The organism is Streptomyces sp. NPDC031445, assembly GCF_055581365.1.
In genome coordinates this window covers 115,344-172,155 of record NZ_JBVIJO010000015.1, presented here as the reverse complement: position 1 = coordinate 172,155, position 56,812 = coordinate 115,344, and the positions used below count along the sequence as shown (strand labels likewise).

The window sequence follows — 56,812 nt, the reverse complement described above, 5'->3', positions numbered from 1 at the left end:
TTGTCGCGGTGCAGCACCACGTTCAGGCCGAGCGGCACCCCGGCCCGGCGCACGAGCGCCGCGGCCCGTTCCTTCGCGGCGAAGGAGGCGGGACGCCCGGCGATGCGGTCGTTGGCCCCCGCGTCGGCGTGCTGTACGGACAGCTGGACGCTGCGCAGCCCGGCCCCGGTGAGGGCGGCGAGCCGGGCCTCGTCCAGCCCGGTCCCGCTCGTCACCAGCTGCGTGTAGATCCCGGCGGCCTCGGCGGCGGCGACGATCCGCTCCAGGTCCGGGCGCAGCAGCGGCTCACCGCCGGACAGGTGCGTGTGCACGACGCCCAGCTCACCGGCCTGACGCAGCACGTCCGTCCACTCGTCGGTGCTCAACTCGGTGGAACGACGGGCCAGTTCCAGTGGGTTGGAGCAGTACGGGCAGTGCAGCGGGCAGGCGTGGGTCAGCTCGGCGAGCAGGGCCCAGGGCGGCGCGGGCGCCGCGCCGGACGCGGGGTTCACGGGGACGGTCACGTCAGCCAGCCCTCCTGCCGCAGACTGTCGAGGAAGGCGGGGACGGTGGCGGCCACCGGCGCTCCGGGGAAGCGCTCGGCCAGCTCGCCGACGATCCCCGGCACGGTGCGGGTGCCGTCGCACAGGCCGACGACCATCCCGCCGTGCCCTTCGAGGACGACCACGCGTTCCGGCAGGACCAGCAGGTCCGTGCCGCGCACGGCGTCGTGCCGCAGCATCAGCGCGGGGGCGAGCGCCGGGCACCACTGCTCCGCGGTCCGCGGCATCACACCCGCTCCAGCGCGCTGTCCCGGCCGTGCGCCCGCTCGCCCTGCCCCGGCATGCCCGCGTACTGCTGTACGGCGTCGAGCAGGGACCACAGCACATCGCACTTGAAGGAGAGCGCGGCCACGGCCTTCTCCTGCTCCTCGCGGGTCCGGGCCCACTCCAGCACGAGGTCCAGCGCCTCGGCACTGTCGCGCCGGCCCTGGTCGACGCGGGCGCGGAAGTAGGCGAGCCCGTCCGGCGCGATCCAGGGATAGTGGCGCTCGAACGCCTCGATGCGCCGGCGCATCAGACCGGGAGCGGTCAGCTCGGTGAGCGAGGCGGCGACGGCCTCCAGGGTGGAGCGCAGGCGGCAGAAGGTGACGTAGCCCTCCACGGCCAGCCGGACGCCCGGCAGCACGGTCCCGCCCGACAACAGCACCTCGCGGTCCACGCCGGCCGCCTCGCCGAGCCGCAGCCAGCGCTCGATGCCGCCCTCGCCCTCGCCGCGTCCGTCGTGGTCCTCGATCCGCCGCAGCCACATGCGCCGCAGCCGCGACGAGTCCAGCTTCGCGATGATCAGCGCGTCCTTGACCGGGATGTGGCGCTGGTAGTGGAAGCGGTTGGTGATCCAGCAGCGCACCTCGTCCGCACTGAGGTCGCCCTCGTGCATGCGGACGTTGAAGGGGTGGCGGTCGTGGTAGCGGTCCTGGCCCACCGCGCGCAGGCGGTCCTCGAACTCGGCGCGGCTCCAGGGCTTCACCGGCGGGGCGAGTGTCGTGGTCACAGCTCGATCACCATTCCGTCTTCGGCCACCCCGAGGCCCAGCCGGGCGAGCCGCTTGTGCTGCGGCGCGGCGGGGTCGACGAGGGGGTTCGTGTTGTTGAGGTGGGTGTAGAGGCAGCGGGCGGGCAGCGTGGCGAGGATGCCGGCGGTGCCGCCCGGTCCGTCGACGGGCAGGTGCCCCATGCCCGTCGCGGTGCGGGGGGAGATGCCGGTGCGGCGCGGCTCCTCGTCGTCCCAGAAGGTGCCGTCGACGATGACGCAGTCGGCCTCGGCGGCGACGCGGTGCAGCTCGTCGGACCAGGCGGCCACGGCCGGAGCGTACAGGGCGGTGCCGCCGGTGACGGGGTCGTACAGGCGCAGCGCGACGACCCAGGCGTCGTCACCGGGGGCGTCGGCGGCGTAGCGGGGGCGCTTGCCGGAGACGGGTACGGCGCTGATCCGCAGGCCGGATCCGGCCGGCAGGCCCGTGTCGGCGTGCAGCGGCTGTGCCCCCCGGCACCGCAGCTCCCGCCAGGTCAGATCGGTGTACGGGGCGAGGACAGGGCCGAGGCGGAGCCGGCCCTCGACGGCCTCGCGGACCGGGGCGGTGGCGAGGATCTCCAGGCGGTCCGCCTCGCGCAGCCGTCCGATCCCCAGCGTGTGGTCGAGTTCGGCGTCGGTGAGCACGACTCCGGCGACCGGCGTCTGCCGGGGCCGGGGCCCGGGGTGGAGGACCGGGTGGGCCTCGATCTGGTCGCCGATGTCGGGGGTCGCGTTGACGAGGTACCAGCAACCCTCGTCGGCGCGGACGGCCAGCGAGGCGTGTCGGCGGCGCCGCCCGGGGTGGGCGCGTGCCCCGGAGCACCCGGGGCACGCGCAGTTCCACTGGGGGATGCCGCCGCCGGCCGCGGTACCGAGAACCTGCAGCAGCATGCCGGCGGCTAGCGGACGCTGAGGGAGTAGGCGGTGACCTCCAGCGCGGTGTCGACGACCACGTATCCGGGGGTCTGCCAGGCGGTCCGGTCGATCTCCTCGGTCGTGCGGGCGGGCTGCTCGACCTGCTCGACGGCTTCGGTCATGGTGCGTACCTTCCTTTCTGCGAGGGGGTGTTGCCCTCCCCGGTCGGGAGGGAGCCTTCAGTGGGCCGTCACTGCTTGATGGTCACCTTGAGGATCAGGTCCTTGTCGGTGCCGCGGTCGCTGGTGCCCATCCACAGCTGGTCCGCGCCGGGGACCTTGACCAGGGCCCGCAACCGGCCGTAGGCGTTCTTGTAGTAGGCCGTCGCCCGTCCGACGTCCTGGCCGGTGGAGTCGATCGGCACCCGCCACAGCCGGTGGCCGCTCAGCGTGGACGCGTAGATCGCGTTGTTGACGATCGCGATCTGGGCGGGCACGCCTCCCTCTTCGGGCTTCCAGACCATCTTCGGGTTGGTCATCCCCCCGGCGCGGCAGGCGCCCTCGCAGGTGGGCCAGCCGTAGTTCCGGCCCGGCTTGACGAGGTTGAGCTCGTCCCAGGCCTCCGCGCCGATCTCGGTCGACCACAGCCGGCCGGCGCGGTCCCAGGCCAGCCCCTGGGGATTGCGGTGACCGTAGCTGTAGACGCGCGTCCCGAACGGGTTGCCGGGGGCCGCGGCACCGTTCTTGGTGATCCGCAGGATCTTGCCGTTGAGCGACTTCTTGTCCTGCGCCAGCTCGCTCTTCTGGGCGTCACCGGTGGCGACGTACAGGTATCCGTCGGGCCCGAAGGCGATCTGCCCGCCGTTGTGCTGGGTGTCCCGGACGATGCCGGTCAGGATGGGGGTGTAGTGGCTCAGCCTGGTGCCGTCGAACCTCATCTTGACCACACGGTTGTCCTTGGCCGTGGTCTCCATGAAGAACACGTCCCTGTCGGTGGTCCCGTTCCAGGTCGGGGACGTGGCGACACCCAGCAGACCGCCCTTGTCCTGCGTCTGCTCGTGCCACACCGCGTTCGGGACCGTGCCGACCTTCTTCTTGGCGCCGTCCAGGGCGACCTTCCAGACCACGGCGGTGTCGCGTTCCGTCACCAGCGCCGCGTCGCGGCCCCGGAGGAACGAGATGCCCCAGGGCGTGGTCAGTTCGCCCGTGAGCTTGCTGATCCCCGACGGTGCGCCACCCGCGCGCGGGCCGGCGGGGCCTTCACCGGCCGTCGCGGGCGCCCCGGACACGCCGAGTGTGGTGACGGCGGCGACAGCGGTGAGCGCGGCCATGCCCGGACGGACCCGATGCAGCGCCGCATGCGCCAAGCGTGACATCCTGATGCCTTTCATGTCGTGGCGCGACCGCGTGGTTCCGGACGGAACGAGGCGGTCGACTGCGATACGAGGGGGGTGCTCATCGCTGCGCCGCGTCGCGGCGGACCCGGTGGACAGGGCGTGGGCCGGAGCGTGGCAACGACTTCCTTCCGGAGTTTCAGGCGCCCCCTGAAGCGAATGGCCACCGGGACCGGCCCGTCGTGCTGACGGGCGTTTCCCGGCGTCGGGACTGCGGATACCAGTGAGCTTGCGCGCCGGCACGTCCGCCGCCGGTGACCGGCGCCGTGAAGTCCCTCCCTCGGGTGACCCACGCTGCCCGGATGGGCGCGGACGGAGTACACCCGGTCAGGGGGGATCCTGCCGCGGGGAGGGGCAGCCCGCCTGAGCGGTGTCGTACGGCGTCGGGGTGCCGGGGGTGCCGGGAGTCGTCGCGGGAGCGGGCCCGGGGGCCGTCGCCGGCTGCGGCGAGGGGGCCGTGGCGGGACCCGGCTCGGGCGCCGGCGCGGGGTTAGGACCCGGGCTCGGGCTGGAACTCGGGCTCGGGCTCGGCGCCAGGCACGGGGGCGGGGCGGCCGGGCCAGGCGGGGTGGAGGGGGTGGACACGGGCGAGCCGGCCGTCCCGCCCGCGTCGACGCAGTCCACGAACCGCACGAAGGGCGCCTGCCCCGTGCCGCCGGTGACCGCGAAGTCGTGTGCCGTGTGGCTGCGGAGCAGGCACATGTCGTAGCGGGCGAGGACCGGGAGGGTGTCCGGCGGGGCGGCCGGCCGGTACTCGTGACGGCCCACCAGCTGGCAGGAGTCGTAGCGGATCAGCGGCCCGCGCGGGCCCACGGTGTAGCGGTGCGGGCGGACTTCGGCGGAGAAGTCCTTGAAGGCGAGACCGGTGTCGTCGCAGTCGTCGAAGTGGACCGTGCCGCCGTTCCACGCGCAGTCGATGACGACCACGTCGGGGTTGCGCACCTCGAAACGGATGTCCTGGGCGTGGAACCGCTGCACGGAGTCGTGGTGCCGGGCCACCGGGAAGCGGAAGAACGTGCTGGTGGTGCCGTACTCGGGGGTGCTCTGCGGGCGCCTGTCCGTGATGATGTACGAGCCGCCCCGGCAGGCGATGGAGCCGCCGTAGGGGAACTCCAGGAAGTTGCCCCACTCGTACTCGACCTTCATGTCGGTGAACCAGTAGTTCAGGAACTGGTCCTGGTCGTTCGGCTCCTGCTGCCCGTTCCGCGTCAGCCCCGAGTAGAGAAACGCCCGGCGGTAGCGGCCGCCGACGCGGCACGCCTCCCACCGCATCTCCGAGTTGGTGTCCGTGCCGCTCAGGACGAGCCCGTACTCCCATTCCCCCATCCACTCGCACTCGGAGAACCGGTAGTCCTGCGCCTGTCCGGTCGAGTACGAGTCGAAGAAGGAGGCGCCCGGGGTGGCCGACCGGAACCGCATGCGCTCGAAGGAGAGGTTGGACCACACGTCCTGGTTGCGGCAGAGGCAGGAGCCGGGGCCGGTGGCGGGGCGGAAGACGAGACTCGTCATGCGCCTGCCTGCGCCGGAGAACCGCAGGCCGCTCGCGGGCCGCGGGGGGGCGACACCGTTGAGCAGCGCGTGCGGACGGGTGATCAGGAACTCGCCGGCGGGGATCTCGATCACCACGCGCCCGACGCCCTCGGTGACCCGTGCGGCGGCGAACGTGTAGGCGATCTCGAACGCCTCGGTGTCGTCGGTCCGCCCGTCGCCCACCGCGCCCAGGTCGACCACGTTGACCACGGTGTCGTCGGCGGAGGGGCGCGGGGCGGCGGAGGCGCCGCGGGTCGACAGGGCCGTCGCGGCCAGCACCGAGGCGCCGCCACGCAGAAGCCGCCGACGGCTGACACGGGACATCGATCCATCCCCTTCTGTCATAATCCCCTTCTTTCCAGGCAATAAGGAGCTGAATGACCGGGTTCATCGAGGTGCTCAGGCACATGTCGGCGGCACAGAAGCCCGCGAGGGGGGTGTCGGTCTACACCCTGTTCGTCAACCGTCCGGCCGGCCGCGTCCTTGCGGCCCTGGCCTACCGGGTCGGCGCGACCCCCAATCAGCTGACGGTGCTCGGCGCCCTGTTCACCTTTCCGGCCCTGGCCGCCGTGGCCCTGGTGCGACCCGGCCCGGGGCTGTCGGTCTGCGTCTGCGCGGCCCTGGCCGTCGGGTTCGCGCTCGACGCGGCGGACGGGCAGCTCGCCCGCACACAGCGTTCCGGGAGCCCGTCCGGCGAGTGGCTGGACCATGTGCTGGACTGCGTCAAGCTGGTCACGGTGCACCTGGTCGTCCTGGTGTCCTTCTACCGGTTCTTCTCGCTGCCCGACCCCGCCTTCCTGCTGGCCCCGATGCTGTTCGAGCTGGCGGCCGTGGTGATCTTCTTCGCCGGCATCCTGACCGAGCAGCTCAAGCGGCGGACGGCGGCCCCGGCGCCGGCGGAGCCCGCGCCGGCGCTGCGGTCCCTGCTGCTCCTGCCCGTCGACTACGGCGTGACCTGCCTCAGCTTCCTATTCCTGGGCAGCCAGCACGTCTTCCTTTCCGTCTACTGCACCCTGCTGCTGGCCCACCTCCTGTTCATGGCCGCCTTCCTGGTCAAGTGGTTCCGCGAGCTGCGCTGAGGGGATCTCCGGCGGCCCGCTCCGGGAGAGCAGTTCCAGCGCGCCGCGCAGGAGGGTGCTGGAGGTGTGCAGGGTGTAGGGGAAGTAGGCGACTTCGACGCCTACCTTCGCGAAACGCCGCTCCAGCTCGTTCCACTTGGGCGTTCCGCGCCAGTCGTCGCCCTTGAAGATGACGTGGAAGCCGACCCGCTTCCACGTCTCCAGTTTGTCCTCCTCCGACTCGACGACGGCCACGTCGACGCAGCGCAGGCCGCGGACGATCTCCAGGCGCTCGGCGAGCGGGACGACCGGCGGTCTGCCCTTGAGGCGGACCACCAGGTCGTCCGAGGTGACCCCGGCGACCAGGCGGTCGCAGTGCCGGCGCGCCTCGCGCAGGATGTTGAGGTGCCCGATGTGGAACAGGTCGTAGACGCCGGGCGCGAATCCGATGCGGGTCACTTCGCCGAGTCACCCCCCGCTCCCACAGGCACGGACACCTGCAACGGCGGCGACTTGCGCGAGGTGTTCGTGCCGTCCGTCACCTCGATCCGGTACTCGTGGCGGGTGCCGGCGCCCACGGAGTCGGTGTAGCTCATCAGCGGGCGGTTCCAGTAGGTGGACGACTGCTGCTGCCGGGAGACCAGCCGGCCGTCCCGGTAGAGCCGGTAGGTGAGTGACGCGTCGTCCCGGTCCCACGAGGCCTTCCAGCGCAGGGTGACCTGTCCGGGACGCCGGGCGGCGAGCGAGAGCGCGGGCACGTCCGGCGCCCCGGTGTCGGGGCCCGCCCCGAAACGGGTGAGGGCCTGCTGGGGCTCGCCGTTGACCTCGGTGAACTCGCCGCCCACCCAGAGGACGCCCCGGGCGACCGTCAGGGCCCGGGGTCCGATCTGCTCCCCCGTCCCCTCGTCGGTGTCGGGGAACCAGTGCAGGATCGTGCTGTCGGCGGGCGACTGGGCCAGCAGGTGCTGCCGGTCGCGCCGCTCGGGGAACCCGCCCGGAGTCTCATGGCAGTCGTGCGCGTGCGAGGCGCTGTACAGGACGCCCTGGTATGGCAGGACGGCCTGGGTGGCGCCGTGGCAGGTGTCCTTCCACACCATCCGGTCGTTGTCGAGCCGGCCGGCGATACGGCCGTCGAAGACGCCCTCGCCGTGGCCCTCGGCACCCACGTAGAACCGGCTGCCGTCCTGGGCGATCGACTTCACCGACGACCGGGGCGGCAGCCAGTCCGGGAAGGTGCGCTCGGTCGCCCCGCTGGTGGCGTCCAGGGCGACCAGCGAGTGGGCCCACCGGCCGTTGACCCAGTCGAAGTCACCGCCCGCGTAGATCTTCTCGTGCGAGGGCGCCACCGACAGCGCGCGCACCGGAGCGTCCACGTCGGCCCGGAACGGGCGCAGGCCGCCCTCGGGGGTGAGGGCGGCGACGCGCTTGCGGGTCCGGCCGTCGACCTGCCGGAAGTCACCGCCGAGGTAGACCGTCCGGTCGGTGACGTCGATCGCCCGGACGGTCGCGGACACCGCCGGGCGGAAGTCCCCGCGCAGGGAGCAGTCGGCCGTGTCCAGGGCGACGGCGCTGGCCACGCCGGTGGACCCGACATGGCTGAAGGAGCCGCCCACGTACAGCACCCGGCCGTCGGGCGAGGTCCTGAGCGCGCGGACGGTTCCCTCGCCCCCGGTGAACGACGGCGCGCACGGCAGCAGGGCGCCGGTCACCGCGTCGAACGCGGCGAAGTTGCGGCGCGGGACCTCCCGTTCGCCCGGCGCGGCGCCGGGCGGCCGCACGGCGTCGAAGGTTCCCCCGACGTAGACGACACCGTGTGCGGAGGCCAGCGACCAGACGATGCCGTTCGTCTGCCACGTGGTCAGCGGATCGGCGGTGAAGGACGGCCTGGGTTCGCCGCCGGCCGTGGCGAGAGCGGGCTGGAGCAGGGCGGCGGAGCACAGGAGCGTGGCGGCGACAGCACGGGTGGCCGCCCTCGACGGCAGGTTTCTCAGGCGCAAAGGACACCCCGGATGGCAGTGGTGTGGGCGACACGCGGGGAATGACGCGGGGCCCGCCGCACCCGGACCGCACACCCTTGCCCGGGCTCATGCGGCGCGACGGCGCAGGACTCCGACCAGCTCACTCACTCCCAGCGGCCTGCGATACCACCACAAAGTAGTACCAAAGGCACACAATCCCAACGTCATCCCGGCGGCGAGTCCTGACGTGGTGTCACCTCCCAGTGCGCGCGCGGCGGCCAGCACCACCGAGACGGCCAGTCCGGTCCCGAGGGCGGTGGTGTAGCCCCGGTCCACGGTCGTGAAGCCGAGGCGCAGCCGGATGAGCAGCGCGGCCGAGAGGTTCTCCACCACGATCGCCGCGCCCCAGGACACGGCGGCCCCGACGACGCCCCACCGCGGCACGGCGAGCAGGCCGACCGTCAACTGCACCGTGAACGCCAGCGCGGTGACGGCCAGGTGCCAGGAGCTGCGGCCGGACATCAGCAGCACGGTCTGGGCGTTGCCGACCGCCACGTTGACCATCGAGGCCAGGCACAGCACGACCAGGGCGGGCGCCCCGCGGACGAACTCCGGGCCGAAGACCGACAGCACCGTCCGCGGGAAGGCGGCGATGAGGACGAACAGCGGCCAGGAGAAGAGCACGATCCAGCAGGTCGAGACCCGGTGCAGATGGCGCGCCTCGGCGACCTGCTCGACGGCGAGCAGCCTGCTGATCTGGGGCGCCACGGCGAGCCGCACGGCCAGTTGCAGCAGGGTGCCCGCGGTGACGACGCGGCCGATGGCGGTGTAGACGCCCGCCTCGGCGCCGGTGGCCAGCGCGGACAGCAGGATGACCCCGACCCAGACCGCGCTGATGTCGAAGACGGACGAGATCGCGCGGGGTGCCGCGAAGCTCCAGAAGGTACGCCAGGGAACGGCCCCGCGCACGGCCGGCCGCGTGGTGCCGCGCAGGGCCCGGCAGCGACGCAGGGCGGGCCAGGCGGTCAGGGTGCCGGCCAGCGCGGGCAGCAGCCAGGCCGCGGCCAGCGGCAGCAGGCCCGGCACGCAGGCGGCCACCGGTACGGCGATCAGCACGCGCAGCACCGGTTTGCCGACCTGCTCCACTCCGACGAACGGCACCACGGTGCCATGGCCCTGGGTGGCGCCGAGCAGGACCAGTCCGACGGTGGCGACGGGCAGGAACAGCCCGAAGAGCCGGACGAGGGCGACCGCGTCGGCCGGCGGCAGGTGCGGCAGCAGCGTGGTGGCCACCGCCGGGCACAGCAGGAGGACCAGGGCGGCCGCCGTACTGGCCACGGCCGCGGGTACGACGGCCGCGCGCAGCAGGCCGCCCACCGAGCGCCCGCCGCCCACCGCGATGTCCCGCGAGACCAGCCGGACGAGCCCGCTGTCGGCGCCGAGCTTGCAGGTGTTGCCGAGGATGGTGAACAGGGCCACGCCCGTGAAGACCGCGCCCGCGCCCTGCGCCCCGAGGGCGCGGGTGAGCAGGCCGACGAAGACGAAGGCGAAGACGGCGTTCGTCGCGGAACCCGCCATACCCCACCACCCGCCCCGCGCGGCGGCGGCGACGCTCCCGGCGGCGGGGGCGGCGGGGGCGGCGGGCGCGTCCGGGGCGGTCATCCGCGGGTGACCGAGAGCGTGTCGTCCTGCGCCGGCAGCTCCACGACCGGGGCGGCGGTCTCCGCCTCCGGGCGCGCGGGGCGGCGGCGCAGCACGGCACGCAGGCGTCCGCGCCGGCGGCCGGCGTCGAGCACGGTGCCGAGGAGGGTCCCGCCGGAGCACTCGACCAGCTCGTGCGCCCGCCTGAGGTCGTCGCGCCGGGTGGTGCCCAGACCGGCGACCAGCAGGACGCCGTCGACGCGCTGCGCGAGGGCCAGCGCGTCGGCGTGCTCCAGGAGCGGCCGGGCGACGACGACCGTGGTGCGGGAGCCGGACCCGGCCGGCAGCCGGTGGACGGCGGCGGGCCCGCCCGTGCGGTCGGGCGAGCCGGTACCGCCGGCGCAGCAGGCGAACCGCCCGGCGGTCCCGGCGTCGACGAGGCGGCTGCCGTCGGGCCGCGAGGAGGCGTCCCCGGACGTGCGGGCGTCGTCCGGCAGCAGCGGCAGCCGGGCCGTGAGGGCGGCCGTGCCGGGGTCGGCGTCCACGAGCAGCACCTCGTCGCCGCACTCGGCGAGGGCCGCGGCCAGGTTCACGGCGACCTCCTCGGTGGCGGCGCCGCGCCGGGGGGAGACGACGAGGAGCCGGCCGGTGCCGGTGCGCAGGCCGGTGCCGCGCAGCCGGTAGGCCAGGGCGCGCAGGGCCTCGGCCCGGTCACCGCCCCGGCGGCCGACCGCGAGCAGGTCGTCGTCCTCGCCGTGCCCGGGGGGCAGCAGGCCGAGCACCGGGGTGCGCAGCGCGGCCCGGGCCTCGTCGGCCGACCGGACCCGGGGGTCCAGGGCGGAGCGCAGCCAGGCCAGCAGGATGCCGAGGGCCAGTCCGCCCGCCAGCCCGAGCGCGAGCAGGGCCGGCCAGCCGGGCGCCGAGGGCCGGGCGGGCGGCTCACCGCGGCGGACGACGTCGCCTCCTTCGGTGTCGCGGGAGTTGATGTCGACGACGCGCTTGCGCAGGGCGTCCAGCTGGCTCTGCAGGGCCTTGGCGGTGTCGTCGTCCTCGGCCCCCTGCTTCTGCGCGGCCTCCACCCTCTTGATCTGCTGCTCCACGCCCTGGGTGGCCCGCCGGGCGGCGGCCTGGTTACGGGCCTTGCGGTCGGCCAGGTAGGCCTCGGCGAAGGCGTTGGCGCCGCGCGCCGCGCGCCCCGGGGTGCGGGCGGTGAACTCGAAGCGCAGCACCTGGGACTTGGCCTGGTTGGTGATCCGCAGGGCGTCCTCCAGCGCGTTCGCCTTGCGGTCGGCCTGGCCCAGGAGGCGTGCCGCACGGACGGCGACCGCGGTGCTGGCGGCGATCTGCTGCTCGGTGCCCATGCTGACCTGGTTGTCGGCGGCCACGCTGACCGTGCCGAAGGGGTCGGCGGTGGAGCGTACGAGGACTTCGCTGGTGGAGGTGTAGGTGTGGGCGCGGGAGAGGGCCAGGGCGGCGCCGCCGAGCAGCCCCAGGACGATCCCGAGGGCGATGACGGCACGGTGGCGCAGGAGCCGGCGCAGCTGGTCGCGTAGCTGGTCCGGCTCGTCGTACCGGTCGTAGAGGTGGATGGGGCCGGTCACGGGTGCCCTCCTGTTCCGGGGAGCTGTGCGGGTCGGGTGGGTGCGGTCGGCGGCGCCGACGGGACGAGCCGGGCCGCGCGGGCGGCGGGGGTGGTGACGAGCAGCGGAACGGTCACCAGCAGCGTCAGCGGGCCGACGATCCCCAGCAGGCTGCCGCGCAGGAAGACGATCTGGTAGATGCCGAACGCCGGGACCAGGAACGCGGCGAGGGTGCCGGCCCGGTCGCGGAGCCGGTGGCGTACGTCGTCCATGCGCCGTCCGGCGGCGCCGAGCAGGAAGAACACGGCGGCCACGGCGGGCGGGCCGGCCCACAGGTAGCTCTCGATCCACAGGGGGGCGGAGAGGTTGAGGAAGTCGTAGCCGGCGTACTGGGCCAGGGTGATGCCGGTGTCCCCCGGCTTGTCCGGCCACACCGAGCGCGGGACCGGGAACAGCACGGGCCCCAGCGCGTCCTGTGGTGAGAACCCCCGGTCCCGCGCCATGTCGATGCCGGTCTGCACCTGCTGGAAGGCGTCGTAGTCGCCGTTGGTGGTGAACTGTGCGGACAGGGAGACCACGGCGAACCGCTCCCGGTCGCTGTAGCGGAAGTAGTCGCTGTACGGGAAGAGCAGCAGCACGGTCGCCATGAGCGTGGCGGCGATGACGCGGAAGGCGCGGGGCCGGCTCAGCCGGGGCACGGCGAACAGCAGGGTCAGCAGGACCGTGCCGAACCAGAACCGCGGTTTGCTGACGGGGTTGTTGACGACGGCGTTGAGGGCGAGGAGCAGCGGCAGCAGCAGCCGGCGGACACCGCGCAGCAGACGGTCGCCGCCGGGCGCGCGCGGTACGTGCAGCAGCCCCAGCAGCGCCCAGAACGCGGGCACGGACAGGGACCAGCTGCGCACGGCCGCGAGGAACGCGTCGTTCGAACCGTCGGCGACGCCCGCCTCGCGCAGCGCCTGACGGCTCGTGAAGTAGGCGCCGACGCCGCCCGGCTGGCCGGGGACGAGCAGCGCCGCCAGAACGAGGGCGAGCCCGCACAGCGACAGCAGGCGCCAGGGTGCGAGGCGGCGGGACAGCAGCCGTTCCACCGGCCCCGGTGGGCAGGCGGCGGGTCCGGCCGTACGGGTGCGCTCCCGGCGGACGGCGACGGCGGCTCCCGCACTGTGGGCGAGGAGCCCGAGTTCGACGACGGCCACGGCCGTGAGGGCGGTTGCCTGGCCGGTCCGGTAGGCCCAGGGGTAGGTGTCGGTGGCGAGCTGTGCCAGGGGCGCGAGGCCGAGCCAGACGTAGGCGAAGACCCAGAAGCCGAGGGCGGTGAGCCGCACCGTCGTCGCGGTCAGCACACGGACGAGGGCCACGCCGGTGTGTCCCAGCACCACGGCCTGGGCGGCGAGCGGGACCGACGGGTGCGCGCCGTCCGACTGGAGGACCAGCCCCGGCAGCAGGACCAGCAGCGCCACGGCCCACAGGGAGACCGCGGCCACGCTGCGGACGGGGGCCTCGCGCCACCGAAGGTCTTCACCAGTCGGGTATTTCCCCTGAAAGCTCATCAACAGGGTTATAACGCCCATACTTCATGAAGCCGTACAGGCGCGCGCGAACCCGGGAGCCGCGCGCGGCCGTCCGCACGGCGCCGTCATCGGGTGACGCGGGGGACAGGTCGGCGTGCCATTTACGGCAAATCCTGACAAATGTGCATTCCTTTATCGCACCAGGTCATCCGATCTTCGGACAAAGGAGTTGCCCATGGGCAAGCAGGTCGACGTCGTCGTTGCCGGTGGCGGGGGATTCATCGGAGGCCATCTCGTGGGCTCCCTCCTGGCCCAGGGGCTGACCGTCCGCTCCATCGACATCAAGCCCCGGCACGAGTGGTACCAGGTCCACGACGCCGCGGAGAACGTGATCGCCGACCTGTCGCTCCCGGAGAACGCGCGCGCGGGCGTCCGGGACGCGCGGCACGTGTACATGCTGGCCGCCGATATGGGCGGCATGGGCTTCATCGAGAACAACAAGGCCGCCTGCATGATGTCGGTGCTGACCAGCACCCACATGCTCCAGGCCGCCCACGAGGCCGGGGTGGAGCGCTACTTCTACTCCTCCTCCGCCTGCGTCTACGCCGCCGCAAGGCAGACCGACCCGGACGTCACCGCGCTCCGCGAGGAGGACGCCTACCCGGCGCAGCCCGAGGACGGCTACGGCTGGGAGAAGCTCTTCTCCGAGCGCATGTGCCGCCACTACACGGAGGACTACGGGTTCACCACCCGCGTCGCCCGCTACCACAACGTCTACGGCCCCCACGGCACCTGGGCCGGCGGCCGGGAGAAGGCCCCCGCCGCGGTGTGCCGCAAGGTGGCCGAGGCGGTGCTCTCCGGCGACCACCGGATCGAGATCTGGGGCGACGGCCTGCAGACCCGCTCCTTCATGTACATCGACGACTGCCTCCACGGCACCCAGATGATCATGGAGGGGGACAGCGGCGAACCGGTCAACCTCGGCTCCTCGGAGCTGGTGACCATCAACCAGCTCGTCGACGTCGTCGAGCGGATCGCCGGCATCCGCTGCGAGCGCAGCCACCGGCTTGACGCGCCCCAGGGCGTGCGCGGGCGCAACTCCGACAACACCCTGATCCGCGAGATCTACGGCTGGGAGCCGTCGGTCTCCCTGGCCGACGGGCTGGAACAGACCTACGCATGGGTCTACGACCAGGTCAAGCGCTCCCACCAGTGACGCCGGACGCGTCGCGGGGAGGCGGCACGATGAGGATCCTCGTCCACGACTACAGCGGCCACCCGTTCCAGGCCCAGCTGAGCCGGGAGCTGGCGCGCCGCGGTCACCAGGTCGTCCACTCGACGTGCACGGCCTACGTCTCCGGCAAGGGCGACCTCGCCGGGTCCACGGCGGGACTGCGCTTCGCCACCATCGGGGACGGGGTCAGGCTGCGCAAGGAGGCCTACGTCCGCCGGCTCGGCCAGGAGACCCGGCTGGGGCTCGAACTGGCCCGGCAGGTCCACCGCGAGAAACCCGACGTGGCCCTGCTGTCCAATCTGCCGATCCCGGTCCTGGTGGTGACCGCGGCCGTCCTGAAGCGGCTGCGCATCCCCTGGGTGCTGTGGCACCAGGACGTGACCGCGGTGGCGCTGAAGAGCTTCGCCGCCGCCGACGTCGCCAGGTCGATGGGCCTGGCGGCGAAGGTGTTCGGGGCGGGCGAGAAGTGGTCGGCGCGGCAGGCCGCGGCCGTCGTGGTGATCGCCGACTCGTTCGTACGGGTCCACGAGGAGTGGGGCACCGCGGACAAGGTCACCGTCATCCCCAACTGGGCGCCGCTCGACGAGATCGTCCCGGTGGCACGGGCCAACGGCTGGTCGGCACAGCACGGCCTGGACGGCGTGCGGACGGTGCTGTACTCCGGCACGCTCGGACTGAAGCACGACCCGGAGCTGCTGGTACGGCTCGCCGAGCGACTGCGCGAACAGGGCAGCCCGGTGCGTCTCGTCGTCGTCAACGACGGCCCTGCCGTACCCGTCCTCAGGGACGCCGCCGCGGCGCGGGGCGTCGACCTCACCCTGCTGCCGTTCCAGCCGTACGAGCGGCTGCCCGAGGTGCTGGGCACGGGTGACGTCCTCGTCGTCCTGCTCGACCCGGGGGCGGGACAGTTCTCGGTCCCGTCCAAGACGCTGTCCTACCTGTGCGCCGGGCGGCCGGTGCTCGGCCTGATGCCCGCCGACAACCTCGCCGCGCGGCTGCTCCGGCAGGCCGGGTCGGCGGTCTTCCCCCCGCGGGAGTCCGCACTGGACGCCGCGGCCACCTGGGTCCGGGAGGTGCTGTCCGACCCGGCCCGCGCCGAGCGGCTGGGCAAGGAGAGCCGCGCCCTGGCCGAGCGGGAGTTCGCCCTGGAGGACTGCGCCTCCCGCTTCGAGGCCATCCTGCGCGCGAGCGGCGCCCGCCGGCCCTGACCGAAGCCTCCCGGCGCCGCGTCCGTGAACCGGCGGCGGGAGGCCCGCGCGCGAGCGCGCCGTCAGGGCGGACCCGGGGCCGGCAGCGCCGGGTCCGAGCGACCCCGGTGGTAGGCGCCTGCCGGGCGGCGGTGGGGCCGGTGGGCCCCGGTCAGTTGAGCGGGGTGGGCGTGGCCGGCCGCTGTGGGGGGTGGCCGGCGGCCGGGCGTGCCGCGCCGTGCGTGCCGCCCCGGCCGGCCGGCTCGTTCCGGCGGCCGCCCAGGTAGATCTCCTCCAGCCGGTCCACCACGGCGCCGATGGAGTAGACGTCCTCGACCACGCGGCGGCCGGCTTGCGCCATCCGGGCGCACAGCTCCGGGTCACCGAGCAGCCGGCGGACCGCCGCCGCCATCGCCCCGGGGCTGCCGTCGGTGACGAGGGCGGCGCCACGGCGGGCCAGCTCGTCGGCGATGCCGCAGGTGTCCGTGCAGACCACGGGCGTACCGGCGGCCAGCGCCTCGATGACCGTCATCCCGAACGGCTCGTTCACGCTCGCCAGCACATGGACGGCCGCCGTACGGTACGCCTCGCGCGCCTCGGAGGGGTCGAGCGCGCCGCCGTAGCGGACCACGCCGGCGGGCCCCTCCTCGATGAGCCGGCGCACCGCGGGCAGCGATCCGTCGTCCGGGCCGTACAGCGTGAAGCGGGCCTCGGGCACCTCCTCGTGGACCAGCGCGGCCATCTCCACGAAGGCCTCGGGACGCTTGCGGGGATGCAGCCGGGCCAGGAACAGCACATGCGGCTCGCGCGGCCGACGCGGCGCCGGTTCGGGCGGGCCCGGCTCGATGCCGTTGGGCAGGATGCGCAGCGGCGGACCGTCCGGCCCCAGCACCCGCGCCACCAGCCCGCGTTCCTGCTCGGTCAGCACGCAGCAGGCGCGCGCCCGGCGCAGCAACGGCAGGTACAGCAGGTCGAACAGCCGGACGGGCAGCGCCGTGCGCGGCTCGACCATGCCGTGCGTCTGCGCCACACACGGCACGCGGCGCAGGGCGGCGACGGCGAGGGCGCACAGGGAGACCAGGTCGCGCCCCGCGTGCACGTGCACGACCTCGGCGCCGCCCATGGCCCGCCACAGATCGCGGACGAGGAGGGGGTGCAGCAGACCGATGAAACCCCGTCCCGGCAGCAGCGTCCGGGCCGGGCGGGAGCGCAGCCGGACCGTGCCCACGCGCTCCGGCGCGCGGCCGGCGCCCCGCCACAGCGACATCAGCGCGACGTCGTGCCCGCGCGCGGCCAGCTCCCGCGCCTGGGCGACGGCGACGCTCGGCGGACCGCCGAAGGCACCGTCGTCGCTGAGGAGCGTGACCACGTGGAGCAGTCTCATGCCGTGCGTCCCTTCGTCAGGACCTCGCCGGGCGCCACGTCCCGGTGGGCGACGGCGCCGGCGCCCACCACCGCGCCCCGGCCGACCGTGACACCGCGCAGGACGACGGCACGGGCCGCGACCCAGCTGCCCGGCTCCAGCCGGACGGGGCCGTTGTCGAACTCGAACGTGGCGGAACGGGCGCGATGGCTGCCCGTGCACAGCAAAGCGCCCTGGGAGACGCAGCAGTCGCTGCCGATCGTGACGGGTTCGAGGTTGAGGATCCACGCCTCCTCGCCGATCCACACGTCGTCGCCGACCTCCAGCTTCCACGGCCAGTGCACCCGCACCCCGTGCCGGATCAGCACCCGCTGTCCGACCCGGGCGCCGAAGGCGCGCAGCAGCACCGGGCGCCAGCGGTCGGGGCACCACCACTTGACGAAGACCAGGTGCAGGACGGCGAACCAGGCGGCCTGGACGAGCAGGGGGCGTCCCTTGTCGTAACCCGCGCCGGTGAAGCCGCGCAGGGATCGCTCGACGACGGGCCGGTGCGGGGCGGCTGCGGTCTGCGCCATGACGGTGCTCCTCCCGGTTCCTTCCCGGTACCTTGCCGGTCCGCCGCCGGTTCCGGCGAAGCGATCGGCGCGTGTTGGCGGCAGGGCTGCCCGGATGGACGAACTTCAGTAGGCGCCCTGGCCGTTCAGCACCGCGCGAACGGTGCGGGCCATCACGTTCATGTCCATGGAGGGGGACCAGTTGTCGACGTAGCGCAGATCGAGCGAGACCGTCTCGTGCCAGGACAGGTCCGACCGTCCGCTCACCTGCCACAGGCCGGTCAGCCCCGGCTTGACGTGCAGCCGGCGCATCTCCACCGGGTCGTACTTGACGACCTCTTCCGGCACCGGGGGGCGCGGGCCGACCAGGGACATGTGGCCGAGGAGGACGTTGAACAGCTGGGGCAGCTCGTCCAGCGAGTAGCGGCGCAGGACGCGTCCCACGGGGGTGACCCGGGGGTCGCGGCGCATCTTGAACATGTGGCCGTCGTTCTCGTTCGCCGCCTCCAGCTCGTCCTTGAGGCGGTCCGCGTCGACCACCATCGTGCGGAACTTCCACATGGGGAACGGCGTGTTGTCCTGCCCGACCCGGATCTGGCGGTAGAGGGCGGGGCCGGGGGAGCCGAGCCGCACGGCCAGCGCCAGCAGGAGCAGCAGCGGCGAGAACAGCACGATCAGCAGCAGCGCGCCCACGCGGTCGACGGCGGCCTTCAGCAGGGCCGGCACGCCACGGCGCAGCGGCGGCGAGATGTGCAGCAGGGTGAGTCCGGACGCCGAGGTGAGCCGGACCCGCCGACGGGCGACCTCGACGATGCCGGGCAGCACGACGATCGGGCAGTCCCGGTCGTGCATCGACCAGGACAGCCGGCGCAGCCGCTCGCCCGACAGGTGCGGGCCCGTCACGACGAAGACCAGGTCGGCAAAGAGTTCGTCGGCCGCCCCGAGCACCGTGGCGGCGTCCTCACCGGGGGTCCCGGGCGCCTCGCGGGGCAGCCGCGCGTACACGGGGACACCGGAGAGCACCTCGTCCTCCCCGACCGGGCAGCAGCCGACGATCGCGTACTCGTGGTCGGTGCGCTGGGCCAGTTGACCGACCACCGCGTCGATCGTGGGGCCCTCCCCGACCACCAGGACGTGACGCAGCGCGCGGCCGTTGCGGCGGGCGGCCAGGAGGTGACGGTGGATCACCTTGTGGCAGGCCGCGGTGAGGACCAGGGCGGGGATCAGCGCGGTGAAGGCTTCGGCCGGCACGCTGTCCAGCCCGCACAGCACGCGCAGCGTCGCCAGCGCGCCGACCAGCAGCAGCCAGTCCCGCAGGACGGCTCCCAGGCCGCCGCCGTCACCCCAGGCGGAGGGTGTGTACCGCTTGCCGAGCACTCTGATCAGCGGCCACAGCAGGGCGGCGACGGCCGCGAGCCGCAGGGGGTGGGGCTCGTGGACCTCCACGATCGCCGCCGTCACCGGCAGTGCGGCGCCGGCCAGATCCACACAGACGGACAGGGGACCGTACCAGTGTGCGTGGGTGCCTTCCGGATGGGCCGGCCGACGCGGCACGGAGACCGGGGTCTGTCGGGTTGCCGCGATTCTGAAGGGCCGCATGCGTCTCCTTAGGAGCTCCAATCCCAGACAACCGGCGCGGCCGCGGTCCCCCCCCGGGACCGGTCGCGCCTTCACGTGATCTTTATATCAAGCAATAGTCATCCATGTCCGATTTGCTTACTGCCTTCGGTCTAGACCAGTGCGCATCGCAGTGCGCCGCCCTCCTGGCTGCGCCAGGCGTCCCTCCGGGGGCGCCTGCTCCCAGGAGGCACCCGCCCCCCTCCCACGAGGCACCCGCGCCCTCTCCTCAAGACGGAGGCGCGGCCTCCGAGGGCCTGTTCATGGGGTTGTGGCAGGCAAGGCGCGCATCTCACGGCCGTGCGGCGTAGCGTGTGGGAGCGGGGGCGCGCGGCGGAGCGGTCTGCCCCCGCCGTACAGGAACAGCGGGCCACCGATTCCCTGCCCGCCCATCGTCCGAGACAGGAGCGCCATCCATGACAGCACGTGTCCGCCGGCGCGGAAGGGGCCGTTCGGCGGCTCTGCGCACCGGCATCCCGCTCGTCACCATGCTGCTGACCGCGGTCGCCGTCGGCGAACCCGCCGCCCAGGCGCATACCGTCCAGCCGGTCCGCGCCGTCGCCGGCCCGGGTCCAGGGGCCGTCGCCACCACCTGCGCCGACCGCGTCTACACGGGTATGACCCAGGCACAGCGCATAGGCCAGCTCTTCATGGGCGGGGTGAACGCCGCGCACCCCAGCGCGACCGACCTGCGTACGCTGCGTGACTACCATGTCGGCTCCGTCATGCTGACCGGGCGCAGCAGCGCCGGCACCACGGCGACGCGCAAGGTGGTCGACGGCTTCCGGGGCCAGGCGGACACGGTGTCCGGCCGGCGCGTGGGCCTGATGGTCTCCACGGACCAGGAAGGCGGCCAGGTCCAGGTGCTGAGCGGCCCCGGGTTCTCCACCATGCCGGCCGCGCTCACCCAGGGCACCTGGTCGACGTCGACGCTGCGCAGCCGGGCCGCGGGCTGGGCGACGCAGTTGAAGTCCGCCGGGCTGAACCTCAACCTCGCCCCCGTCGCGGACACGGTGCCGGCCAGCCTCGGCACGCGCAACGCGCCCATCGGCCGCTACAACCGCGAGTTCGGCCACACCCCCGAGGTCGTCGCCTCGCACAGCGGTGCCTTCGCCGAGGGGTTCAAGCAGGCCCATGTCATGACGACGCTCAAGCACTTCCCCGGTCTCGGCCGGGTGACCGGCAACACCGACACCACCGCGAACGTCGTGGACTCGGTGACGACGACGTCCAGTTCCTACCTCGGCCCCTTCCGGTCCGGCATCAAGTCCGGGGCGCCGTTCGTGATGATGTCCTCGGCCACCTACACGAAGATCGACGCACACCACATCGCGGCCTTCTCGCCGACGGTCATCCGCAAGCTGCTGCGCACCCAGCTCGGCTTCAAGGGCGTCGTCATCTCGGACGACCTCGGACAGGCCGTCGCCGTGAAGTCGTTCACCCCGGGCCAGCGGGCCGTCAACTTCCTCGCGGCGGGCGGCAACATGATCCTCACCGTGAAGGCGTCCACCGTACCGGCGATGGCGCAGGCGGTCAGTGCCCGCATGAAGACCGACGCCGCGTTCCGCGCCGATGTCGCGGACAGCGTGCACCGCATCCTCGCCGCCAAGTCCGCCGCCGGCCTCCTCAGCTGCGGCTGAACCCTCCCACCGGGTGCCGTCGCACACGGACGGGAACCGGCTCGGTCCCGCAGTGCCCTGCGGGCCGGGCCGGTCGTCCGGGGCGCCACCCCCCGCGCCTCACCGGCCGGGAAGCGTCCCCCCGCCGTCCACGCCGAGCACCTGCCCGGTGATGAAGCCGGCGTCCTCGCCCAGCAGGAAGGCGATGGCCGCGGCGACCTCCTCCGGGCGGCCGAAGCGGCCCATGGGCACCGAACGCAGCACCCTGGCCTCCCGCACGCCGCCCACCGGGTGCTGCTCGCGGAAGAGTGCGGTCTCCACCGGGCCCGGGGCGACCGCGTTGACCGTCACCCCGTGCTCCGCAAGCTCCAGCGCCCACGTGCCGGTCAGCCCCACCAGCGCGCTCTTGGCCGCCGCGTAACTGCTCCGGGTGCGCGAACCGTGCTGCGCCCGGCTCGTCACGTTGACGATCCGGCCCCAGCCGCGCTCCCGCATCCCGCCGACGCACGCCTGGGTGACCTGCACGGCGGCGCGTACGTTCAGGTCGTACACCTCGTGCAACGCGTCGAGGGTGATCCCGCCGAGCGGTTCCGGCAGGACGATGCCGACGTTGTTGACGACCGCGTCCACGCGCTCCTCGCGGGTGACCGCCTCCAGCAGTTCGCGCGTCGCCCCGGCGTCGGCGAGGTCGCAGGCGTGCAGCACCCCCGGGAACTCACCGTCCGGGACACCGCGGGCGACGCCCAGCACCCGGTGTCCCCGGCCGGCGAGCCGGTGCGCGGTGGCGAGGCCGATCCCCTTCGACGCTCCTGTGATCAGCACGGTACGTCCGGACAACGGCGTCTCCTTCTCCTGGGCGTCCCTGGACTGGACCCTGTCGCCGATCCTTCCACCCGCCGTGACCCACCGCGTCCGGGCACCGGGACAGCCGCAGGCGATTACGCCGTAATAGCCGACGGCGTCCGACCGGCCCGCCGCGCCGGCCCTTCCGTCAAGGAGCGCCCCTCCGTCAAGGAGCGCGGCCGCCACCGGACTTGGCGTGCGGTGGCGGTGCCGGCGGGAACCGTGCGGGAGCCGCGCCTCCCGTCGGTGATCAGGCCCGGCTCACCGGCGCCTGGAGTTCCGTCACCCAGTCGTCGCGGTTCTCCGGGCACTCCAGGTTGACCTCGCGGGGGTAGCCGGTCGACCGGTAGCCGCCCGCGTCGATCCAGTGGGTCAGGGCCTGCGCGGTGGGCAGCACGGTGTCCGGGGAGCCGCGGTGCATGATGGTCGCCGCCTGGTCCAGGGCCGGCAGGTCCAGGACCCGGAAGGCACCGTCGTCCTGGAGGGGGGCGGAGACCTGGACGGCGGCGTGGACGGTGATCCTGCCGCCGCCCTCCGGGGCGTCCTCGTAGAAGGCGACACCGGCGCCCGTGGGCGCGATGCCGGCCGAGTCGAGGCGCCGGAACAGCTCGGCGTAGAGCGGTTCGATGACCGGGCCGATGTCCTCGGGAGAGAAGCTGTCGGCGGTCGCGGTCAGTTCGGCCACCCGGACGCCGGGGACGCTCTTGATGACGACGTCGTTCGTGGGCATGTGCCCCTCGCTCTCGATCGCTCGGAGCCTCGCCTCGACCTGGACCAGCCGCGCTCCCGCCGCGGCCACGGCGGTCTCCAGTTCGGCCCGTCGCAGCCGCAGCATGCCGCGCAGTTCCTCGGCGCCGACCTTCTCGTCCACGATGTCCCGGACCTGTCTCAGGGAGAACCCGAGGTCCTTGAGCGCGATGATCCGGTTGAGGCGGGCGAGTTGGGCGGCGGTGTAGTGGCGGTAGCCGCTGACGGGGTCGACATGGGCCGGGCGCAGCAGACCGGTCGCGTCGTAGTGACGCAGCATCCGGACCGAGACGCGGCCGTGCCGGGCGAAGTCTCCGATGGTGAACATGATGTCTCCGAGTCGATCGCCTGACACGGTGTGAGGGTCAAGAACCTATCTGCCTGCCGGCCGGGGACGGCGAGGTCGTTGGCGGCGAGGTCACGGTGCGTGGCTCCGTGCCGAGGGGGCGGCACCTGTCGCCGTGTCAGGCGCGCCTCGGGCGGAAGGCGTTGCCCGGGCGGTGCGACCCGGCGCAGGCCGCGCCGATCCGCGGCAGGGGAGGCATGCTGGAGTCAGTGCGAGTGACGGCGGGCCTACCGCGGCGTCACGACGTGACGACCACGCGTGAAAGGTGGTTCCCCATGGCCGGTTCCGCTCCGTACGGTGACGTCCCCTCCTACCGCCCGCGCGGCGGCCCCGGGTACCAGGCGCCGCCCGGCCCGCGGTCCGTCGCGGCGGGCCGGCTGTGGGCCACCGGCGCCGCCACGGCGGTGGTCGCGGCGCTGGTCGCGGTCGTGGCCACGATGTTCGTCCGCGCTGTCCTCGACGTTCCGCTGTTCGCGCCGCGCGGGGCGGGCGTGTGGGGCGATGTGACGACGGGATACCTGGCGGCCTGGGCGGCGGCCGGCGCCGTCGTGGGCACCGGGCTGCTGCACCTGCTGCTGCTGACCGTCGCCCGGCCGCGCGCCTTCTTCGTCTGGATCGCCGGCCTGGTGACCGTGGCGCTGGCCCTGCTGCCTTTCACCAAGGACCTCGCGCTGGACGCCCGCCTCGCCACCGCTGCCGTGTTCCTGGCCATCGGCGGAACGATCATCGGGCTGCTGTCGGCGACCGCGTTAAGCGTGGCGCCGCGGCGGGACGAGGACACCTGGTGACGTACGGCCCCGGGAACGACCCGGCCCCCTGACGCCGAGGCACGTGTCGAGCCCGCGGCGATGACATCGGCGTCACGTGTGCCGCCGCCACCGTCTCATCGCACGCCCCCGGTCATGTGCGGCTACATTGCGGAGCATGACGGTACGACGGTGGTACGGCGGCCGGGGGCTGGGGCTGACGCGCCTCACGGTCGCGGCGAGCGCTCTGCTGGCCCTGCTGATAGGTGTCGCGTTCGTGGTCCTGCTGTGGGCGATCGACGACGCGAACGACTCCACGTCGGCGCGCCGCGCCTCCCGCACGGCGCTCGTCGAGGCCGGAACCATGGAGCAGTTGCTCGTGGACCTGGAGACCGGGCAGCGCGGCTTCGTGATCACGAAACGCGAGGACTTCCTCCAGCCCTGGCAGGCGGCGCGCACGGCGCTGCCCGCCGGGACCCGGCGGTTCACCCGCTCCGCCACCACCCCCGCGCAGCGGCGCACCGCGGAGCAGATCACGCGGGGCGTCCGGTCCTTCCTGGACGACTACTCGATCCCGCTGGTGGAGTCGGTCCGGCGGGGCGACCCCGCCGCGTCCGGCCTGGCGGCGACGGCCGAGGGGAAGCGCCGCGTCGACGCCCTGCGGGCCCGGTTCGACGCGTACACGGCGGGCGAGCGCGCCCAGCTCGCCGCGCGCGAGGACGCCGCCGGCGCCAACGCGCACCGGGCGGTGATCGCGGCCGGCGTGGGCATCGCGGCGTCGACCGCGCTGGTGGCCGCCTTCACGGTGCTCCAGCACCGCGCCGTCGTACGGCCCGTGCGCGGGGCGGCGGCAGCGGCCGGGCGGCTGGCGGGCGGCGACCTCGGCGTCCGCATCCCGCCCAGCAGGGTGGCGGAGGTCGACGCGCTCGGGGCGTCCTTCAACACCATGGCGGCCTCGTTGCAGGACAGCCGCCGACGGACCGTGGAGAGCGTCGAGGCGGTGCACCGGCGTACGGCCCGCGATCTGCACGACGGGGCACAGCAGCGCCTCGTGAGCCTGATGATCGGGCTCCGGCTGGCGCGGGAGATGATCCCCGACACGGACACGCCGGTGACCGAGCTGATGGACCAGTCGATCGACAACGCGCAGACGGCGATCGACGAACTGCGGGAACTGGCCAGGGGCATCTACCCGCTGGTGCTGACGGTGAAGGGCCTGGCGGCGGCCGTGGAGGACCTGGCGGCCCGGTGCCCGGTTCCCGCCGTCGTGCGGGCCGACTACCCCCGGCGGCTCTCCACCACCGTGGAGTCGAACGCGTACTTCGTGGTGGCCGAGGCGGTGACGAACGCGGTCAAACACGCCCAGGCGTCCCGCATCGACATCTCCCTCGCCCTCACGGACGTCCTGCGGATCCACGTGGTGGACGACGGCGTCGGCGGTGTCGGCGGCGCCACCGCCGGCAGCGGCCTGACCGGCCTGGCGGACCGCGTGTCCGCCTTCGACGGCACCCTCACCATCGACTCGCCCCCCGGCGCCGGCACTTCCCTCCTGGTACAGATCCCGATCCCGCACGGAACAGAAACTTCTTCACAGGTCAACTAACGTGTGCCGGGCGGCGTGTCCAACCGCCGCCCATGCCACAGGAGTTGAGTTGCCCATACCCCTGCTCACGCCGCCGGGCACCGCGCCCGGCCGGCGCAGACGCCTGACCGCCCGCGCCGCCGCGCTGGCCACCGCCCTGCTGACGGCGCTCGCCGCCCCGGCCCCCGCCCGCGCGGAGACCGCGGACCGGCCCGCGGCACCCGCCACGCAGACCGCACGGGACCACGTGCGACCGCTCTGCGGCGCGCCCAAGCCGCACGAGTTCACCTGCTTCGGCCTGCTACGCACCGATCTGACAGCACGCCAGAAACAGCGCGGGGCCGATGCCGGCCCCCAGGGCTACGGACCGGCCGACCTGCGCGGTGCCTACGGCCTCCCCGCGGACGGCGGCGCCGGCGCCACCATCGCCGTGGTCGACGCCTTCGACAACCCGAACGCCGAGGCCGACCTCGCCGTCTACCGCGCCCAGTACGGGCTGCCGCCCTGCACCACCGCCGACGGCTGCTTCACCAAGACCGACCAGCGCGGCGGCACCCGCCGCCCCGCCCCCGACCCCGGCTGGGCGACCGAGATCTCCCTCGACCTCGACATGGTCTCCGCGGTGGCGCCCAAGGCCCGGATCCTGCTGGTCGAGGCGGACAGCGCCACGATCGAGGACCTGGGCGCGGCCGTGGACCAGGCGGTCGCGCTCGGCGCGAAGTACGTCTCCAACTCCTACGGCTCCAACTACACCTTCTTCCCGGAGGACCCGGCGGAGTCGGCGGCCGACGTCCACTACGACCACCCGGGCGTGGCCGTCGTCGCCTCCTCCGGCGACAACGGGTACGGCGTGGCGTACCCGGCGGCCTCCCCGTACGTCACCGCGGTCGGCGGCACCACGCTCACCAGGGACCCGGCCACCGCGCGCGGCTGGACGGAGTCGGTGTGGGACCACGACGGCGGTGGAACGGGCTCCGGCTGCTCCCGGTACGAGCCCAAGCCCGCGTTCCAGCGGGACACCGGCTGCCCCGGACGTACCGTCGCCGACGTCTCCGCGGTGGCCGACCCGGACACCGGCGTCGCCGTGTACGACAGCTACGGCGACACCGGCGGCTGGGGCGTGGCCGGCGGCACCAGCGCCTCGGCGCCGATCATCGCCGGCGTGTACGCGAACGCGGGCACCCCGGCGGCGGGTTCCCGGCCCGCCGTCTACCCGTACGCCGCCGGCGGCCGGGGACTGCACGACGTGACCTCGGGAGCCGACGGGCACTGCGGACCGGCCTACCTGTGCACCGCGGGTCCGGGCTACGACGGCCCCACGGGCCTCGGCACCCCCGACGGCCCGACCGCCTTCACCATGGGCCCGCACGGCACCCTGAACGGCACGGTCACCGACGCGGGCTCGGGCGCGGGCGTCGCGGCGGCCGAGGTGACGGCCGGCCCGTACAGCACGGCCACCGACGCCCACGGCCGCTACACCCTGCCGCTGCCCGCCGGTGACCACGACGTCCGGGTGACGGCCTACGGATACGCGCCGGGCACCCTGCCGGGCGTCCGCCTCACCGACGGCGGCACCGCGAACGGGGACCTCGGCCTGCGCAAGCTCGCCACCCACCGGATCTCCGGCACCGTCACCGACGGCTCGGGGCACGGCTGGCCGCTGCACGCGAGGATCACGGTCGCCGGGGTGCCGGGCGCCCCGGTGTGGTCCGACCCGGTCACCGGCGCCTACCGCCTCGACCTCCCCGAGGACCACACGTACACCCTGCGCGTGGTCGGCGACGACAGCTCCTACCAGTCCCTGGAACGCCGGGTGACGGTCGGCGCCGAGGACCTCACCGTGGGCCTGGCCCTGCCCGTGGACACCTGGGCCGAGGACGACCCGGCGTACACCGTGAAGGCGGACACCGTCGGCGGCGAGACGTTCGACGGCACCTCCGGGCCGCCCGCCGGCTGGAGCGTGACCGGCGCCCCGGGATGGTCGTTCGACGACCCCGGCGGCCGGGGCAACACCACCGGCGGTTCCGGCGGCTTCGCCGTCGCCGACGCCGACCACGCCGGGAGCCCCCTGGACACCTCACTGACCAGCCCCGCCTACGACTTCGGCCGCGCCGGGGACCCGGCGCTGGGCTTCGACACCGACTACGAGGGCTCCGCCGAGCAGCAGGGCGAGGTGCAGGTCAGCTCCGACGACGGCCGGACCTGGACCACGGTGTGGCACCAGGACCAGCTGTGGACGAGCGGCCGGGTGGAGATCCCGCTCACCGCCTACGCCGGCGAGCGCGCGGTACGGGTGCGGTTCCACTTCACCGGGCCCGGCCTGTTCTGGGCGGTGGACGACGTCACGGTCACCGAACGGGTCGCCACGCCCGTGCCCGGCGGCGTCCTCACCGGGACCGTCACCGACGCCAACACCGGGAAGGGGCTGATCGGAGCCGTCGTGCACACCGGCCCGGCGGACGGGCCGGCCGCGCCGACGGTCGCCACGACCGGTGACCCGCGCCTCGGCGACGGCGCCTACCGGCTGTTCGTGCCCGGCTCCGGCCGGTCCACCACGGCGACGGCGGCCAAACCGTCGTACACCACCGCCACCCGCACCGTCCAGGTGCCCGCCGACCGGGTCACCGCCGCCTCGTTCGTCCTCGGGGCGGGCCGGCTGACGGTCCGTCCGGGGCAGATCGACGCCACCTCCCGACGGGCCACCGTGGTACGGAAGGTGACGGTACGGAACACCGGCACCGCGCCGATCCGGCTCCGCGTCGGCGAGCGCACCGGCACCGCCCCGGGCTCCCCGGCCCCGGGCACCGCCTGGCACGCGCTGCCCGGCCTGCCCGTCCCCGTGATGGACAACGCGGTCGGCGCCTACCGGGGCAGGCTCTACTCCGCCCTCGGCTCCGACGGCCGGGAACCCACCGCCGACCTGTACGTGTACGACCCCGCCGGCCGCGCCTGGAAGCAGGGCCCGGCCGCGCCCGAGCCACGGCAGGCCACCGCGCACGGGTTCATCGGCAGCCGCCTGTACACCGTGGGCGGCTGGGGCCCCCAGGAGACCGTCAGCCGGACCACCCAGGTCTTCGACGCGGACACCGGCCGCTGGTCGAAGGGCCCGGACATCCCCGAGGGGCACTACGGCGCGGCGGGCGCCGTGCTCGACGGGCGGCTCTACGTCGTCGGCGGCTGCACGAACACCGAGTGCTCGGACTCCGTGTACGCCTACGACCCGGGCGCGCGGTCCTGGTCCCGGGCCGCTTCCTACCCGCAGACCATCAGCTGGGCCAACTGCGGTGCCGTGGACGGCAGGCTGTACTGCGCGGGCGGCGTCCACGAGTACGTGGAGACGGGCGCAGGCTACGTCTACGACCCGGCCTCGGACAGCTGGCAGCCCATCACCGCCATGCCGGTCGGCCTCGCGACCGGCGCGTACGCCACCGCCAACGGGCGGCTCCTCGTCTCCGGCGGCTTCAAGCGGGTCGGCCCCAACCGGGTGCTGACCGCGGAGGGCTACGCCTACGACCCCGGGACGGACGCCTGGAAGCGGCTGCCGGACGCCCCGGCCGCCGTCTACCGGGGCGGCGGCGCACCCGGCCTGTACCGGGTGGGCGGCAGCGGCGAACCCCGGTTCCCCGTCCCCGTGTCCACCGTGGACGTCCTGCCCGGATACGACCGTACCGAGACGGACGTCCCCTGGCTGACCGCGAACCCGCACCGCCTGACGCTCCGGCCCGGGCGGACCGCGACGTTCACGGTGACCCTCGACCCTCGCCGGCTGACCCGGCCCGGCGACTGGACGGCGTCCCTGACCCTGGCCACCGACGGCCCGTACTGGGTGCCGGACATCCCGGTCCGGCTGCGCGTACCGCCCCGAACGGCCTCGTAGCGGGCGACACGACGGCGGGCACGCGTACGGCCCCCGTCCCCGGGACGTGTCCGGGGGCGGGGGCCGTACGCGTCGGGCGGCTCGGGTTCCGCGTGGACACGCCGGCGGTGTGACGCGGTGGGGAGCCCTGGTGTTACGAGGTCAGGTCCTCCAGGCTGGAGCCCGTGCTGTTCCAGTCCGTCGGGTCGGAGTTTCCCGTCGTCGTACCGTTGCCCACGACCACCGCGTGCAGCGCCGTACCGTGGGCCGGGTCGGGGGCCGGCGTGCCGGTCATCCCGGCGACACCGGCCACCAGCGCCAGCAGACCGACGCACGCCGCCGTGAGGCGGAGCCGCCAGCCCCCGATGCGCACGCCACTGGACTCGCCCATGAGTGATTCCTTCCGCAGATCCGTGGGTGTTGGTGCCCTTCGATGCTGGCAAGCCCCGATCAACGGGCGATCACCACCAGAGCACCCGGCCCGGCGCCGGCGAGAAACAGGAGGTGCCCCGGCTGGTCGAGGTGCCGCAACGGCAGGGCGGGGCCGCGCCCGTCGCTCGCGGTGCCGAAGGCGCAGGCACGCGGATGTCGGACCCTCCGTACCGGTCGCCGGAGACCATGGCGGCCCGGCCGGCATCCAGGCCGTCTCTTGCCGGTTGCCCACCGGACACCGGACGCCGCCGCTCGCGCTCGCCCGCACCGTCGCGGGCCCGTCGCGCACGAGGTCCGCCTCCCGGGTGCTGTGCGTCGACCGGCGGCACGTCCGGGGAGCCGCCCAACCGGTGCAAGCCGGGCGATCAGCGGCCGTGGAGATCGGCTGTTGACGCGGCGTCTATGCGGAGTGTCTAGAGTGGTTCCGCCGAACACGGACCGCGTTGCCGACCGGGAGGTGTGGGGAGTGGTGGAGGCCGTCGTCCGTGCCGGACCCGCGGCTGTCCCATACCGACAGCCGCTGGTGTGCGCACCCGTGATCTTGCCGTCCGGAAACCATGTGGACGCCGTCTCGGCCGACGAGGCGGCGAGAGGTGCGGGATGACAACGAGGGAAGCCGCCGATGTCCAGGAGTACTTCGCGGAGAAGGCGAGGAGTTATGACGAGCGAGGAAAGGGATTCTTAGGTGAGCTGAGCGACGAGCTGCTGTGGACGACGCTGGAGCAGTCCGTGCTCACACGGCTGCGCCCGGGATTCTCCTTCCTGGAACCCGGAGGAGGCACCGGCAAGTGGAGCTGCCGCATCGCGGTCGAGCGGCCGGACGCCACCGGAGTCCTGTACGACATGACGCCCGAGATGCTGACGCTGGCCGAGGGCCGCAGCGCGCGGCACGGCTACGCGGACCGGGTGGCGCACGCACTGGGGAGGGTGGAGACGGCCGCCGAGCACTTCGGCCACCGTCGGTTCGACCTCATCCTCAACACCCACCATGTGCTCGGCTTCGTGGACGATCCCGCCGCCGTGGTGCGCTCGCTCGCCACGCTCCTGACGGAGAACGGGGTGATGGCCTCGTTCCTGCCCAGCCGCTGGTACGCGGCCTCCCTCGACCTGGCCGCCGGGCGGGTGGAGGACGCCGAGGTCAGCCTGACCGGTGAGCGCTGGGTGCGCGCGGCGGAGCCCTACCGGCACCTGTTCACGCCGGGCGAGATCCGGGCGATCCACTACGCCGCCGGGCTCACCGTCGACCTGCTGGTCGGCTTCCCGAGCCTGGTGCTGCCGGACACGCGCCTGGGAGCGGCGAGAGGCGGGCCCTCGACCGAGGAGTACCTGAGCGACGGAACCGTCTTCCGCCGGGTGCTGCACATGGAGAAGGAACTGCTCGTGGACCCCGACTCCGCCGCCCGGGGGGCGAACCTGTTCGTCGTCGCCTCCCGCAGTCCCTGGCGTGCGGTGCAGCGGCGCGGGCAGGCCGCCGCCACACGCCAACTGCCCTTCGATCCCTCCCTGCCCGGTTGGTTATCGAGCTGAGGTGGCCACCCCGGCCCTGGTCACGCCCGGGATGCCCCGGCCGGCCGCGGGGGACATGCCCTCCGGGTCGGCCGGCGCCTTGCCGTCGGGCGCCAGCCCCAGCCGGGCGAACAACTCCTGCGCCCGGGCTCGTGAGCCCTCCGCCTCGTGGGGGTCACCGAGCCGCTCGTGGAGCGCGCTCAGCACCAGCAGGGCCTGCGCCTCGTTCCGGGTGTCGCCGATGCTCTCGCACAGGGTGGCCGCGGCGGACGCCTCCTCGAAGGCGCGTTGCAGCGATCCGACGGCGAGCAGCGTCCTCGCCAGCCGGTAGCGGGCGTTGGCCTCGTGCCTGCGCAGGCCCAGCAGCGTGGACATGGCCAGAGACGACTCGTAGTGCCCGACGGCCGTGGTGAAGTTTTCCAGGGTGTGATGGGCGAATCCCAGTACGTACTGGGCGTAGGCGATGCTCGCGCTGTCGTGGTCGGCGAGCCGGTCGCGCAGCACCCGGTCGCAGATCTCGACAGCTTCCGCCGGCTGCCCGTTGTAGACCCGTACCAGCGCGCTGTTGACCACGGAGGTCGCCTCGCCGGAGCGGTGGCCGAGTTGCCGGGCCAGGGTGACGGCCTCGTCGAAACAGGCGATCGCCTCCTCGTAGCGGCCCTGCAACTGCCGTATCAGACCGAGGTCGTTGAGAGCCTGCCGCTGGATGACGACGTCGTCGGTGGCCTGGCACTGCTGGATCGCCAACGTTGTCTCGCGCTCCGCCTCGGCGAGCTGGCTCGTGGCCAGGGCGTTGTTGCCGCTCAGGAAGTGCGCGCGAGCCTCGGCCGTCAGGTCGTCGCAGTGCGCGGCGGCCGCGCTGCACAGACGGGACACCCCGGCCCAGTCACAGGCGTGCAGGTCCGTCCGGAACGGGCTGAGGGCGATGCACAGGGAGACGGCGGAGCGCAGCAGGTCGCCGCCGAGCCGGTGGCCGTGCGCCTCGTCGGCGGGCCGGGACAGGACGACGCCGGCTATCTGGCCGGCCAGCAGCAGTGCGCCCTCGCCTTCGGCCATGGCCCACGACCGCGCCTGCTCCGCCGAGGTGAAGCACAGCCCGGTGGCCTCACGCGGCTGGAGTGCGCCGCGTACCGGGTCACCGGCGACCACGTTCTCGAACGCGGAGAGCGCCGAGGCCAGTTGGAAGGACACCAGCGGACGCAACAGGGGCAGGATGTCATCGGTGACCTTGCGCCGCGCGAAGGCCCGCAGCAGATCGTGCAGCCGGTACACCCCGGGGGCCGGGGACTGGAGCATGCCGACGTCCACGAGGCCTTCGAGGAGTTCCTCCGCCTCCGGCCGGCCGACGCCGAGCAGTGCGGACGCGGCGCTCGCGGAGAGGCTGGAGGTCTCGACGGCGGACACCAGTTGCAGGACCCGGGCCTGTTCGACGGTGAGCTGCCGGTAACCCACCTCGAAGACCGCGTCGACGGTGAGTTCCCCGACCTTCAGCTCGTCGATGCGCCGGTGCTCGTCGGCGAGGCGCTGGACGATCGAGGCGATCGACCAGTTCGGCCGGGCGGCCAGCCGGGTGGCGACGATCCGTACGGCGAGCGGCAGCAGAGAGCACTGGGAGACCAGCGTGACCGCGCTGTCGCGTTCGGCGTGCACCCGCTCCCGGCCGATCATCAGGGCCAGCAGATCCAGCGCCTCGTCGGTGGAGAAAGGCGGCAGTTCGGTCTGTACGGCCGCGGGGAGCCCGGCCAGCCGGGTGCGGCTGGTGATCAGCACCCCGCACATGGCCGTTCCGGGCAGCAGCGGGCGGACCTGCGCGGCGTCCCGGGCGTCGTCGAGTACGACGAGGATGCGACGCCGGTCGGTCATGGTCCGGAACAGGGCCGCCCGGGCCTCCACCCCCTCGGGGATCGCGATGGGTGCCAGTCCGAGGGCCGTCAGGAACCCGGCCAGCACCGCCTCCGGGGCGGCCGGTTCCCCCGCGCCCCGCAGATCGGCGTAGAGCTGGCCGTCCGGGTAGAAGTCCCTGACCTGGTGGGCCACGTGCAGGGCGAGGGAGGTCTTGCCCACGCCGCCCATGCCGACCATGGCGACGATGGGCAGGCTGGTTCGGGTGGGCACGTTCAGTGCCGAGCACAGGGTCACCGTCGAGTGCGCCCGGCCGGTGAAGTCGGAAGGGCCCGGCGGGAGCTGGGCGGGTACAGGGGCCGGCGGCCGGAAGCGCGGGACGGCGGCGTCCACGGCCGGGACGGGCACCAGGCCCACGCTGGTACGGCCGGTCTCCTCCTCGGCGGTCCGGACAACAGGGGCGGTGTCATTGCTGGTGCTGGTGCTGGTGCTGGTGCTGGTGCTGGAGTCGGTGTCGGTGTCGGTCGTGACGGTGGTCGCCGCCGTGGCCTGCGAGTGGAGCGTGACGGACCTGACCGGTGCGGCGGGCTGTTCGTTCAGGCTGCCCTGGAGGATCCCGTCGAGCAGCGTCTTCAGCTCGCGACCGGGTTCGATGCCCAGTTCGTCGATGAGCAGTTGACGGGTACGCCGATAGACGGCCAGCGCCTCCGCCTGTCGCGCGGACTGGTAGTGGGCGCGCATCAGCAGCCCGACGAGCCGCTCGCGCAGCGGATGCGCCTGCACGAGCGAGACGAGTTCCGCGGTGTGCTCATGACCGCGGGCCATGGCCAGCGCCGCGTCGATCCGCTCCTCCTGAAGGCGCAGCCGGAACTCCTCGAAACGTTCCCGCTCGCGCTCGGCGAACGGACCCGGGACGGCCGTCAGGGGGGTCCCGCGCCACAACGCCAGCGTCTGCTCCAGTCGCTGGAACGCGCCCTCGACATCGCCGGACTGCCGCAGTCGCCTGGCCTCTTGGGCCAGTTCCTCGGCCCTGAGGAAATCGGTCGTGCAACCGGTGAGATCCAGCCGGTAGCCGTCACCCAGGGATAACAGGATTTGCGGCGTCTTGCTGTCCTTCTCCAGCGCCTTCCGCAGCCGCCATGCGTAGGTGCGCACCGTGGTAATGGCCGAGCGGGGGCCATTGTCACCCCACAGACCGCTGAGCAGGTCGGTGGCCGTGGCCGTCTGCCCGACGCGCAGCAGCAGTACGGCGAGCATGGCCTGCTGCTGGGGGCTGCCCACGCGCAGCTCCGTTTCGCCGCGGTATGCCCTGACTTCGCCCAGTAGCGAGAAATGGAGCGACTCGCTGGTCGAGGGCAGGCCAATCATCGGGTCGGCTCCTAGCGGGTGGTTGCCGAAGTGATATGCGTACTTCGCGGGTAAGCTACCACGCCTCCGTTTCCGAAAAGAGACTTGCATAAGATACTTTTACGGCGATGACGTGCGAAGCGGCGCGCCGGAGCAAGGGCGTGCGACGTCGACCCTGATCCGGTCACCTAGACCACCCAGGTGCCGTCGGCCAGGTCCGTCATCCGCTTCCAGGGGACCGCGTCCAGGACATGGTTCCTATGCGCACCCGCAACCGGTCGCCGAACCGCAACGCACCCGCCGCGAGCGGGAACTTGGCGTTGCCGGAGTCGTCGGCGTGGACGACGGTCCCCTCCTGCGGCAGCAGTCGGGGGGATGCGGTCCGCCGGGAAGGGGAGCCCCAGCCGTGCCAGGGGAGTGCCGGCCGCCGGCGCGCCGACGGCCGGCGCGTGGACGAACTCGCCGCCGAAGGGCACGGATCCCGGGTCGGTCAGCTCGTAGCACTCGCGCACGCCCAGGTCCGCCGCGAGCCAGCCCAGGGCCTACGGCCGACGAGGCGCTCGGTGCGTTCCGGCCGGCTGTTGACCACGACCATCAGAACGGTTCCCGGGGCGGCCGGCTCCGTGAGCAGCCGGGTGAGGAACGTCGTGTGAAGGATCGAGTACGGCCGGGGACCAGCGGACCGATCCGCACCGAGACGGAAGGCGGTTCGGCCGCCGCCACGTCCGCGCAGTCGGAGATCACCACCACCTGGCGGGTCACCGGCCCGCAGCGACCGCACCCCCACCTCCACGTCGGTGCCGCCCGCGCGGCCGACGAAGCGGACCCGGGAGTCGCCGGCGACCGACAGCAGCGGGGCGCGGTCCCCGGCGGAGGCGGACATGTGCCGCTTTGGCGGCCAGAGTCCGGTTCGTCCGGGGCCGTCCGTCGCCGTGCCGCGAGCGGCCGGCGGTGCGCCACCGACTGACGGCGCCGGCCGGCGCGCGGCGACGGCGGGTAGGGCGGTGCGCCGTCCGGTTCCGGCCGGATTCCGGCGCGGAATCGGACGGCCGCGACCGCCGCCTCCCGCTCGCGCGGTGGCGGCGCCGGCAGCGGTGCGGCCGCGTCCGCCACCGCGTCCTCCGGTTCACCGGCCGCCGGCAGGACGGGAAGCCGTACGACCGCGCCCGGACGCGGTCCGGGGGTGCCGGTACCGGCACCCCGAGGGCGTACCCGTGGCTGAGGGAAGTGACCGGCAGCGCCGTCGCCGGCGGTCGTGGGCGGTTCCGAGCCGCCGGCACCGGGCTCGCGGGGACGAGCGGGCGGGCCTGGAACATCCACAGGCGCTGCCCGTCCCCGCCCCACTCCGCGTCCAGGGGGCCGCTACGGCGGTTCCGACAGCGGGTGGCCGTCCAGCTCCCAGGACGACGGTCCGGCACCCCCCGACGCGGCCGGCGGCAGGGCGTAGGACTCCTCGCAGCCCAGCCCGGCGACCACGGGAACGCTCATGCCCCGGCTCGTCCGACACCGGGTCGCGGGTGTTGGAGCATCCCCCGGGTCCGGCAGCCGATCACGCGCTGCGCCAGCATGTGCGGCCGGCTGCCGCCGCTGTCGCGCCGCATCCTGCGGTAGGCCCGCGCGTCCGCGTCCGCCCGCGCGGCGCGCACCCACCTGACGGCCGCCACGATCTCCTGCGGGGTGCGCCGGTCCGGATGGCTGCGGTGCCACACCCCCGTAAGCCCGGTCAAGCGCGGCGGCATGCACGCGTCACCCACCTGCTCGTCGACCGGCCGTTCATCGGCCGTCCAGTGCGCGACCGATCAGGCGTTGATCGGCCCCTGCTTCGCTTTGCCTCGTCGCTACGCACCGGTTTCCGGAGGAACCCGGCGAAAGGGGAGTCGATGAAAATCAGGCATACGACGGGTAACGAGCGCACCCAGCCCCTCAGCCCGCGCGAGCTGGAGATCCTCAGGCGACTTCCCAGCGGTGGCACCTACGAGGCCATCGCGCGCGGTCTGGGCATCAGCAGGCACACGGTCGACACCTACATCCGCAGGATCCGGGCGAAAGTGGGCGCCGCGAACCGTACCCAGTTGGTCGTGCTGGCCCTCCGGCTCGAAGAGTCGCACACCACCGCCGGGGATCTCCAGGACGCCTGAGGAGCGGGCCGGCCGTCCGCGTGTTCTCGGGACTGCGGGGCCGGTCTCCGGCCCGGCACGATGACGGACATGCCCGGCGCTCCACGGCGGAGGTGCCGGAGCCGGTCCCGAGCGGCTGTCCGGTGTGCGTCATCGCGACGCGGGGCTCGGCGGAGCAAGCCGTCGTCCAGGGCCTCGTCGACGTCCTGGAGCCCGGACCCCACGTCCTGCGGACCTGAGCCGCAGCGTGCGGTCGCTCTCCCATCCGGTCTCCTTGCGCCGGCGGTACCGGTCGTCCGTTGGAGTTCCTGCCGCGACGGATGGAAACAGGCGCCACCGCACAGGGGAAGACCCCGGAACTCCCGGGCCGCCCCTCGGGGCCGGCGGCGGACCGCATTCCGGCACGCCGCGCGGGAAGGCGCAGCCGCACGCGCAGGCCGGACGAGGTGACCGTCCCGGAGGCCCACCACCTGCTCCCCGTCGTCCTCCCCTCACCGGCCGAGTCCGCGACCGGGCGTCTGCACCGGTCCAACCGGCGCAGACGCCGACAGGCGCCAGTCCGACGCGGCCACTACCGCCGACGATCCGCCGCGGACGATCCGCCGACGAATCTGCTGGATAGATCATGGAACCGCACTGGAGTACTGGCAATGACGGCTGTGCGGCCGGCGATACGGTCCGGTCGCCGACGCCGGACCGACCGCGAGGAGGGGACGTGCGCACACTGCGGTTGGCGGGTGCCGAGTTCGACGTACGGGACGAGGGCGACGGAGACCCCGTGCTGCTCGTGGCGGGCAGCGGCGCCGCCGGCCGGGTCTGGGACCTGCACCAGGTGCCCGCCCTGCGAGCGGCGGGCTTCCGGGTCCTCACCTTCGACCGAAGACCGCTCCAGGACCCGCCGTCCCCGCCGGACCCGCGCACGCTCGCGGGCGAATTGGCGCTCTTGTTGGCGGAGTTGGGACTCCACGAGTGCCGGGCGGTCGGGGCCTCCTTCGGGGGCGAGGTCGTGCAGGAACTGATGCTCGTCCGGCCGGATCTGGTGACGCGGGCCGTCCTGATGGCCACGCGCGGTCGCGGCGACCTGTCCGGCAGGGCGATGGCCGACGCCGAGCGGGATCTGGCGGCCGCCGGGGTGCGGCTGCCGCCGCGCTACGCGGCCTGGCAACGCGCCGTGCTCAATCTGTCACCCGCCACCTGGCGGCGTGAGGACGAACTCCTCGACTGGCTGGACCTGTTCGAGGCGGCCGAGCGCGCCGGAACCGCCCCGGTGCCGGTCCCGGCCGGCGGCGAGCCGGCGGACCGGCTCGCCGCGCTCGGCCGGGTGCTCGCCCCGGTCCTCGTGCTCGGCTTCGAGCACGACCTGATCGTGCCCCCCTGGCTGTGCCGCGAGGTCGCCGGGGCACTGCCAGGGGGACGCTACGCCGAACTGGCGGAGTGCGGGCACTACGGATACCTGGAGCGGCCCGCCGAGGTGAACGCCGCGCTGCTGGAGTTCCTCACCGCGGCGAGCTGACTCGCGCCGGTCACGGCTCAGTTGCCCCGGGCGGACTCGCTCAGCACGTCCCCGAGCAGCCGGTGGGCGAGGGCCAGCCGCTCGTCCGCCGACAGCCGTGCCAGTGCCGGCCACAGCACCTCCGTGCCGCCCACCGGGGCGGCGGCCCGCTCGGGGGTCCGCGCCGGGGCGTCCGGTACGGGGGCCGATTCCGTGCCGGGTGCCCCGGGCTCGACGGGCGCGGGCGGGGCCGAGAGCAGATCGGTGATCGACGGGGCGGCCAGCAGGTCCTGGAGGGTGATCTCCCAGCCGCTGTCCTGCTCCAGGGAGCTGACCAGGCGGGCCGCGTCCAGCGAGGAGCCGCCCAGTTCGAACCAGCCCCCGTTCAGATCGTCCCGGCCGAGGTAGGTGCGGGCCAGCTTCAGGGCCTGGGCGCGGGCTTCGTCCGTCAGAGTCATCGTTTCGTTCTCCTTCTGGGGTTCGGTCGAAATCGGTGTGCGGGGCGGGCAGGCGCCGTCGGGAGGGAAGGGGTCAGGGGACGGCACGGGGGTCCGGCGCCAGGTGTGCCGCGCGTTCCGGCGGGGTGCCGGGTTCCGGGGGCGGGGCGGCCAGCCGCTCCCGGGCCACGGCGGTGAACGCCGGACGGCCGGTGCGTACGCCCAGCAGCCCCACATGGGCCCAGCGGAACGACGCCCGCAGCAGCACACGCTCGCGCAGGCCCGGATCGATCGTGCCGCCGCTGCGCCGGTACGCCGACAGCAGCCGGTCGAGCAACGGTCGGCCGCCCGCCAGGTACTGGTCGACGAAGTCCGCCGCCGGATCGTCGAAGGCGGCGTTCGTCCAGTCCAGGACGCCGGTCACCGCCTCCGACCCCGGACCGACCAGGGTGTGCCCCGGATGCATGTCGCCGTGCGTGAGCCGGGCCTGGTAGGTCCATCGCCACTCGTCGTCCAGCCAGGACCGCCAGTGTGCGTACCACGGCTCGGGCAGCGGCACGGCGGTGCGGGCCTCCGACAGGGTACGTGCCAGTTCCTCCCGGACCAGGCCCGGTGCACGCGGGGGGACCCCCGCGTCGACGGCCTTCTCCGCAGGCAGCCGGTGCAGGGCGGCGAGGGCCGCCGCGAGAGAGGTCACGTACCCGGTGCCGGGCCGGCCGCCCCCGGCGGCGGGATGCCACACGTAGCGCAGACCGGCCGGGTCCTCGGCACCGGCGGGGGCGCCACCGAGCCTGCGGTAGGCGATGAAGGCGCGGTCGGCGTGCTCCCAGCGGGGGACGGCCACCGGCAGTGCGGGCCGGACCGCGGCGAGCACGGCCGCCTCCACGGCGATGCGGTCGGCGCTGTGGCTGCGGCGGGGCAGCCGCAGGATCCAGTCGGCGCCCTCGGTGTCCTGGACCATGACCACTCGGAAGTCCCAGCCCGTGTCGTCGAGGACCGCCGTCGCCGGCCGCAGGGACAGTCCGCGGACCGCGGCCGACTCCAGGGCTTCGGCGAGGACTTCGCGCGGGTCGGCGGCCGTCATGAGGACTCCGTCCGGTCGGCGGCGGCACCGGTGCCCGGGACGGACGCGCCCACGCCGGAGCCGTCCGCGGCGTGCGGTGCGGTGCCGGTCAGCGAGCCCCCCAGGACGTAGCCCTGGGGAATGTCGCGGAGGGTGCGCAGCGGTGAGCAGTAGATCCACAGGAACGACAGGGTCGTCGCGATGCCGGCGATCCACAAGGTGGTCCGCGCGCCGAGGAGTTGGCCGAGCAGCCCGCCGAGGACGGCGCCCAGCGGCAGGGTGCTCCACACCAGGAGCCGGTTGAAGGCGCTGACCCGGCCCAGCAGTCGGTCCGGGGTGATGGACTGCCGGAAGGTGACGACGATGACGTTGTAGACGACCATGCCCGCCGAGGAGACGAACAGGCCCAGGCTGACCAGCGCGAGTCGCCACCCGGTGTCCACCAGGGGCACCAGCGTGAAGCCGGCGCCGGCCACCAGGGTGGCCGTCCAGATCGCCGGCCCGTGTCCCAGCCGGCGCGCCGCCTTCGCCGCCAGCACGCCGCCGACCAGACCGCCGATGCCTTCGAAGGTCAGGAGCAGACCGATGACACCCCCGCCCAGGCCCAGGTCGCGGGCGAGCAGCACGGGGATCATGGGAGTGCCCACGCTCCAGAAGAGGTTGAAGCAGGCGGTGCTGACGGACGTGCGCCGCAGCAGGACGTCGCCCAGCACCGCGCGCAGCCCCTCGGCGGCGTCCTGGCGCCATGAGCCGCGCTTGCCGTCGGTATGGCCGGGCAGCGGCTCGCGTCCGCGCACCAGCAGCACACACGCCGCCGACCACAGATAGCCGCCGACCGACACCAGGACGGCCACCGGCGCGGCCAGCGCCTGCACCAGCGCGCCGCCGAGCCCCGGACCGGCGGCCTGGGCCACCGACTGCACCACCTGGAGCCTGGTGTTCGCCTCTATCAGCCGTTCTCTGGGCACCAGTGAGGGTACGTAACTCGCGTACCCCACCTCGAAGAAGACGGTGAGCAGCCCGAACGCGAAGGCCACGCAGATGAGTTGGGCGGCCGTCAGGACGCCGGTCCACCAGGCGACCGGGATCCAGAGCAGCAGTACCGCGCGGGCCGTGTCCGTGGCCAGCAGCAGCGGGCGCTTGCGGACCCGGTCCGCCCACACACCGGCCGGGACGCTCGCCAGCAGGTAGGGCAGCGACTCGGCGGCCGACAGGACCCCGACCTCCAGCGGGGAGGCGTCCAGGCTGACCACGGCGACCAGGGGCAGGGCGAGCGTCAGGATGTGCGTCCCGAACTGGCTGATGCCGTCCGCGAGGAATATCTGACGGAAATCGCCCAGCCGTAGAATGCTGTCGGCTGGAATTCTTGGGTGCATGGCGGCAATAGTGCCACGGGAAAGTCGAGAGGTCACTAGCGCGTCGATGCGAGGGTGGCGGAAACAGCCCGGCCGGCCTGTGCCCCGGTGGGTTCGGACACCTGTCAGCCAGGTCGGGAATGCTGGATCCACCTGCGAAAACGTCAGTCCGGACGGCAATGGGCCGCAGGGTGGGGGCGGGCCAAGACCTCTGTCACGTACTCGCGTTACTTGTAACCGTCACGAACCTGTTGATTAAATCAGGGCAGTCGGCACCGATTACCTTCCGCCGAGTCGAGGCGCATCGTATGTGCCCGGACGCATTGCCGCCGATTTTTCTGAACCCTTATCCGATGAGGTTTTCTTCGTGTCACGGACTCGAATGGAAATGCATGCAGCGCGCCATGCGGAGCCTCCGGTACTGGAGGAGTGGTACCGGCGCAGGCTCAACCAGGCGGAGCGAGACATCAGCTCCAGCGGGGTACACCCCTACACCTACGCCGAACTGCGGCGGCTCACCGGTCTGCAAGCGACGGACCTCGACGGCATCCTCGTCGACGACAGCACCTCGCAGGGCGCGCCCGAGCTGCGCCGTGCCATCGCCGACCGCTACGTCCCCGGGCAGGCCGACCGGGTCATGGTCACCCACGGCTCCAGCGAGGCGATAGCCCTGACCCTGGAGACGCTGCTCTCGCCGGGGGACCGGGTGGTGCTGCCGGACATGCTGTACCACTCGCTCGTCCACTATCCGCGGGCGGCCGGCTGTGTCCTGCACCCCGTGCCGCTGGACGCGTTCACCGCCGCCGACACCGATCCGCGGGCCATGGAGCGGGCGATCCCCGCGGACACCCGGGCGGTGATCGTCAACTTCCCGCACAATCCCACGGGCGTCACCCTGACCGACACCGCGTACCGCAGACTGCTCGACCGGGTCGAGGAGATCGGGGCGGTCCTGGTCTGGGACGCGGCGACGGCCGAGCTGAGCTGGTACGGGCCGCCGTTGCCCGATCCCGGCACCCGATACCCGCGCACCGTCAGCTACGGCACCTTCTCCAAGGCGTTCGGGCTGCCCGGTCTGCGCGTCGGCTGGTGCGCGGCGCCCGAGGAGCTGATCGAACGCAGCTTCACCGTGCGCGACCGCACCACCCTGTTCCTCTCCCCGCTGGTGGAGGCGGTGGCCACCGCGGCGATGCGCAACGCGGACGCCCTGATCGCGCCCCGCCGGGCCGAGGCCCGTGCCAACCTGACCGTGCTGGAGAAGTGGGTCGCCGACCACGAGGGCCTGGTCGCCTGGACGCCCCCGCGAGGCGGGGTCTGCTGCCTGCTGGAGCTGCCCGGCGTCACCGACTCCGAGCGATTCTGCACCGAACTGCTGGAGGAGTACGGCACCTTGCTCGTCCCCGGCACCGCCTTCGGCCGCGAGGGCGCCGTACGACTGGGCTTCGGCGGTGACGAGAAGGAGTTCACCGAAGGTCTCGGCACCCTCTCCGCCTTCCTGCACGCCCGGGGTGGCCGGTGATGACGGCGTCCCGGACGACCGACGGGGCCGACGCCCTGGCCCGGCTCTGGCGCGAGGTGGTGGCCGAGCACGGCGACCGCCCCGCCCTCACCGATGGGCACCGCACTCTGACGTACCGTGAGGCGGATCGCGCCGCACGGGCCGTGGCCGGCCGGCTGGCCGCCGAAGGCGCCGGTCCAGGCCGGTACGTGATGCTGCACGCGCCGGCCCCGCTGGACGCCGTGGTGACCATGCTGGGCACGCTGGCAGCGGGCGCCGCCTTCGCCGTCCTGGAGGACGGCCTCCCCGAGTCCGCCCGCGCCACCCGCTGCGCCCGCCTCGACGCCGCCCTGCTCGTCGGACGCGGTCCCGCGCCCCTGGGGGCGGCCCTGCCCTGGGTCGACCTCGGCCCCCAACTGGACGGTACGGCGGCGGAGCCGGCGTCCGTTCCCGGTGACGGCGCGGCCGCGCGCGGCGGCCCCGCGTACGCCATGTTCACGTCCGGGTCCACCGGGGAGCCCAAGGCCGTCGGTATCGGGCGGGACGCGCTGCACGGGTTCGCCCTGGCGGCCGCCGCCCGGCTGGGCCTCGGTGCCGAGGACCGGTGGCTGCAACTGGCCTCCCTGGGCTTCGACGTGGTCGTGGAGGAGGTCTTCCCCGTGCTCACCCGGGGCGGGACCGTCGTCTGCCGTCCGGGGACCGGCGTACCGGACCCGGAGGAGCTGCACGTCATGCTGGGCGACCTCGGCGTGACCACCGTGGAACTGTCCACCCAGTACTGGCGCGAGTACGCGCACTGGCTGGACGTCCGGGGCGCGACCACCCCGGCCCCGTTGCGCCGGGTGCTCGTGGGTGGTGAACGCATGGACCCCGAGGACTGGCGCCGCTGGGAGCGCGCCGGACGCGCGGAGCTCGTGCACGTCTACGGGCTCACCGAGTGCACCGTCACCTCCACCATGTACGCGGGTCCGCTGCCGGACGACGCCACGGAGGTCCCGATCGGCACCCCGCTCGCCAACGCCGACGTCAGTGTGCGCGACGCCGACCGGCGACCGGTGCCGGCCGGCGCCATCGGGGAGATCCACATCGGCGGGCCCTCGCTGGCCCCCGGCTACCTCGGCGACCCGGAACAGACCGCGCGGCGGTTCGTCACCGACCCGGAGCCCGGCGGCGGACGACTGTACGCCACCGGTGACCTCGGCCGCGTCCTGCCCGGCGGCGTCCTGGAGTTCCACGGCCGGATGGACGACCAGATCAAGATTCGCGGTCACCGGCTCGAACCGGCCTCGGTGGAACGCCTGCTGACGGCCGATCCGGAGGTCGCCCAGGCCGTCGTCCTCCCGGACACCCGGACCCGCGGGACCCTGCTGGCCTGTCTCGTACCGGCCGGACCGGTGGCGGCGGCGGGCGGGGTGACGCCGGTCACCGCCGAGCAGCGCGCGCGGCTCCTCGCCAGGGTCGCCGCCGAACTGCCCGGGTGGGCCGCGCCGCAGCAGCTCTTCTGGACCGGCGCCCTGCCGAAGAACGCCCATGGCAAGGTGGACCGCCACACCCTCGCGGCCCTTCTGACCGCCACCGTCCCGGACGACGACGGCGACGCCGGCACCCCGGACGCCGCCGCCCCCCGCGCGGCGGACGGCGAACACGAGCCGCTCGGCGTCGTGCTGCGGCACTTCCGTCAGCTGCTGGCCGACCCCGGGCTGGAGGCCGACGCGGACTTCTTCGCCCACGGCGGCCAGTCGATCCTCGCCATGCGCCTGGTCACCGAACTCCGCGCCGACTTCCCCGGAACCGTCGGACTGCGGGCCACGACCGTCTTCGACCATCCGACACCCCGCCGCCTCGCGCAGTGGCTCTCCGGGGCACAGAGCCGGCCCCGTCCGGTGTCGGCACCGTTCCCACCCGCCACACGTAAGGAGTGACCTGTCATGGACATACCTACCGAGGAGCACGTCCTGCTGCTGACTCCGGACGAGGCGCGACAGACGGCCGAGCTGACGATCGACGCCGCGCAGCGCTACACCGGCGACGACGACCCGACGCTCCTGCTCGACCTGCCCCGTCTCGCCGCGGACCTCCCGGTGCGCAGCCAGCGGTTCCTGCGCACCTTCGCCATCGACGAACCCACCGGCCACTGCGTGATCAGCGGTCACCTCTTCGACCAGGACCGCATCGGCCCCACCCCGGAACACTGGCGCGGCCGGCCCCGCCCCAACCGGGAGTTCCCCGAGGAGATCCTCGTCCTGCTGTACGCGGCGCTGCTCGGCGAGCCGTTCGGCTGGACCACCCAGCAGGACGGCCGGCTGGTGCACGACATCTTCCCCGTCCGCAGTCACGAGCACGACCAGCTCGGCCTCGGCAGCAAGGAACTGCTGACCTGGCACACCGAGGACGCCTTCCACCCCTACCGCGGCGACTACCTGGTGCTGGCCTCCCTGCGCAACCCCGACAAGGTCGCCACCACCGTGGGTTCCTACACCGCCGGAGCGCTCTCCGACGACGACCTGGAGGTGCTCTTCGGCGAACGCTTCCACATCGCGCCCGACGAGTCGCACCTGCCCAAGAACAACTCCATCCGCGCCGAGGGCGACTCCGAGCGGTTCGCCACCATCGAGCGGCTGATCCACGAACGCCGCCCGGTGGCCGCCCTGTTCGGCCCGCGTCATGATCCGTACCTGCGGCTGGACCCTTACTTCATGGAGGTCGCCGGGGACGACCCGGAGGCCCGCCGTGCCCTCGACAACCTGATCGCGGTCGTCGATGCCGGACTGAGCGAGGTCGCCCTGGAGCAGGGCGACTGCCTGTTCGTCAACAACCACCGCGTCGTCCACGGCCGCAAGCCCTTCTCGGCCCGCTACGACGGCACCGACCGCTGGCTCAAGCGCATCAACGTCACCCATGACCTGCGCCGCTCCCGCACCATGCGGGCGAGCGCCGGCAGCCGTCTGATCGGCTGAGGCGGCCATGGCGGACCTGTCGGCCCTCACGGTCACCAGCCTGGAGCAGGCGCCCGAGCTGGAGCCGGCCGTCGACGAACTGATCACCGGCAACATGCCCGTGTTCATGAGCTGGGAATCGCCCGGCAACTGGCGCTGGCACCGGCTCTACGACACCTACCCGGCCCACCAGATCTGCGTACTGGACGAGGAGGGCCGGCTGGTGGCCGCCGCCAACGGCCTGCCGGTCCCCTGGGACGGCACCGCCGCCGGCCTGCCGGGCGGCTCCGACGACGTGCTCGTCTCCGCGTTCGACGGACCCGCCGCCCGCCCGGACGCGCTGTGCGTGCTCTCCGTCAGCGTCTCCGCCCGGCTGCGCGGCAGCGGCCTCGCCGAACGGCTGCTGACGCGGGCCAGGGACACGGCGCGGGCCGCGCGCCTGCGCGGGCTCGTCATCCCGGTCCGCCCGACCCGCAAGGCCCGCTATCCGCTCGTCCCGATGGCTGACTACGCCCGTTGGCGGCGGCCGGACGGCACACCGTTCGACCCCTGGCTGGCCACCCACGCCGCACTGGGCGCCGAACTTCTCGCCCCCTGCGACCGCTCGCTGGTGATCAGCCAGCCCGTTCCCCGCTGGGAGGAGATCGCCGGACACCCGCTGCCCGGCCCCGCGCGCCATCTCGTACCCGGCGCCCTCGCCCCGCTGGAGGTCTCGGCGGACGGCGAAGGCGTCTACGCGGAGCCCAACTTCTGGGTGTTCCACCCGGCCACCTGACCGCCCGCACCCGTTCCCCTGCACCCACACCCGAGGAGTCGCCCATGCCCCCGCTGCGACTGGCCGTCGTCGGCTGCGGAGCCGCCGCCCGGTCCTGTCACCTGACCGCGCTGCCCCACGTCCCGCAGATCCGGCTGACCGCCCTGATCGACCCGGATCCCGAGCAGGCCCGTGCCGCCCTCCAGTGGTACACCGACCAGGGCGGCACCGCCGAGGACGTGCTGCTGGCCCGCTCGGTGGAGGAGGCCGCCGACGCCTTCGACGCCGCCGTGGTCGCCGTACCGCACACCGCGCACGCCGCCGTCGCCGGGGACCTGCTGGCCCGGGGCAAGCACGTGCTGCTGGAGAAGCCGATGGCGACCTCCGCCGCGGATGCCGAGGCACTCGTCGCCGCAGCGGCCGCCGCCCCGGACACGCACCTGCTGATGGCCCACCCGCGGCGGCTGTTCCCCGCCAACGCCTGGGTGCGCAGACTCGTCCAGGACGGCGAGCTGGGCACCGTGACCCGCGTCCGGTGGACCGAGGGCCACCCGTACAGCTGGGAGCCGGTCTCCTGGTCGATGTTCGACCGCCGTCTCGCGGGCGGCGGCGTCCTGACGGACACGGCCTCCCATGTGTTCGACATCCTGCTGTGGTGGCTCGGTCCGGACGTCGAGGTGGTCGACTACGTCGACGACAGCCTCGGCGGGGTCGAGGCCGACGCCGTCGTCACCCTGCGCATCGGCGGCGTGGAGACCGTGCTGGAACTCAGCCGGGTCCGCGCGCTCGGCATCAGCTGCGTCGTCACCGGCACCGCCGCCGAGGTGAGCGTCGGCACCGACTTCCCGGCCGGTGAGTGCACGCTGATCACCGCGTCCGGCGAGGAACTGCACCGCGGCGACGTCCGGGCCGTACCGCCCGCCCAGGACGAGTGGGACGACCTGTTCGTCGAGCAGCTCCGCAACTTCGCCGCCGTGTGTTCCGGCGCGGACGTGGCGCCGCACGCCACCGCCGAGGACGGCCTGCGCGTCGCCCGGCTGATCGAGCAGTGCTACACGGGGCCCGCGCGACGCCCGCTGGCCCAGCCCTGGCTGACCGGGACGACTTCGAGGAGCGTGGCATGAACGACTTCGCGGGCAGGCGCATCGCGGTCACCGGCGCCAGTGGGTTCATCGGCGGACGCGTGGTGGAGCGGCTGGTGCTGGGCACCGGGGCCGAGGTCCGCGCCCTGGTGCGCGGTTACGGCCGGGCCGCCCGGCTCTCCGTGCTGCCGCAGGAGCGGCTCACCTTCCAGACCGTGGACCTGGACGCCCCGCAGAGCCTGCGCAAGGCCCTGCACGGCTGCGACCTGATCGTGCACTGCGCGTTCGGGTCGCAGGGTGAGGTGGAGGACCGCTGGCGCACCACCGTCGAGGGGACCGCGAACCTGCTCGCCGCGGCCAAGCTCGCCGGCGCGGAGAGGCTGGTGCACCTCAGCACCGTCGACGTGTACGACACCACAGGTCTGACCCGTTTCGACGAGACGGCCCCGGCGCTCCCCGAGGACACCGGCGACCGCGAGTACGAGCAGCAGAAGGCGGCCGCCGAACGGCTGGTGCTCGCCGCGCACGGCGACGGACCCGAGACCGTCGTCCTCCAGCCCGGCGTGGTCTACGGACCCTGGGGCGGACAGTGGACCGTCGCCCAGCTGACCCGCCCGGCGGAGGCGTTCGAGGAGCTGCCGGTGACGGGTGCCGGCGGCGCCTGCAACGCGGTGTACGTCGACGACGTCGTGGACGCCGTGCTGGCCGCCCTCGCCGAACCCGCCGCGGTGGGGCGGAAGTTCCTCGTGAGTGGGCCCGACGAGCCACGCTGGGGCGAGTTCTTCGACCGGCTGCGCGCCATCCGCGGCCTGACGGCCCCGGCCGGCACCGCTGCCGGCGGAGCCGTGCCCGACTGGGAGCAGGCCCTCTACGCCAGTCCCGCCCGTGCGGACGCCGCCCTCGCCGCGCGTGTCCTGACCGCACCCCGGACCACCCTGGACGAGGGCATGACGCGCACGGCCGACTGGGCGCGCTGGGCCGGGTACGGAGCGCCGGCCGGAGCGGACCGGTGACCCGGGTCCTGGTGATCGCCCCGCACCCCGACGACGAGGTCATCGGCTGCGGCGGCTCCATCGCCAAGCTCGCCCGGTCCGGTGCGGAGGTCACCGTCGTCATCGTGATCCGCCGCGAGCGCGGGCTCGCCGACCGCGAGGTCGCGGACGAGGAGTTCGCGGCGGAGACCACGGACGCCTGCCGGGTGCTCGGCGTCAAGCGGTGCATCACGCTGGACGAGCCGTCCCGTGACTTCGCCGCCGACCGGCGGCTGCACCTGGCCGTCGTCAAGGTGCTGCGCGAGGTCCGCCCCGACCGGGTGTACCTGCCGCACCGCGACGACGGGGACGTGGAGCACCGGGCCGTCCACCGGCTCGGCCTCGAGGCGCTGTGGATGGCGGAGTCCGACTTCTTCGCGGAGGCCGGGCCGCCCGCGCCGCCACCGTCGCTGGTGCTCGGCTACGAGGTGTGGGCACCGCTCCGGGAGGCCCAGTACACCGAGGACGTCACCGACCACATCGAGCTGAAGGTGGCGGCCATGCGCTGCTACCGCTCCCAGTTGCGGCACGCGGCCTGGGACGAGGCGGTGCGGGGGCTGGCGTCCTACCGGGCCGTCACCAGCGCGGGCCGCGGCCACAGCGAGGCCTTCGAGGTGATCCGGATGGCAGGCGTCCGGCCCTGAAACGGCCCGGACCGGGAGCCGACCGTGCGGCCCCCGGTCCTCGCCGGCCCGGTCAGCCGGCCCGCAGCACATCCTCGATCGCGGTGTCCGGAGCAGTCAGGAACCTGTGCACCAAGGAGGTGAACTCATGAGCGAGTTCTCGAACGCTCTCCTCGCCGAAGACGTCCGCGGGGAAGAGCACGGTGAAGTCCACACCGCTGTCGTCGACCGAGGCGAACAGCTCCAGGCTCTCGATCTGGTGCTGGTCGCCGGGCACCTCGGTGGGCTCCACCGACAGGCCGCCGACCTCTCGGCCGCCGCCGCTCCAGCCGCCGGGCGCCACGTCGAAGAAGGTGCACGGCCGCTCCAGGAGCCGGCCGAGATGGTGCGGGGCGAGCGAGGACGTCACCTCGGGCGCCGGCACCTGGCCCAGGCGCTGCGTCTCCAGCACGGCCGAACGGACCGTGCGGCTCAGCTCCTTGAACGACACGGACGGGTTGATCCGCACCCGGACAGTGGCGTAGGTCGACAGGAAGGCGACCAGGTCCAGCAGGTGCTCCTCGGTGCGGCGGGTCACCGGGATCAGCGCCGCGAGGTCGCTTCGCCCGCTGCGGGCGTGCAGCGCGCACAGGTAGGCCGTGAACAGCACGACGAACGGGGTGGTGCGGGCCGAGCGGCAGTACTCCGTGAGCAGCGCGACGGTCTCCGGCGGCAGCGAACCGTCGAACGTGCCCACCGCGTACCGGTCGTTGGTCTCGCGCAGCATTCCGGGCAGGTACACGGGCGCGTTGGTGCCGATGCCGTCCAGCAGCTCCGCGAAGCGGGCGATCTTCTGCCGGGGGCTCGGGTCGCGGGCCAGCCATTCCGCCTCCCAGCGGACGAAGTCCGTGTAGGTGAAGCGCTGTTCGGGCAGCTTGGGCTCGCGCTCGTCAACGGCGGCGGCGTACAGCTCCCACAGCTCGTTCACCAGGATCTCGAACGACTGCCCGTCGACGACCAGGTGGTCGACCGCGAGGCCGAGCAGATGGTCCTCCTCGCCCAGGCGGTAGACGGCCCCGCTCAGGAGCAGTCCGCCGTCCAGGTCGGGGTTCCGGCTCAGGAAGGCGCCGGCCCGGCGCAGCGCCTCGTCCGCCCGCTCGTCCTCGGGCAGCGCGGTGAGGTCCTCGTGGACGAGTGTGAAGGGCCGGGCCGGCCGGATCTCCTGGCGCCCGGCGCGGCCCCGGTCGGGGAAGGCCGCGCGCAGCGCCTCGTGGCGGGCGACGAGCGCGGTCAGCGCGGCGTCCAGGGCGTCCGTGTCGAGAGGGCCGGTCAGCCGGAAGCCCCGGCCGAACATGCGGACCTCCACGCCGAGGCCCTGCTGCTCGACCCACTCCTGGATCGCCAGGCGGTCTATCTGGTCGGACAGCAGCGGAAGTCCTCCGGAAGGGTTTCCCTCGTTCGCGGTGTGCATGCGAATTCTCCCTCTGGGGTCGAAAAGGAATTGGTGCGCCGTGACTGTCCGGCGCGGAAATCGACACTACTGAATGGGGCGGTCGTGACGCAATACGAATCGCGCAGGGATTTCTTCGGCGAGTATGCCGATGTTTATGCCGAAGCGCCTTACAATGATTTCACCGAGGAAGTTTCGAAGAAACTCCCCGAGCTCATATCCCATTACGGGGCGGGTACCGGGTCGCTGCTCGATCTGGGCTGCGGCACGGGCACGCTGCTGGTCGCGCTGGCCGGCCGCTTCGACCGGCTGACCGGCGTCGACCAGTCGCCGGACATGCTGCGGCACGCCGAGGCGGCCGCCGACCGGGCCGGGGTGCGCGTCGACCTCGTCCGCGGGGACCTGCGCGACTACCGGGGCGAGCGGCCCCACTCCGTGGTCACCTGCACCTACAACACGGTCAACTACCTGGTCGACGAGGGGGACCTGGAGCGTGCCGCCCGCACCCTGCGGGCCGCCACCGAGGACGGCGGCCTCGCCGTGCTCGACGCGCACCCGGTCTGGTTCGTCGAACGGGCCTGGGCCGGGCAGGTGTTCGTGGAGCAGAACACCGAGGACGTCCTGGAGGTCTGGGAGAACCCGTACGACGCCGCCACCGGTCGCGTGGACACCACGGTCACCGTCGTGCGCCGGACCCCGGAGGGCGGCTGGCACCGCGTCCGCGAGACCCATCCGCAGCGCGGCCACGATCCGGCCGCGGTGACCGGCGCCCTGCTCGGGGCCGGCTTCTCGACCGTGGACACGTACGCCGGACTCGACCGCGAGCCGGTACGCGAGGACACCCGTCGTGTCTGGTACGTGGCGAGGTGACCGACACCCTGCTGATCTGCGGCATCGGCTTCGGAATGGACAGGTCGCTCGCCCGTCTGAAGGAATTGGGGGTGCGGACCCTGGTCGTCACGGACCGGATCACCGAACGTGTCGAAAAAAGCGCCGATATTTTCCTGGAGGCCGACCCGGACGACTTCGGTGACGTACTCTCGGCAATTCGTACGGAGTGGCCCGGGAGAATATCCGGGGTCATGTCCCTCGGATACGACAATCCGCCGGTCGTGGCTCGTCTGGCAGCCGAGCTGGGCTGCCCCGGCGTGCCCGTCGAGGTGGCCGACCTGTGCACCCTGAAGGACCGTCGGATCGCCGCGCTGGACCGGGCCGGGCTGCCCGTGCCCCGGTTCGCCGTGGCCGCCACCGCCGACGCGGCCCTCAGCGCGCTGGACCGGATAGGACTGCCCGCCGTCGTCAAGCCCAGCGACTGCACCGGCTCCCTCGGCGTCGCCAAGCTGGTCGGCCGGGACACGGCGCGGGGGCCCGTCGAGCGGGCCCTCGCCCTGAGCCCGACCGGCCGGGTCGTCGTGGAGGAGTACCTGTCCGGCACCGAGCACACCGTGGCCGGGTTCGCTGTCGACGGCGTGCTGCACGTCACCGGGTTCGCCGACCGGGAGTACGGCGAGAAGGAACGCTTCTTCCCGCACTTCTTCGAGGGCGGCGACACCCTGCCCTCCGTCCTGGACGCGGCGCAGCGCGCCGAGGTGGTGCGGACGGTCCAGCGGGGCGTCGACGCGCTCGGACTGACCACCGCCGTCGTCAACACCGACATCCTGCGTACTCCCGACGGGCGGGTGTACCTGCTGGAGATCACCTGCCGGCTGACCGGCGCCCGCATCGCCACCGAGGTCATGCCGCTCGCCACCGGCGTCGATCCACTGCCCAACGCCGTCCGCCTCGCCCTGGGCCGCCCCCTGGCCGAGGACGAACTGCGTCCCACCCGCGACCGCGCGGTCGTCCAGCGCTATCTGCCCGCCGACGGAGGCACCGTCGAATGGGTCGGTGACCTGGCCGGACTCGCCCGTGACCGCGGCGTCCACGACGTCTTCTGGGGTCTGGAACTCGCCCCGGGCACCGTCCTGCCGCACTACCGCGGCGGCGACGAGGTACTGGCCGGCGCGATCACCACCGGCCCGGACGCCGCCGCCGCCGAAGCCCTCGCGGCCGACGTGCTGTCCCGGCTGCCCCTGCGCCTCACCGGCCGCCCCGGCACACCGCCGGTCCCGCGCCGGACCGGCCCCTGACCACGACCGCCCCGCCCCGACCACGCACCACACCACCATCCGACAAGGAACGCCGATGACCACCTCCGCGTACGACCACTGGTCCGACACCTACGAGTTGTTCGAAGGCGCCATGGCCGAGGACACCTGGCGCCTGGGCATCGGAGCCGAACTGGCCAAGCTGGCCGCTCCCGGCCCCGTCCGCATCCTCGACCTCGGCGCCGGCACCGGGATGGGCAGCCGGGTGCTGGCCGGCCTCGTCCCGCAGGGCGAGGTCACCTCGCTCGACCGCTCGGCGGCCATGCTGGAGCACGGCGGCATACCGCCCGAGCTGCGCATCGTCGGTGACATGGCGCGCTTCTCCGTCGAACCCGGCTCCTTCGACTTCGTGGTGTCCGGGTTCGACGCCCTCAACTACCTGACCACCACCGACCTCGCCGAGTGCCTGGGCAACGTGGCCGCGGCCCTGCGCCCCGGCGGCCACCTGATCTTCGACTACTCCTCCCGCAAGGTCCTCCAGGAGGACTGGCGGAACCTGGAGCACGAGGAGACCCGCGAGGGTGTCCGCCTGCACCGCACCCACCGCTGGGACCCCGTGCTGGCCCGCAGCCGCTCGGTGCTCTCCCTGTACGGCGCGGACGGCCTGCTCTGGCGCGAGACCCATCTCCAGTACGTCGTCGACCCGTTCACCATGGAGGAACTCGGCCGGGCGGCCGGCCTGCGCACGGTACGCGTCCGCGACATCGACGGCGACGGTTTCACCCCCGGCCACACCACGCACCTCTACGTCCTGCGCAAGGACGAGCAGGACGCCCTGACCGCCGAGGAGCAGGCATGACCGCCGCGGCCGAGGAGCGCACCGAACGGGTGCTGGCGAGCACCAGCGTGGTCATCGCGCTCCGCGACGATGTGCGCATCCTGGACTGCATCGACTCGATCGACGAAGACGTGGAGATCGTGCTCGCGCTCAACGGCGCCACCGACGAGATCCGCCGCCTGCTGCGCGAGCACCCGAGGCCGCTGACCATCACCGAGATTCCCGACGCGGGCAACCTCGGGGCCGCCTACAACGCGGGCGCCGAGGCGGCGGCCGGACGCTATCTGCTGCTGATGGACTCGGACTGCACCTTCGCCCCCGGCGTGGTCCGCATGATGGCCGCGGCCGTCGCCACCGACCCGGTGGTCAAGGGCCAGGTGGTCTACGGCGAGTCCGGCAGCCTGATGAGCCGGCTCACCGCCCGGGTGCGGGAGTACGACGAGGGCGAGTACGTCAGTGCCCTGTCCCCGCCGCTCATCTACGACCGCGCGATCGTCGAGCACATCGGCGGCTACCACTTCGACGGCCTGATCCACTGGTGCGAGGACCGGGAGTTCGACTTCCGGCTCCAGCTGGCCGGCATCCCCGTGCGGCACGTCCCCGAGGCCCGCATCTTCCACGACGCCCAGGTCGGCCTCCAGAACATGCGCAGCTACTTCCGCTACGGCATCGGCGAGGGCATCGCCCAGGAGACCGGTGTCTTCACCACCCCCGCGGTGCCGGTGCTGTGGCGGCTGTACGAGGCGTCCCGGACGCTCGCCGGGTGCGCCCGGCACAAGGGGATCGGGGCCGCCGCGTACTACGCGCTGCTCAAGATCGCCTTCCACACCGGCACCCTCTACCACCTGGTGCGCGACCCCTACGGGGTGCGGCCCAGGTACCCGGCGACCGCCGCCCGCGCCCGGATGGTGCGGGCGATCCCCCAGCACTGCACCGAGCTGACGCCCGCCCAGCGGGAGCGGCTGCGCCGGGCACACCTGCGGGCCGGGCGGCGGATCGTGCCGCTCGAGGACCTCAGCGTGTTCCAGGACGACGCCGGGCCGCAGCCCGAACCGTCGCCTCAGGCGGCGTCGTGACCGTCGGGCAGACCGGGGGAGACCGGGAGCAGCAGCCGCGACGGCCGGCCAGGCCCGTGGTGGACCCGGTTCACGGCCGTGACGACCGGGGCGTCCGCCAGGGTCAGCGGGGTGCCGCCGGTGTTCGGATTGGGGTCGAAGCGCGGGAAGTTGCTGCTGGAGACCTCCAGCCTAACCCGGTGGCCGGGCCGGAAGACGTGCACGACGGTGCCCGCCGCCACCTGCACGGCGTGGACCGTGTCCGGGGCCGGCGGACGGACCCCGTCCAGCCGGGCCCGGTGCCCGGTCCGGACGACGCCGTCGCAGAGGATCTCCGCGCGGCCGTCCGGGTGCACGTCGACCAGCTTGGCGGTGAAATCGGTGTCGGGCGCGGAGGAGGAGACGTACAGCTCCGCGACGACCCGTCCGGACACCACGAGGGGCGCCTCCAGCCGGGGGCCGGTGTAGCAGAGCACGTCGGGGCGTTCCTCCACCGCGCGCTGGTCGAGGGGGCCGCAGTCGGCGCCGACGAGCATTCCCGTCATGCAGGTCGCCCCGCCAGCGGTCGGGACGGGGTCGCGGGGGTCGTAGCGGTAGACGTCCGTGCCCGTCCGGCGGGGCGGATCCGGGCGCAGCACGCCCGACCCGTGCCGGGTGCGGGCGTCGCCGTCGCTGTCGAGGTGCAGCGCGAGCGGCGAGCTGTCCGCGCCGGGCGGACCGGCGGGGCAGACCCAGCGGTCCGCCCCGCTGGCGAACACCTGCACCGGCGGCCCGGCCTCGCCGGCCACCCCCTTCACATACCGGTCGAAGAAGGCGAGATGGGCCGCCGTCATGTCGAACTCGGCCTCGTCGGCGGCGAGGCCGTACCGCCGCTCGGGAAAGACGCCCCCGGTCACGCAGTGCGACCACGGGCCGATCAGCAGCCGGTCGCCGGTCCGGGACGACGGGCCGCGCAGGGTGCCGGGAAGGAAGACGTCGTACCAGCCGCCGACGACCAGCGCCGGGGGCCGGGGCCCCACCGGAGCGGCGGCCAGCCCACGCCAGTGGGCGTCCGGTCCGGGGTGCTCCAGCCACTCGCGGTAGTAGGGGGCGAGCCGGTCCAGCAGCGGCAGCGCCCGCCAGGGCGCTCGGTAGAGCTCGTCGATGCCGTCCAGCGCCTCCGCCACCGCGCGCACGTCCGCGGCAGTGCCCCCGGCGCGCTCGACCTGTCCGTGCAGCAGGTCGCCCAGGACCCAGTGCAGACAGAACCCGAGCTGGAAGGCGCCGCCCAGGTACGTCCAGCCCTCGTAGGGATCGGCGGCGGCGACATGCGGGGCGACGGCCCGCAGCGCCTCCGGTGCGGCGGCCGCCGCGTGCCACTGCGCGGCGCCTTCGTAGGACCGCCCGATCATGCCGACGGCCCCGTCGCACCAGCTCTGGCGGGCGACCCACTCCACGGTGTCCCGGCCGTCGCGGGCGTCGTCCGCGAACGGCCGGAAGACCCCGTCGGACGCGTACCGGCCGCGCACGTCCTGCACCACGAGGCAGTACCCGGCCTCGACCAGCCGCATCCAGTTCAGGGAGCGGCCCCCTGCCGACGACCCCTTGTCGTACGGGGTCCGCTGGAGGAGGGCCGGCAGGGGGCGGGGGGTCTCCGGGCGGTAGACGTCCGCCCGCAGCACCACACCGTCACGCATGGGGACGGGTACGTCCCGGTCGATCACGAGTCGCACGGGGATCCCCTCTCAGCCGGCGGACCGCGTGTACGTGGGGTAGCGCAGGACCGAGCCGCCGAACCCGAGCTTGAACCGGTTGATCCCGGCCGTCTTGCCCTCCACCTCGCCGGTGGATATCCCGCTCAGGTCGAAATACTCCAGCCCCTCGGCCGCCGCCCGCCTGATGGTCTGGAAATGCACGAAATTCATCGAGCCGTCGACGCGGTGATCCGGATGCGTGGCCACGTAACGTGCTTCCAGTGCATTCCGGTTCCGGAAACACACGGAACCGGCCGCCACCCGCCCCTCGTGGAGCGCGGTGAAAAGGTGGACCGATGGATGCTCCAGCAGATCGCGCAGCAGATCGAGGGGGGCCAGGTCGGGTGAATCCGCGCGGATCATCGCCGGTGCGTAGAAGTCGTAGAACTCCTCGATCCGGCCGGAGTCGTCGGCGAATTCCAGACCACTGCGCAGCGCTCGGCGGACCCGGCTGCGGGTGCTTGGGCGCATCCGGGCGAGGATCGCCTCGTCACCGCCACTGGTGGGCACGAGCCCGGTGGCGTAGTGCGGAGCGGACCGGTACCCGGCGGCTGCCAGCACCTCGGGGAAGTCCCACTCCGGCAGCAGCACCAAAGTGGCGGGGCCGAGCCGGGAGATCCCGTCGAGAAGGGCGGACAGCAGTTCCGGATCGGGCTGTCCGGCCGGTCCCTTCCACAGGAACCAGCCGTCCTCGCCGCCGTCCTCCAGCAGTGCGGCGGCCCACCGGCCGCCGGGGCGGCCCGCGCGCAGCAGGCGCACCGGATCGCCGCGCCCCGACAGCAGCCGGAACCGGCCGGCGCTCTGGTGGAAGTCCTCGGACGGGATTTCCGCCTCGTCCGGAACGTCGACAGTGCTTTCCGGATGCATGATCAGACGAAGCACGGCGTGCCCTTTCTTCTGGTTTCTCGCACGGGGAAACAGGAAGTACCCGGCGGTTTTTCAGGCATGCAGCGGAACGAGAAGTTCGAAGAGTCGACCGGTCTGCCCGGCGGATTTCCGCCCGGTGCGGTCGCGGAGAAGGAAAGTGGCCGGCGCCTATTTTCATCGGCGCGGTATCGCTGCTAATTTCTAGCGCACCGGTCGTCGTCCGTCAATTACCGGGCCCATGGTCCGTTCGAAGGGAATGAGTTGCCATGCGAATTCTGGGTGTGAATGGCTGGCCGGGCGCGAGCCACGACGGGTCCGCCTGTCTCCTGGTCGACGGGAAGATGGTGGCCTTCGCCGAGGAGGAACGCTTCACCAGGCACAAGCACGGCTACGGTGAGGCACCGCTGCACGCCGCCGCGTTCTGCCTCCAGGAGGGCGGCCTCACGCTGGAGGACATCGACGTGGTCGCCCACGGCTGGGACATGCCGTCGCTGCTCACCCGGCGGGGCCTG

Annotated in this window: 48 protein-coding genes and 1 pseudogene (2 of these 49 only partly in view); 22 read left to right on the top strand and 27 right to left on the bottom strand. The window is 73.4% G+C overall.

All coding sequences use genetic code 11. The features are described from left to right. The 7 genes from pqqE to ACZ5DC_RS33230 all read right to left on the bottom strand — a co-directional run. Positions 1–503: the start of a pyrroloquinoline quinone biosynthesis protein PqqE gene (gene pqqE, locus ACZ5DC_RS33260; protein ID WP_468658952.1), read on the bottom strand. 697 nt of this gene lie to the left of the window's left edge; only the first 503 of its 1,200 coding nucleotides appear in the window; its start codon is at positions 501–503; the stop codon falls past the left edge of the window. Next, entirely contained in the window at positions 500–769 is a 270-nt protein-coding gene (gene pqqD / locus ACZ5DC_RS33255) for a pyrroloquinoline quinone biosynthesis peptide chaperone PqqD (protein WP_468658950.1), read from the bottom strand. Before pqqD ends, pqqE begins: the two co-directional genes overlap by 4 nt. Then, entirely contained in the window at positions 769–1,533 is a 765-nt protein-coding gene (pqqC, locus tag ACZ5DC_RS33250) for a pyrroloquinoline-quinone synthase PqqC (protein WP_468658948.1), read from the bottom strand. Before pqqC ends, pqqD begins: the two co-directional genes overlap by 1 nt. After that, positions 1,530–2,444, bottom strand: coding sequence for a pyrroloquinoline quinone biosynthesis protein PqqB (pqqB, locus tag ACZ5DC_RS33245; protein ID WP_468658946.1), 915 nt, complete (start codon positions 2,442–2,444; stop codon positions 1,530–1,532). Before pqqB ends, pqqC begins: the two co-directional genes overlap by 4 nt. Before the next feature lie 8 nt (positions 2,445–2,452). Next, on the bottom strand, positions 2,453–2,590 hold the full coding sequence (gene pqqA, locus ACZ5DC_RS33240) for a pyrroloquinoline quinone precursor peptide PqqA (protein ID WP_014669248.1): 138 nt from the start codon (positions 2,588–2,590) through the stop codon (positions 2,453–2,455). Between the two features lie 68 nt (positions 2,591–2,658). Next, a complete protein-coding gene (locus ACZ5DC_RS33235; RefSeq protein WP_468658943.1) occupies positions 2,659–3,738 on the bottom strand; it encodes a PQQ-dependent sugar dehydrogenase in 1,080 nt (359 codons plus the stop codon). 390 nt (positions 3,739–4,128) lie between these two features. Next, positions 4,129–5,655 (bottom strand): glycosyl hydrolase family 28-related protein, encoded by a 1,527-nt coding sequence (locus tag ACZ5DC_RS33230; protein ID WP_468658941.1) that lies wholly within the window; start codon positions 5,653–5,655, stop codon positions 4,129–4,131. A gap of 53 nt (positions 5,656–5,708) precedes the next feature. On the opposite strand from ACZ5DC_RS33230, the gene ACZ5DC_RS33225 reads away from it, so the two are divergent. Then, a complete protein-coding gene (locus ACZ5DC_RS33225) occupies positions 5,709–6,410 on the top strand; it encodes a CDP-alcohol phosphatidyltransferase family protein (protein WP_366753548.1) in 702 nt (233 codons plus the stop codon). Here the strand turns inward: ACZ5DC_RS33225 and ACZ5DC_RS33220 are convergent. The 5 genes and pseudogenes from ACZ5DC_RS33220 to ACZ5DC_RS33200 all read right to left on the bottom strand — a co-directional run. After that, positions 6,411–6,848, bottom strand: a pseudogene (locus ACZ5DC_RS33220) (FAD synthase family protein); the annotation flags it as partial. It abuts the gene before it with no gap. Next, positions 6,845–8,386, bottom strand: a complete 1,542-nt coding sequence (locus tag ACZ5DC_RS33215; RefSeq protein WP_468658938.1) for a fibronectin type III domain-containing protein — start codon at positions 8,384–8,386, stop codon at positions 6,845–6,847. The gene ACZ5DC_RS33215 and the pseudogene ACZ5DC_RS33220, both read right to left, overlap by 4 nt. 87 nt (positions 8,387–8,473) lie before the next feature. Beyond that, positions 8,474–10,009 carry a lipopolysaccharide biosynthesis protein gene (locus tag ACZ5DC_RS33210; RefSeq protein ID WP_468658936.1) on the bottom strand — a complete coding sequence of 512 codons (1,536 nt, stop codon included), beginning with the start codon at positions 10,007–10,009 and terminating at the stop codon, positions 8,474–8,476. Next, complete coding sequence (locus tag ACZ5DC_RS33205) at positions 10,006–11,589, bottom strand: hypothetical protein (RefSeq protein WP_468658934.1); 1,584 nt, start codon at positions 11,587–11,589, stop codon at positions 10,006–10,008. The genes ACZ5DC_RS33210 and ACZ5DC_RS33205 overlap by 4 nt, the downstream gene beginning before the upstream one ends. After that, positions 11,586–13,055 (bottom strand): hypothetical protein, encoded by a 1,470-nt coding sequence (locus ACZ5DC_RS33200; RefSeq protein WP_468658932.1) that lies wholly within the window; start codon positions 13,053–13,055, stop codon positions 11,586–11,588. Before ACZ5DC_RS33200 ends, ACZ5DC_RS33205 begins: the two co-directional genes overlap by 4 nt. 262 nt (positions 13,056–13,317) lie before the next feature. Here ACZ5DC_RS33200 and ACZ5DC_RS33195 point away from each other — a divergent pair, with 262 nt between their 5' ends. Beyond that, positions 13,318–14,298, top strand: a complete 981-nt coding sequence (locus ACZ5DC_RS33195; protein ID WP_468658930.1) for an NAD-dependent epimerase/dehydratase family protein — start codon at positions 13,318–13,320, stop codon at positions 14,296–14,298. A gap of 29 nt (positions 14,299–14,327) precedes the next feature. Beyond that, positions 14,328–15,524, top strand: a complete 1,197-nt coding sequence (locus tag ACZ5DC_RS33190) for a glycosyltransferase family 4 protein (RefSeq protein ID WP_468658928.1) — start codon at positions 14,328–14,330, stop codon at positions 15,522–15,524. 151 nt (positions 15,525–15,675) lie between these two features. On the opposite strand, the gene ACZ5DC_RS33185 is transcribed toward ACZ5DC_RS33190, so the two are convergent. The 3 genes from ACZ5DC_RS33185 to ACZ5DC_RS33175 form a co-directional block, all read right to left on the bottom strand. Beyond that, entirely contained in the window at positions 15,676–16,887 is a 1,212-nt protein-coding gene (locus ACZ5DC_RS33185; RefSeq protein WP_468658926.1) for a glycosyltransferase family 4 protein, read from the bottom strand. Beyond that, complete coding sequence (locus ACZ5DC_RS33180) at positions 16,884–17,441, bottom strand: DapH/DapD/GlmU-related protein (protein WP_468658924.1); 558 nt, start codon at positions 17,439–17,441, stop codon at positions 16,884–16,886. Before ACZ5DC_RS33180 ends, ACZ5DC_RS33185 begins: the two co-directional genes overlap by 4 nt. A gap of 105 nt (positions 17,442–17,546) precedes the next feature. Next, entirely contained in the window at positions 17,547–18,908 is a 1,362-nt protein-coding gene (locus tag ACZ5DC_RS33175; RefSeq protein ID WP_468659112.1) for a sugar transferase, read from the bottom strand. Positions 18,909–19,453: 545 nt separating this feature from the next. On the opposite strand from ACZ5DC_RS33175, the gene ACZ5DC_RS33170 reads away from it, so the two are divergent. Continuing rightward, a complete protein-coding gene (locus ACZ5DC_RS33170) occupies positions 19,454–20,677 on the top strand; it encodes a glycoside hydrolase family 3 N-terminal domain-containing protein (RefSeq protein WP_468658922.1) in 1,224 nt (407 codons plus the stop codon). A 99-nt stretch (positions 20,678–20,776) separates the two neighbouring features. Here ACZ5DC_RS33170 and ACZ5DC_RS33165 read toward each other — a convergent pair whose 3' ends face one another. Next, positions 20,777–21,493, bottom strand: coding sequence for an SDR family oxidoreductase (locus ACZ5DC_RS33165; RefSeq protein WP_468658920.1), 717 nt, complete (start codon positions 21,491–21,493; stop codon positions 20,777–20,779). Between the two features lie 256 nt (positions 21,494–21,749). Continuing rightward, positions 21,750–22,574, bottom strand: coding sequence for a MerR family transcriptional regulator (locus ACZ5DC_RS33160; RefSeq protein ID WP_468658918.1), 825 nt, complete (start codon positions 22,572–22,574; stop codon positions 21,750–21,752). Positions 22,575–22,867: 293 nt separating this feature from the next. Here ACZ5DC_RS33160 and ACZ5DC_RS33155 point away from each other — a divergent pair, with 293 nt between their 5' ends. The 3 genes from ACZ5DC_RS33155 to ACZ5DC_RS33145 all read left to right on the top strand — a co-directional run bounded on the left by ACZ5DC_RS33155 (position 22,868) and on the right by ACZ5DC_RS33145 (position 28,797). After that, entirely contained in the window at positions 22,868–23,380 is a 513-nt protein-coding gene (locus ACZ5DC_RS33155) for a DUF6069 family protein (RefSeq protein WP_468658916.1), read from the top strand. A 136-nt stretch (positions 23,381–23,516) separates the two neighbouring features. Further along, a complete protein-coding gene (locus ACZ5DC_RS33150; RefSeq protein WP_468658914.1) occupies positions 23,517–24,941 on the top strand; it encodes a CHASE3 domain-containing protein in 1,425 nt (474 codons plus the stop codon). 49 nt (positions 24,942–24,990) lie between these two features. After that, positions 24,991–28,797 carry a Kelch repeat-containing protein gene (locus ACZ5DC_RS33145; protein WP_468658912.1) on the top strand — a complete coding sequence of 1,269 codons (3,807 nt, stop codon included), beginning with the start codon at positions 24,991–24,993 and terminating at the stop codon, positions 28,795–28,797. Between the two features lie 133 nt (positions 28,798–28,930). On the opposite strand, the gene ACZ5DC_RS33140 is transcribed toward ACZ5DC_RS33145, so the two are convergent. After that, the gene (locus ACZ5DC_RS33140; protein WP_468658910.1) at positions 28,931–29,167 is read right to left on the bottom strand and encodes a hypothetical protein; all 237 of its coding nucleotides are present in this window, start codon (positions 29,165–29,167) and stop codon (positions 28,931–28,933) included. A gap of 641 nt (positions 29,168–29,808) precedes the next feature. Between ACZ5DC_RS33140 and ACZ5DC_RS33135 the strand changes: the two genes are divergently transcribed. Further along, positions 29,809–30,735 carry a methyltransferase domain-containing protein gene (locus ACZ5DC_RS33135; RefSeq protein ID WP_468658908.1) on the top strand — a complete coding sequence of 309 codons (927 nt, stop codon included), beginning with the start codon at positions 29,809–29,811 and terminating at the stop codon, positions 30,733–30,735. On the opposite strand, the gene ACZ5DC_RS33130 is transcribed toward ACZ5DC_RS33135, so the two are convergent. The 3 genes from ACZ5DC_RS33130 to ACZ5DC_RS33120 form a co-directional block, all read right to left on the bottom strand. Then, on the bottom strand, positions 30,724–33,837 hold the full coding sequence (locus tag ACZ5DC_RS33130; RefSeq protein WP_468658906.1) for an AfsR/SARP family transcriptional regulator: 3,114 nt from the start codon (positions 33,835–33,837) through the stop codon (positions 30,724–30,726). The two genes, ACZ5DC_RS33135 and ACZ5DC_RS33130, sit on opposite strands and share 12 nt — an antisense overlap. 1,428 nt (positions 33,838–35,265) lie before the next feature. Next, positions 35,266–35,391 carry a hypothetical protein gene (locus ACZ5DC_RS33125; protein WP_468658904.1) on the bottom strand — a complete coding sequence of 42 codons (126 nt, stop codon included), beginning with the start codon at positions 35,389–35,391 and terminating at the stop codon, positions 35,266–35,268. Then, positions 35,388–35,630, bottom strand: a complete 243-nt coding sequence (locus ACZ5DC_RS33120) for a hypothetical protein (protein WP_468658902.1) — start codon at positions 35,628–35,630, stop codon at positions 35,388–35,390. Before ACZ5DC_RS33120 ends, ACZ5DC_RS33125 begins: the two co-directional genes overlap by 4 nt. A 153-nt stretch (positions 35,631–35,783) precedes the next feature. Between ACZ5DC_RS33120 and ACZ5DC_RS33115 the strand changes: the two genes are divergently transcribed. Both ACZ5DC_RS33115 and ACZ5DC_RS33110 read left to right on the top strand, forming a co-directional pair. Continuing rightward, positions 35,784–36,041, top strand: a complete 258-nt coding sequence (locus ACZ5DC_RS33115) for a response regulator transcription factor (protein WP_468658900.1) — start codon at positions 35,784–35,786, stop codon at positions 36,039–36,041. A 694-nt stretch (positions 36,042–36,735) separates the two neighbouring features. Continuing rightward, entirely contained in the window at positions 36,736–37,533 is a 798-nt protein-coding gene (locus tag ACZ5DC_RS33110; protein WP_468658898.1) for an alpha/beta fold hydrolase, read from the top strand. 17 nt (positions 37,534–37,550) lie between these two features. Here the strand turns inward: ACZ5DC_RS33110 and ACZ5DC_RS33105 are convergent, their stop codons facing one another. The 3 genes from ACZ5DC_RS33105 to ACZ5DC_RS33095 form a co-directional block, all read right to left on the bottom strand. Then, positions 37,551–37,970 carry an acyl carrier protein gene (locus ACZ5DC_RS33105; RefSeq protein WP_468658896.1) on the bottom strand — a complete coding sequence of 140 codons (420 nt, stop codon included), beginning with the start codon at positions 37,968–37,970 and terminating at the stop codon, positions 37,551–37,553. A 73-nt stretch (positions 37,971–38,043) separates the two neighbouring features. Next, positions 38,044–39,033 carry a phosphotransferase gene (locus ACZ5DC_RS33100; protein WP_468658894.1) on the bottom strand — a complete coding sequence of 330 codons (990 nt, stop codon included), beginning with the start codon at positions 39,031–39,033 and terminating at the stop codon, positions 38,044–38,046. Continuing rightward, positions 39,030–40,388: an MFS transporter gene (locus tag ACZ5DC_RS33095; protein ID WP_468658892.1), complete on the bottom strand. Its 1,359-nt coding sequence runs from the start codon at positions 40,386–40,388 to the stop codon at positions 39,030–39,032. The genes ACZ5DC_RS33100 and ACZ5DC_RS33095 overlap by 4 nt, the downstream gene beginning before the upstream one ends. Positions 40,389–40,749: 361 nt before the next feature. On the opposite strand from ACZ5DC_RS33095, the gene vioD reads away from it, so the two are divergent. From vioD to ACZ5DC_RS33060, 7 genes are read left to right on the top strand one after another with little or no spacing between them, the layout of a single operon-like run. Beyond that, positions 40,750–41,886 carry a capreomycidine synthase gene (gene vioD, locus ACZ5DC_RS33090; protein WP_468658890.1) on the top strand — a complete coding sequence of 379 codons (1,137 nt, stop codon included), beginning with the start codon at positions 40,750–40,752 and terminating at the stop codon, positions 41,884–41,886. Continuing rightward, positions 41,886–43,787: a non-ribosomal peptide synthetase gene (locus tag ACZ5DC_RS33085; protein WP_468658888.1), complete on the top strand. Its 1,902-nt coding sequence runs from the start codon at positions 41,886–41,888 to the stop codon at positions 43,785–43,787. Before vioD ends, ACZ5DC_RS33085 begins: the two co-directional genes overlap by 1 nt. A gap of 6 nt (positions 43,788–43,793) precedes the next feature. Continuing rightward, complete coding sequence (gene vioC, locus ACZ5DC_RS33080; RefSeq protein WP_468658886.1) at positions 43,794–44,822, top strand: arginine beta-hydroxylase, Fe(II)/alpha-ketoglutarate-dependent; 1,029 nt, start codon at positions 43,794–43,796, stop codon at positions 44,820–44,822. 7 nt (positions 44,823–44,829) lie between these two features. Beyond that, complete coding sequence (locus ACZ5DC_RS33075) at positions 44,830–45,576, top strand: GNAT family N-acetyltransferase (protein ID WP_468658884.1); 747 nt, start codon at positions 44,830–44,832, stop codon at positions 45,574–45,576. Between the two features lie 44 nt (positions 45,577–45,620). After that, the gene (locus tag ACZ5DC_RS33070) at positions 45,621–46,679 is read left to right on the top strand and encodes a Gfo/Idh/MocA family protein (protein ID WP_468658882.1); all 1,059 of its coding nucleotides are present in this window, start codon (positions 45,621–45,623) and stop codon (positions 46,677–46,679) included. Beyond that, entirely contained in the window at positions 46,676–47,650 is a 975-nt protein-coding gene (locus tag ACZ5DC_RS33065; protein WP_468658880.1) for an NAD-dependent epimerase/dehydratase family protein, read from the top strand. The genes ACZ5DC_RS33070 and ACZ5DC_RS33065 overlap by 4 nt, the downstream gene beginning before the upstream one ends. Next, positions 47,647–48,312, top strand: coding sequence for a PIG-L deacetylase family protein (locus ACZ5DC_RS33060; protein WP_468658878.1), 666 nt, complete (start codon positions 47,647–47,649; stop codon positions 48,310–48,312). Before ACZ5DC_RS33065 ends, ACZ5DC_RS33060 begins: the two co-directional genes overlap by 4 nt. Before the next feature lie 52 nt (positions 48,313–48,364). On the opposite strand, the gene ACZ5DC_RS33055 is transcribed toward ACZ5DC_RS33060, so the two are convergent. Continuing rightward, entirely contained in the window at positions 48,365–49,741 is a 1,377-nt protein-coding gene (locus tag ACZ5DC_RS33055) for a condensation domain-containing protein (RefSeq protein ID WP_468658876.1), read from the bottom strand. A gap of 84 nt (positions 49,742–49,825) precedes the next feature. Between ACZ5DC_RS33055 and ACZ5DC_RS33050 the strand changes: the two genes are divergently transcribed. Genes ACZ5DC_RS33050 through ACZ5DC_RS33035 form a run of 4 tightly spaced genes read left to right on the top strand, consistent with a single transcriptional unit; the run spans position 49,826 to position 53,721 of the window. Continuing rightward, the gene (locus ACZ5DC_RS33050) at positions 49,826–50,590 is read left to right on the top strand and encodes a class I SAM-dependent DNA methyltransferase (RefSeq protein ID WP_468658874.1); all 765 of its coding nucleotides are present in this window, start codon (positions 49,826–49,828) and stop codon (positions 50,588–50,590) included. Beyond that, complete coding sequence (locus ACZ5DC_RS33045; RefSeq protein WP_468658872.1) at positions 50,587–51,849, top strand: ATP-grasp domain-containing protein; 1,263 nt, start codon at positions 50,587–50,589, stop codon at positions 51,847–51,849. The genes ACZ5DC_RS33050 and ACZ5DC_RS33045 overlap by 4 nt, the downstream gene beginning before the upstream one ends. Positions 51,850–51,904: 55 nt before the next feature. Further along, positions 51,905–52,666, top strand: a complete 762-nt coding sequence (locus ACZ5DC_RS33040) for a class I SAM-dependent DNA methyltransferase (protein WP_468658870.1) — start codon at positions 51,905–51,907, stop codon at positions 52,664–52,666. Further along, a complete protein-coding gene (locus tag ACZ5DC_RS33035; protein WP_468658868.1) occupies positions 52,663–53,721 on the top strand; it encodes a glycosyltransferase family 2 protein in 1,059 nt (352 codons plus the stop codon). Before ACZ5DC_RS33040 ends, ACZ5DC_RS33035 begins: the two co-directional genes overlap by 4 nt. Here ACZ5DC_RS33035 and ACZ5DC_RS33030 read toward each other — a convergent pair. Both ACZ5DC_RS33030 and ACZ5DC_RS33025 read right to left on the bottom strand, forming a co-directional pair. Continuing rightward, on the bottom strand, positions 53,706–55,412 hold the full coding sequence (locus ACZ5DC_RS33030; protein WP_468658866.1) for a CocE/NonD family hydrolase: 1,707 nt from the start codon (positions 55,410–55,412) through the stop codon (positions 53,706–53,708). The two genes, ACZ5DC_RS33035 and ACZ5DC_RS33030, sit on opposite strands and share 16 nt — an antisense overlap. A gap of 12 nt (positions 55,413–55,424) precedes the next feature. Beyond that, complete coding sequence (locus ACZ5DC_RS33025) at positions 55,425–56,315, bottom strand: GNAT family N-acetyltransferase (protein WP_468658864.1); 891 nt, start codon at positions 56,313–56,315, stop codon at positions 55,425–55,427. A 251-nt stretch (positions 56,316–56,566) separates the two neighbouring features. On the opposite strand from ACZ5DC_RS33025, the gene ACZ5DC_RS33020 reads away from it, so the two are divergent. Next, a protein-coding gene (locus ACZ5DC_RS33020; protein WP_468658862.1) for a carbamoyltransferase family protein crosses the window boundary here: on the top strand, positions 56,567–56,812 show its start. The gene runs 1,464 nt beyond the window's last position; only the first 246 of its 1,710 coding nucleotides appear in the window; its start codon is at positions 56,567–56,569; its stop codon lies off the right edge, out of view.

Coding starts and splice junctions, on each gene's coding strand:
- ACZ5DC_RS33225 (WP_366753548.1), top strand. CDS start 5,709: ATGACCGGGTTCATCGAGGTGCTCAGGCACATGTCGGCGGCACAGAAG.
- ACZ5DC_RS33140 (WP_468658910.1), bottom strand. CDS start 29,167: ATGGGCGAGTCCAGTGGCGTGCGCATCGGGGGCTGGCGGCTCCGCCTC.
- ACZ5DC_RS33115 (WP_468658900.1), top strand. CDS start 35,784: ATGAAAATCAGGCATACGACGGGTAACGAGCGCACCCAGCCCCTCAGC.
- ACZ5DC_RS33075 (WP_468658884.1), top strand. CDS start 44,830: ATGGCGGACCTGTCGGCCCTCACGGTCACCAGCCTGGAGCAGGCGCCC.
- pqqB (WP_468658946.1), bottom strand. CDS start 2,444: ATGCTGCTGCAGGTTCTCGGTACCGCGGCCGGCGGCGGCATCCCCCAG.
- ACZ5DC_RS33195 (WP_468658930.1), top strand. CDS start 13,318: ATGGGCAAGCAGGTCGACGTCGTCGTTGCCGGTGGCGGGGGATTCATC.
- vioC (WP_468658886.1), top strand. CDS start 43,794: ATGGACATACCTACCGAGGAGCACGTCCTGCTGCTGACTCCGGACGAG.
- ACZ5DC_RS33150 (WP_468658914.1), top strand. CDS start 23,517: ATGACGGTACGACGGTGGTACGGCGGCCGGGGGCTGGGGCTGACGCGC.
- ACZ5DC_RS33040 (WP_468658870.1), top strand. CDS start 51,905: ATGACCACCTCCGCGTACGACCACTGGTCCGACACCTACGAGTTGTTC.
- ACZ5DC_RS33085 (WP_468658888.1), top strand. CDS start 41,886: ATGACGGCGTCCCGGACGACCGACGGGGCCGACGCCCTGGCCCGGCTC.
- ACZ5DC_RS33180 (WP_468658924.1), bottom strand. CDS start 17,441: ATGGCGCAGACCGCAGCCGCCCCGCACCGGCCCGTCGTCGAGCGATCC.
- ACZ5DC_RS33070 (WP_468658882.1), top strand. CDS start 45,621: ATGCCCCCGCTGCGACTGGCCGTCGTCGGCTGCGGAGCCGCCGCCCGG.
- ACZ5DC_RS33035 (WP_468658868.1), top strand. CDS start 52,663: ATGACCGCCGCGGCCGAGGAGCGCACCGAACGGGTGCTGGCGAGCACC.
- ACZ5DC_RS33170 (WP_468658922.1), top strand. CDS start 19,454: ATGACAGCACGTGTCCGCCGGCGCGGAAGGGGCCGTTCGGCGGCTCTG.
- ACZ5DC_RS33155 (WP_468658916.1), top strand. CDS start 22,868: ATGGCCGGTTCCGCTCCGTACGGTGACGTCCCCTCCTACCGCCCGCGC.
- ACZ5DC_RS33125 (WP_468658904.1), bottom strand. CDS start 35,391: ATGAGCGTTCCCGTGGTCGCCGGGCTGGGCTGCGAGGAGTCCTACGCC.
- ACZ5DC_RS33065 (WP_468658880.1), top strand. CDS start 46,676: ATGAACGACTTCGCGGGCAGGCGCATCGCGGTCACCGGCGCCAGTGGG.
- ACZ5DC_RS33210 (WP_468658936.1), bottom strand. CDS start 10,009: ATGACCGCCCCGGACGCGCCCGCCGCCCCCGCCGCCCCCGCCGCCGGG.
- ACZ5DC_RS33190 (WP_468658928.1), top strand. CDS start 14,328: ATGAGGATCCTCGTCCACGACTACAGCGGCCACCCGTTCCAGGCCCAG.
- vioD (WP_468658890.1), top strand. CDS start 40,750: ATGGAAATGCATGCAGCGCGCCATGCGGAGCCTCCGGTACTGGAGGAG.
- ACZ5DC_RS33135 (WP_468658908.1), top strand. CDS start 29,809: ATGACAACGAGGGAAGCCGCCGATGTCCAGGAGTACTTCGCGGAGAAG.
- ACZ5DC_RS33055 (WP_468658876.1), bottom strand. CDS start 49,741: ATGCACACCGCGAACGAGGGAAACCCTTCCGGAGGACTTCCGCTGCTG.
- ACZ5DC_RS33230 (WP_468658941.1), bottom strand. CDS start 5,655: ATGTCCCGTGTCAGCCGTCGGCGGCTTCTGCGTGGCGGCGCCTCGGTG.
- pqqD (WP_468658950.1), bottom strand. CDS start 769: ATGCCGCGGACCGCGGAGCAGTGGTGCCCGGCGCTCGCCCCCGCGCTG.
- ACZ5DC_RS33235 (WP_468658943.1), bottom strand. CDS start 3,738: ATGGCCGCGCTCACCGCTGTCGCCGCCGTCACCACACTCGGCGTGTCC.
- ACZ5DC_RS33185 (WP_468658926.1), bottom strand. CDS start 16,887: ATGAGACTGCTCCACGTGGTCACGCTCCTCAGCGACGACGGTGCCTTC.
- ACZ5DC_RS33100 (WP_468658894.1), bottom strand. CDS start 39,033: ATGACGGCCGCCGACCCGCGCGAAGTCCTCGCCGAAGCCCTGGAGTCG.
- ACZ5DC_RS33160 (WP_468658918.1), bottom strand. CDS start 22,574: ATGTTCACCATCGGAGACTTCGCCCGGCACGGCCGCGTCTCGGTCCGG.
- ACZ5DC_RS33095 (WP_468658892.1), bottom strand. CDS start 40,388: ATGCACCCAAGAATTCCAGCCGACAGCATTCTACGGCTGGGCGATTTC.
- ACZ5DC_RS33105 (WP_468658896.1), bottom strand. CDS start 37,970: ATGACTCTGACGGACGAAGCCCGCGCCCAGGCCCTGAAGCTGGCCCGC.
- pqqA (WP_014669248.1), bottom strand. CDS start 2,590: ATGACCGAAGCCGTCGAGCAGGTCGAGCAGCCCGCCCGCACGACCGAG.